Below are 45,023 nucleotides of genomic sequence, written 5' to 3'. Positions count from 1 at the left end.
TCAAGGTTATAAATATTTGATTACCAGTATAATATACGAAAAAGACATCACAAATACAAATGTAAAATACTGAATATCAAACAAATAGAAGCTTAACTTAATGACATTGAACGAGCACTAGCGCTGACTCTTGTGTGGCATACGAGGACCAGCTAGGGGACTAGCAAAAAAGTGGCGCATACTAAGGAACGGCAGGGCGGATTATCCCATTTCATCTAAAATATAATAAAATTCTTCTCTAGTAATATTTCTAAGCCACCAGTCCTCATTTGGATAATTACTTAAATTATTTTTAAAATAATTAATATCAAGCATATTTTCTAACAATGGTAAAAGCCCCTCTTTTATTTTATCCGTTGTTTGTTTAAGCTCATCACTTAATTCTTTGGGATTTTTAAAAATATCGTCCTTTATATTGTCTGCTGAGAAATCTTCAAAAATTCGACTATATCTTGATGTCAGATGACATTCCTCTGCTAGCACACTCTTTTTTCGAGAATTATTACCATACTTAAAATAAATTCCTAGATTAATAAAAAAATTATTAGAAAATTTCGATTTTTGGTATTGGCACACGACTATTATATCATCATTTTGTTTAATCCATGTTTTTTTTGTTTTAACAAACTTATAGCCTGATTCAATAAATAAAGGATTTAATATTTGTATTGTACTATTCATTTTTTTAAGATTTTATCATGTTACCATTTTTATAATCTTCTTTTCTTTTTTCTTTTTCTTTTGTTTCATTTTCCCATTTGTCTAATTCTTTTAAATAAGAACTTAACTTTTCTGCCTCCCATTCCGCTCTAGTAGTCTCTCCAGTTCTTATAAGAATTTCGGTTCCTGTCTTAATTTGATTTTTAACGTGAATTTTATCTAAATTATTATTCATTAAATCATCAATGGTAACGCCAAAAGTTTCTGAAATACTCTCCAAAGTATCACCCAGTTCGATAGTATAAAATACACCTATACCGATATTGGTATTTTCATATAGATGTAACTCTGGATTCCATTCTTTTACATCTGGATGAGCTCGTTTAGCTGCTTCAACATAACGCCCTAACTGCCTAGCGCCATTAGCTCTACCTGAAGCTGTATTGGGTTTTAGCTCTCTTATCCATCCAACTTTACCATCTTTGGATATTCGTAAACCATCTGCTCTATTCCCTTTACCATTGACTCTACCTAACCAATATTCTATTTCGAATCCTTCAGCACTCTGCCATTTTGCTTGTGATTCTCTATGTGCCGCACTACCCCTAATTATTCTAGCTAGCCACATTGGTTTACCATTCGGCAATTTGGCAGCAACTTCAACAACACTTTCAACCGTTGTACTTACAGTTCCTTTCCATTCAAAATTAGTTCTAACATTTCTCCCTGAAGACACATTACTTCTTGGTACTTGAAGAGCTGGTCTTACACTATTATTACTCAATGCAACTCTTACCATAGGCCCAAATTCTAAGCCTTCTAACTCAACGCCATCAATAACCCTGTTTTCGCTAAATGCATAAGGAGAATTATACTCGTATTGTTTAAATAAAGGGTCAACAGCAAAAAATCTCCCCACCCTAGGGTCATGCATCCTATACTTATAATTAAGCGAATTCCCTTCCCCCTTAACCTCATCATCCTTCTCCTGCCCTTGGAAACCATAGCGATAACCGCTAGCCTCTTCTGCATCATGCCTATTAGGCAGGGTCATACCGAAGGAAGCCTAATCAAAACACCCGCAAAGGCTTTATGTATAAGAACGTTCGTGTTTTTAAATACCTTAAAAACTTACCTTTTTTTGCTTTTTTGGCACGTTTTGCATGCACTAAAACGGTAAAATATAGAGTAAAAATAGGGCTTTATTTTGATTTTGGAAAGTGTGTCTTGAAACGAAGAAACGTCCCGTTAGGAGACACTTAAAACATATTTGGTACGCTTACTCGGACGGCACTCGTCAAAGACGGAGCGCTAGCCGATACGAGGACTGGCTGGGAATTACACGTCAAAATTTATTAATTTCCAACATACATTCACAATTTTTCGACTCTTCTAATTGCTCGTTCTAATGGTTTGTAATCATTATCCGCAAGTTTTATAAATTCAGATTTTATTTGTACATCCTTTAACTCCAACATTAAATCTAAAAACTTTAAAGAATCAACTTTTTTAACTTTAGAAAGCATTATATTTTTTAACTTGTTGGCATGTGAAAGAGCAGCATTAATTTCATATAGTTTAGGGGCGCTATAGACTCCAAAGGATGTCAATTTATCACAATCTTTACTGATGCCTTTGAGCGATTGTAAATTTTTATTATAAAATAATTGAATTTTAACTATTCTATTTAGACCACCTAATCCCTCAAGTGTAACTATTTTACTTTCAATTAATTCTAAATGATTCAAAACCTTACAGTTGCTAAAAAGAAGTAAGTCTTTATGAGGATATTTAGTTATTACAAATCTTTCTAGATTAACTAACTTGTCAATATTTATAAAATTTTTTGACCAAACAAAACTTATTGCTTTGAGTGTGGTTAGCTTATTAAAATCTATTTTTAAACCACTTCCTATATCATTAATTGATAATCTTTCTAATTTTTTTAATGAATAAAGCCCTTCAACATTTGTTATGTATTTAGAAGTTACATGTATACTATTGATTTCGCAAAAAAAAGGGTCTTTTAAAAAGTCAATATCGGAAATTTTATTAGGGTTGTAGTTAATGCTTATCGAATTAATTTTTTTATCCTTTATTATTTTTTTACACAATTCAATCTTGGAGAGATCAAGTCTAATTGTAATTACCCCTTTTACTTCATCCAAAATTATTCCCTTGTAATTATATATTTTCATATTTTAGTTTTATTCTCCACTATAATCGCTCCAATTATCCGTTTGTTTCTTATTTAAGATTTCAATATCCGCATTATTTCTGAAATTATACATATCGTTCAATATATCTCCCTCCATATGGTCTAAATTCTCATACAAATTACCATCAAATTCATAGAACTCAGAATGGCTATATTCCTTACCAAATGTTTTAGCTTCTTTTTTCCCCAAACCTAACAACTCATTCAAAGATTGTCTAGCTCTAGAGCCTAAATTATTGGCTTTACCAACGTACAAACTACCATCTTTCATAATATGAACATAAACCCCTGATTTACCATTGAATAAAGATGCTGCTCCTCTTTCTAGAATATCACCGATATTTGTTGGAGCATCTAAATTAATCCATTTACCTCTCCCTATTTTAGTACTGAATTTAGGTATATTTATCTTAATGTCTGGAACAATTTTAGCGATTTTACCTATTGGAAAAAATGCTAGAACCCCTTCTCCTCCATGTTTTTCAAAGTCTTGAATTGTCCAATTCTTTGGATTTAAATTTCTCTTTAGTAATATCTCAGCTTGGGCTGACCTTGAAGCATCGGGGTCATTTGAATAATATTCATCCATTTCCTTGAAAATGGTTTTTATCGCATGTGCATCAGTTCTTAATTTGTCTTTAGCAAATTGCATATCCCACACATCATTTGGATTTGTCAAATCCCCAGCGTAATTCCATAAACCAATAATAGCATTGTAGGCATTGGCACTAAAATTATAGGCTACCTTTCCTGCATATTCAGCCTTATTATCATCTGGCTTATGTATCAATTCAGTAGCTTCAGGCGCATAAACCTCTAGCCCCTCTAACTCAACACCATCTATTACTCTATTTTCACTAAATGCGTAGGGACTATTCCATGAATATAGACCACTAAGAGGGTCTTTTGCAAAAAACCTCCCAACCCTAGGGTCATGCATTCTATACTTGTAATTAAGCGAGTTGCCTTCCCCCTTAACTTCATAATCCTTCTCCTGTCCCTGGAAGCCGTAGCGGTAGTTGGGGTCGCCACCGTTGCGGTTGGTCAGGGTCATTCCGAAGGTAGCCTAATCAAAACACCCGCAAAGGCTTTATGTATAAGAACGTTTGTGTTTTTAAATATATTAAAAACTTACCATTTTTTGCTTTTTCGGTACGTTTTATAAGAATCAAAATGGCAAAAATATAGCATAAAAATAGGGCTTTATTTTGATTGTAAAAAGTACGGGACTAAACTAAAAAAGTCCTTTTTTCTCCCACTACTTAATCAACAAAAAAAACGAGCATAAAAGTTATACCCGTTTTGTATCATTAATGTTATTATTTATTTGCTTACTCATTACTGCCTCTAGTAAATACTAGCGGGAGCGGGGCTCTATTTTTAATTTCAATTCCTTAAACCAAGATTCAGCAACTTCATCTGGTGTTCCATCACTTTTATTAGAATAATGTATATCGTAATCTAAAAAACAATCAAACTTTCCTGTTTTTGGATAATATTCCATTTTTATTTGTGTCGGAATATCTTTCTTATATTTTTTAAATAACTCAATTAAACCTTTTAAATCCTGATTTGCATACTTAATAAACTTTAACTGCATTTGGTCAGAAATATCAAAATTTAACCCTGTATCGTTAATTCTATGTCTTTCCAATAAAACGTGGTTTATATTAAAAAAGCAATCATAATAAACAAAACCTTCTTCATTTGATCCATAAATATAGATTGCATCAATATTTTCTTTGTCATTATTGACATATTCAAAAGCTAAAGAAACCATTGAGCTAGTTTTATCTTCATACTTTCTTTTAAATGATTTATCTTTAGAAATCCCAAACATCTTTTTTCAATTTATTATCCCTTTGGAGGGTTTGTATTTTCAATAACTTGATTATACACTTTTCCATCAATTTTATAAGTCACATCAAAGTTATCAGGTCTTACAGATTCCCCCTTATAGTTTACTTTTATATCTACTTCCACTTTTTTACCAGCCGCTACAGCATTCTTCCAAATATTTTCAATTGTTTTAAATGCACTCAAATTTACATTACTTGCTTGAGAAACCAAATTTTTAAGTGAAGGATCTCCTCCAAACAAGTCAGCTAACAAATGTCCAGCATGATCTCCAGGCATTTTTCCAGGAGTATTGGGGTCATGAGTAAGTCTGCCTTCATGAGTTTTCAATTGCAGATTATCAGTTTGAGCTCTTAATATTCTGCCTGAGTCATCTGCATGATATAAATATTTGTGTTCCCCAGCGATATATTGAATTATTTTACCTCCCGGGATTTTTGCCAAAATTGATACCCTACCGAGTTTTACAATTTTACTAAGACCTTTATCGCCCGCAATACCAGTAAAAACACCTGATATAATTCGTGATCTGTCCACAGCATCTCCATTAATTAACATATCTCCAGCCTTACTAATACTTTGGTCAAAAGCATCCATAGCCTGTTTTGACGAAGTGCCAAACATGGCATCAGCCCTTTCTGCAAAATGATTACTTTCAAGTTGCTCTTTAGAAGTAGCTGCATTAGTAGCTATTAAACCTACTAAAAAATTACCTACTCCTTTCGCTGCATCACTAGGGTTATTCCAAATAAACATAATGCCTTTGCAAGTATCGTCCACCATTAACATAGTTCCTACAGCTGTTTTTTGAAATAAAGTGCCATTTTCTCTAAGATCTCGTTCCATTGCAGCCATGGGATTAGATATTTCTAAACCTTCTAATTCAACGAATTGAATTACCATATTTTCAGAAAAAGCATAAGATGAATTCCAAGGGTAACTATGAGTCAAAGGATCCACAGCAAAGAACCTTCCCACTCTAGGGTCCTGCATCCTGTATTTATAATTCAAGCTATTACCCTCACCTTTAACCTCATCATCCATTTCCTGCCCTTGGAAACCATAACGGTAGTCAGGCGTGCCTTCATGTCTATTAGGTAAAAGCATTCCGAAGGTAGCCTAATCAAAACACCCGCAAAGGCTTTATGTATAAGAACGTTCGTGTTTTTTAATATATTAAAAACTTACCATTTTTTGCTTTTTCGGTACGTTTTATAAGAACCAAAATGGCAAAAACATAGAGTAAAAATAGGGCTTTATTTTGATTTTGAAAAGTGTGTCTTGAAACGAAGAAAAGTCCCGCTTGGAGACGCTCTACATATATTTGGCACTTGCTTACTCTGTACGGCACTCGTCAAAGACGAAGCGCTAGCCGATACGAGGACTAGCTGGGGATAAACTTCTAAATAATTTTTTCATTTTTTAACAATCTAATTCTTTTTCAGTGTAAATAACTGTTCCTCCTACATTTGATGTGTAAAATATAATATTATCAGAAAAGTCTTTCCATTTTAAATAGAAACTATTTGATGAAAACATTAGTTTAATAGAAAATTTAAAATATCTTTTAATTATATCTTTTAAATGAAAACTATTTTTCAATTTAAGTATAGATATGTCATTCTTATTTTCTAGTAATATATCTATAGTTTTAAAAAACTCTTCATCTATACTTGATACAAATACTAGAAAATTCTTTTTTCTTTCATATTCTATTATATGATTATAAAGGTTTTTATCAGATAAGTTGCCTCCAGAAACTAATACATGTAATTTATCGTATTCTTTAAAAACAAGTTTTATTGCTTCTTCTATATTTTTCAATCCATTATCATTATCAAAATCATCTTCAATGAGATAAGAATTTATTTTATTTTCTAACTTTTCTAGCTTTATTACATCCATTAACTACTGTTGTTCTAAAAATTTCTTAGCTGATTTATGAGAGTTTTTTTGCATTGATTTAAAGACTGGACTTCTCGTAAAATTAGCTTCTGGAAAGCCATTCTTCATAAGTTTAAATACATTTTTCCATCCTACTTCATTAGCAACTTTTATCCAATTAAGATGTCTAGCTTTACTAAATATTGGTTGACTATTTAAAAAGCTATCCTGAAAATAATGACCATGAAATACAGGTCTTTTATTTACTCCATTGAATCTATGAAAATCAAAACCAATCTCTCTACCTGCTCTCCCAATTCTTAGACTTATGCCTCTATGCAATCTACTATAACCTAGGGATACTTGCCCTATCTTAATTCCTTGAAAACCATAAGCCCTCCATGTTGACAACCTAGCTAAACCTGAAATCCTACTAAATAAAGATACTTCTCCAGAAGGTGTTAAAAAGCCTGCCGCAAGATTGGTCGCTTGTCCTGTTCCATAAGCAACTCTATATATATTATTAGATGTCACGCTTTCATACCAACTATCCATTGATAAACTCAAACCATTTTTTAATTCGGTAGCTACATTCAATGTAACATCTAACCCAACTTCTCCAGTAACAGTATCGAAACCTGAAAAACGAGATAGTGTATTAATTTCAGAGCCTTTACCTAAGTTCTCTTCCATAAGTTGTTCTCTCCCTTGAAACATACTTAAGGTGGTTCCTTGTTCCCAAAGACTAGTAACTCCATTCCAAAAAGATTGAGCTGCTCCCTTGGGGTCATTCATTAATTGCTGAAATAGTGACGGAGGTTGCTTAGCCCCAGAGTCTCTATTGGTCCTTGTAGAATTCGAGCGAGAAGGTGTTTCTTCTAATCCTTCTAGTTCCATAAATGCAATTACCTTATTACCACTAAATTGATATGGTGTATACCAAGGATATTTTTTTTCCAATGGGTCAGTTGCAAAAAACCTCCCTACCCTTGGGTCATGCATTCTGTACTTAAAGTTGGTTGAATTCCCTTCTCCTTTAATCGCATCATCCTTCTCCTGTCCTTGGAAGCTATATCTATATGTGTCAGGGTCACCGCCACGCCTGTTTGGCAAGGTCATTCCGAAGGTAGCCTAATCAAAACACCCGCAAAGGCTTTATGTATAAGAACGTTCGTGTTTTTAAATACCTTAAAAACTTACCTTTTTTTGCTTTTTTGGCACGTTTTGCATGCACTAAAACGGTAAAATATAGAGTAAAAATAGGGCTTTATTTTGATTTTGAAAAGTGTGATTTGAAATTAAAAAAACGCCCCACTTGGAAACGATTTCCCTGTATTTTAGAGGGCTTACTCGGTACGGCACTCGTCAAAGACGAAGCGCTAGCCGATACGAGGACTAGCTGGGGGAATAGACCATTTTTCTAAAAACGTATTTAGAATATCCTCATCCTCATAAAGTGGAATTTCATAATTTTGCATGTTCTAAAAATTACTTGATTACAACTATTTAATAAAAAGATTAACCAAAATCTACCATACTATCATACATCTCTCCAATACGCTTTTGTAATTCTTGGTTTTTATAGTATTCAAAACTTTGATTAGGATACACCAAAACATATTCATTATCTGCACCAAAAATTAACTCACAGAAAATTCTAAACTCATTATTTGCCATAGCACCATGACCATCCATCTCCATAGTTTTATATATATCCATAACAATATAAAATGGCGACTTTTCTTTTAGAATAACTAATCTATGGTCTAAATCAATATGCACATTTTCTAGTATATGCGGATATAACTTTGGTAAAAGGTTTTGCAAGTAATCATCTGCCTCAGAACTTGCTTCATATTGTATAGCTTTTTCAATGAGTTCTTGAATGTCTTTTGGGGTGAAAATTTTTAACATTAGTTGTAGGTTTAATATTTATTACTAAATTAAGATTATTTGTAAAATAACAACTACAAAATCTAATAAATAAAAAGCCTATTATCCTTAGACCAATTGGTTAAACCTTAAATTACCGCATAAAAAAACGAGCATAAAAGATATACCCGTTTTGTATCATTAATGTTATTATTTTACTTTACTTACTCATTATCGCCACTAGTTTTGGAAACTAGCGGTAGCGCATACTAGGACCATCAGGGTTTTACCGCCACTAGTAAATACTAGCGGTAGCTAGGTCTCTAACATTTTCTGTTCGATAAATTCACATCCAGAAACTTTATTTTCTTCAAGTATATTTTTTACTTTTTCCGATACATAATAGTTCAAATCAAAATGTCCAATTCTAAAAATATCATAATTACTTAATTGAAAATCGTCATTGAAATTATACCCATTGCTTGGAAAAATTCTTTTTTCAATATCTCTACTTACTACATCAATATCAAGTTTAATTATCGATTTTCTATCTTGAGGCACTTTAAAATCCACCTCTTCAAATTCCATTTCTATAATATCTAATTCATAAAGTTTGAAATTTGAAGATTTATAATCTATTTTAGAAGTTAAGTCTCCATTAAAAAACATGAACATGTAATCATTTAGTCCATTATTCTGAATATCTACAAATTGAATATCATGTAAATTAAAATCTTTTAATAGATTGTGACATTTAGAACTAATTATTAATCCTTTTAAACTAAGGTCTCCACTTTCGAGGAAATCTGTTTTTATTGCATGTTTATCTAAGACTAAATCTTTAATTATATTATCATCAAATTTTTCGTATATTTTTTTTCCATCAAGAGTATCTCCTTTAATACCGTCATGTAAAACTTGTACACCATGCTTTTCATTAGTTGTTATTGAATAATATTTCATATTATTTATCTTTTATTTTACACCAAGTTTAGAATTAAGTTCTTTGAACTGGTCATTCATATTCTTTCCTGTTTTTTTATAAGCTTCGTACATTTTATCTAACATTTTATCCGCTTTTGGTATTAATTCTTTCTCTATAAATTTCTCAAGACCTTCACCTCCATTTTTTTCAATAAAGTTATTTATTTGATTCTGTAAGTATTTATCATATGCTGGTGCATTACCATGAAACCCTTTTCTCCAAATAGATTCAGGAGCACTTGACAACCATTTTCCATTAATCTTTTTATTAATATCCCATCCATTCTCTACTAAATCACCAATATATTTATTATTTTTTATAAAATTTAAAGAAATAATATGATGAGCTTGGTCACCAGCTCTTTTAAGAACCCCAGCTCCTTCTAAGGCTAGTCCAAGGGCTTTACTCGCTGTAGGTCTGAGTTTTTCATATAAAGCTGTTCTTTCAGCTAAATTTAAAGTTACCTTTGCAGCTTTTGCAGCCTTATTAACATAATTCCCTGCTTTTATTGACGTTGCTCCATACCCTATAAGAGGTATAGCCGAAGCAAAACTAAGACCTGCTTCCCACTTTCTTCCTTCAAAAGAATAAATAACACCATTTACAACATCAGCTGGCTCACCAAATACAGGAACCAACCCAATACCATCTAAAGCATAATGCATTGTCTCAACTGATACAGCAGATGCTGTTGCTTGATAAGCTTTCGGACTTACAGTAGCATATATATGTGACATTCCAATTTCTAAACCTTCTAACTCCACAAATTGAATGACCTTATTTTCACTAAAAGCATAAGGAGAATTATGTGGGTATTCAGCAGCAAGGGGGTCAACAGCAAAAAACCTTCCAACTCTAGGGTCATGCATCCTAAATTTAAAGTTCAAGCTATTCCCTTCCCCCTTAACCTCGTCATCCTTCTCCTGCCCTTGGAAGCCATAGCGGTAAAGACTAGGCTCTATTGCACCATTCCTGTTAGGCAGGGTCATACCAAAGGGATAGTAGTCATTAAATGTAAGAACGTCTGGTGTAAAGATACCATTTTTTACTAATTTTCTATCGCTTATAACACTTAAAACATTTCCCAAATGATTGCTCAACTCATAATGCTTATCTCCTACAATATTGGCAAATTCATTTTCTAATAAAGTCGCTTCATCGGTGTATTTTTGTATTCCCAGTCGAGAGCTTCCGTATATGTGGTGTTCTGATAGTTTTAAGCCTACTACCACCTCATTTGGTGGGGCCGATAAATTGGGGTCAATATATATATGTTTTAATTCCCCTGACTTTAGGTGCGTATCGGGTTTTAAAACTACTGAATTCTTTGCTATAACAACTACATTGGCTTGGTTTTCGAAAACAACACCTGTTATGTCTATATTGAGGCCCTCTATGGTTTGCGCAGTTGAATATATTGTACCAGGGGGGACAATTACATCTGAAATTTGGTTGTCAACTTCTATAAGCCCACTATTATAAATTGATAGAACGTTGCCTTGGGCATCCCTGATATAATAGGTGTTCGTGACATCGTCTTCTGGATTACCATTAGTGTCCGGTCTCATAATTTTTTTAGCAATGCGGTTTCCCAGTCCGTCATACTCAAAACTAATGGTAGTAGTGCCATCATCACCTAATTTTTCAATACTTTCTACTTTACCATCTACACGCCAATTGATGTTTGAAATACCTTCTTGTAAATCTTTTGTTAATTGACCTATGGCATCATATTGGTAATTGGAATTTTCAAATTCCCCTATATTACTATTAAATGTGCCTAAACTTTGACCACTATCAATATCGGTTGTTACAATATTATCACGACTAGGGTCATCACTAACAGCATATAACCTATTGTTTCTTAATTCAGGACTGGCTGAGGTATTATATGTATAAGTTAAAAGGTCTATTGGACTTGCTCCTTCTATATAGCGAGAAAGGCTTGTTATATTACCATTACGATCATATTCATAATAAGATAAGTATTCTGGTATTGAACCTACTGGCTTAGCAATATCAAAACTAGTCATTGATTTTATTCGGTTTAACTGATCGTAGGTATAGTTGTTTTGTAATACGCTTAATGGATTTTCGTTTAAATCTATTAAACTGGTAACCATGGTTTTTATATTGCCATTGTATAGATTGTTTGGATTATATACTGCATTATTATTATTATCTATTTCTGCTACTGTAAATGGATTTGCAGTACCTACTGACATATAGTCTCCAGCAAAATAATTCAGGGAATACCCAAAGGCATCTTTTGCGGTACTTGTTCCGTTATCGCCACCCATATCATTAACACCAGCCTGCTCGCTGTTAACGCCTTTTAACCAGCCTTGTATGGTATAGGCATAGTCTAAACCTTGTACTTGCTGCTCGCCCAAAACGGTTCTTGCTAGCGGGCCATGTGCATAATAGTTGTAGGACGCATCTGTTTCCCAAAGCATACCGTCTCGGGATGTTTTTACTGCCGTAATTCTATTATCGGCGTCATATGTATAACGATGTATAAACTGGTCGTTTTTACCTTTTTGATAGGTTACCTGATTAACGTTACCGCTTATTAAATCGTAGTCGTATTCGGTTATTTTTAATGTCTTTTCAGCATTGTCTCCTAAATAGATATAATAGGCCATTTTCTTTACATTACCATGTATATCATAGTCGTAGAAAATAGCATTGTCACATTCAATTCCAGAATTTGAATCGTTTATATAAATTACTGAGGTTACTCTATTTCGGGTATTGTTCTGTGAGAAGTCATTCTCATTAATTCCTGATGGCAATGCCGTATCGGTGTACATTGTTTTGGTTACTTGCTCTGTTTTTGAAAATAGAGGTGCAAGGTCTTTTGCGGCATCATTTATTTCATTCCCTCCTGTGGCCAAGTCTAATTTTCCAGTATCTGTGATGATATAATTAGTGTTTATATGTCCTTGACCTGCTTCTTCAATTCTCCCAAGTTGGTCATAGAGGGTGTAACTAATAATTGTATTCGTTGGTGTGCTTTCATTATCTTGATTCGCATTTTGAGAAGCTATAATACGTCCTAACTTGTCATACGCAAAACGGGTCTCGCCTCCATCTGGTGTTTTTTGCCATACCAACTGGTTTAGGGAGTTATAACGGTATTGGGTTTTAAACGAGTGTGTTGGTAAAAGAGTTGTATTAGTTATTTGTTCGTTATTTTTCCTATAAGTGTCAATATCACTCATCAGTTGTTCGTTATTAGCGTCTAATCTGTCTACGCCTTCTGGTGCTACTGTTTGTACCAAGTTGCCAGCTTGATCATAATAGTACAAGGTGTATTGGTATTCTTTATCAGAATAGGTTACATCAAAAGTTTCAACAACATTCTCTATGCCTTCTTTGATATACTCTCTGATAAACCTATTTTTTAACTCGTTTAAATAGTTAGCATAAGAATCTGCCTCGTAAGTTTTAGAAACATTGATTGTTATTTGCTCGCAAGTTGATTTAGGCGGATTACCTATTGATAAAGTTATGTTTGGTTGCATTTCTGCAGGAGGACAAATATTGGAGCTATTAATTAAATACTGGTTTGCAAAATCATTCCAAAATATATCATCTTGTGAACCACCATCAACACTATTATTTGATGAATTATGTATTACGTAAGCATCAATTATTGCATTAATACCATTATAACCATAGTTTAAACTTGTATTACCAAACTCAGATAAAGTTAAATAATTTATATCTTGGGTTGAGTTTATATTTAAATCAGTTATATATTTTTTATAGGATTCTACCAAATATGCATAGTTAAAGGCTCTAAAGTATTCTAAAACAGGGTCTTTATCCTGTGGTAGATTAGGTAATGCCGGTAAGCTAGATTGATAGAGATTGGCAATTATTGTTGATTCTGGATCGGTATCATTATTAAATGCTAAAAAGGTAATAAAATCTGCATATTTTTTATCTGTACTTAGAGGTGCTACTGTTTGTGGGATACAATTATCACAATAACCGTTATTTGAAGAGGAATCTAAATTATTTGAATCTGTTTTAGTTATTTTTATACCGTCTATACCTATATAAGATTTAGGTGCCCCACTAAGTTGTTTTACACCAACAAAACGTATGTTTTGTATTGAATCTGTAGGTGTAAATGTATACTCTACACATTCCCAAACTTTTTGTCCAGTTGTAAAAGGCATATATTCACTAGCGGTTTTGGTCTGAGCCCCAGAACCATCTGTATTTGATATTATTAAATTCCATTTAGCTGGAGATATGTTTAAATTTGGATTATTGCTTATAGTAAAGTCTGAAAATCCTAAATTAATTTGATAGAATGAAACAGTATGCATTTTACCTATTTCTAAATCTCTTAATGTAATTCTTAAGGCATCACTACCTGCATCACTCCATTGAAATGCACCCATAAAAGCTCCACCATCTGGAGATGCAGGAATATTATCAGGAAAAAACCCCTTATTAGGAATATTATCGATACCTGACACAGTAAATGTAGAACTGTTATAGCAATATCCACTATTTATAGTACTATTAATATAATCGCTAGAGGGTAAACGAACCTCAAATGACCATCCTGAGCTGCCTCCTGACCAGTCAACTGGTAAAACCAACCCTGTATTAGGAATATCATAATTACAATAATTTAAAATTTCAGATTTAGGTGCCCACTCAAAAGATCCATCCCGGTTTAATAAATCTACTTCTTCAATACTTCTTCTTGATGTAACAAAAAGTTGATACAGATTACCAGTAGTATCATATATATCATCTATTTGGGCTATATGTCCAAAATCTGGAAAATCTGGAAAATCTGGATCTGGGATGATATTACCCCTAAACCTAATTTTAGACTTAAAATTAATTGATTCTCCATTTTCAAAGTATATATCGTTGCCTGTAGTTATCCAATTTGCCTGATGAGACGAATCCAAACGAATACCTGTACCATGAATTGGATCTGTAATCCAACTATTTTCATCAATATTCATTTCTAATAATCCAGAAAATGCATTACCAGTACCTTCATTGAAGTCAAAACTTTGTAAACTTCCAGCGTTATATTCCAAATAGAATATATCCATTTCCATTGGATTCCATAAATTCCATGACAATCTATTTACTGGAGGCCAATGATGAGTGACAAATGGATTTATTCCTTCAACAAAACTAACATTCAATTTTCCATTAGCAACACTAAATAACTCGCCGTTAATTAATAGTGTATTATTATAATCTGATTCATTTAGGCTATAATTAGTAAAAGAGGTTGTAAAATCCATGTCAATGATTTCATCAAAATCAAAGAGAACATCTTTCGGAGTGAAAACAACATCTTTGTAATACAACCTATTTCCTACGGTTCCATCCCCTGTCACACCTCCATTAGTAATCTGCTTTCTTAGAGTAAACTCAGGAATCAAATTTAAATCATCGCTGCTATTATTGCCACAACAAGAGTAATCTAAACCCGGGGAAATACGGCCTCCCAGAGTAGAGGAATTGAAATCAGTATATAAGTTTCCTGAAGCATCTGATGCATATATGGATACAAAATCTAATGAATGACCTTCTATTATAGTAATACTTTCAAATTTATTATCATTTGGAATATCTATTGAGCTTGATGAAAAATGAAATTTTTCATCACCTAATATATCTATTGAGTAAAAAGAAATAGAAGAGTTATAACTCCACATAGCTACTGGGTTTTCAATATCATCACCCAAAAACTCAGGTAAAAAACTATTTATATAAACAGGATATTGATTTAAGTTTATATCAACCCCATCAATTGTATTATCTTGGTTCAACACATTTAAAAGCTTAATAAAATCCCTCTTAAATTTAGCTTGTTTTGTACACCCAAAAGGACTGTTAACATTCGTTGCGTTAGGACTTATGGTTTCGCCAATATCATCTCCATCATCTATAGTACTACACTTTCCTATTGCTACACACGTAGTTCCAGTAAGTACAATTTCTTTTAATTCTGTACCATCAATTATTTTGGCTAGTATTTGATATCCATATATTTGATTCCCATTTGTAAAATCTGAGAGCGCTTGGTCAAAGTATAAATTAGAAAATTCAATAATATGCCACCCAACTCCAACAGTAGAGTTATAAGATGTCCAATTAAGATTTGAGGACGCTGGAAGTGTAATGGTAAGTGGGTTAGCACATTGTATTGCTATTTCTGGGATATCAAGGCTTATAGATGCAGTTGTGGTACCTGGTACAAGATTTATATTTAGAGACGAAGCTTCATTTACTACACCGCCAAAAGCTTCGTATAAATCTGCTGACAAGTATTGTTGAGAACTATAAGGTATACTTAAACCTACAGTATTGATATCTCCTAAAAGGCCCCCAAAAAAGATTTCTAAATCTTGTAGTAAAGGACATTCTCCTGTTTCTAAATAGACTGCTAAATCTGCATCTTGTTCTAATTCTGCAATAGCATTATCTAAATCTGAACTAGAATTATAGCCAATATCATTAGGAACGAAGCGCTTTGCTTTTTCTTTGTATTTAATAGCCTGAGCAACATCACAAAATTGTTTAACAGAAAGACCGTTTATATAATTTTGAATATTATTCGCTTGAGGATAACTACGAATAACATTTGTTAAAGTTGACGCTCCTTCTGCTCCAATACAACCATTATAACAGCCTTGTTGTTTTGCATACACATTTAAAAACACATATTGTATTTTCTGTTTTAAAGCTAAATAATAGGTCTTATAAGTATTCCAAACTCTATCTCTAAGGTTTGCCTCTACATCAGAAAAAGCATTAATATTAGGGCAATCATTGGTTATACCATTACATTTTACTGTTTTATAAGCTACTTGTAGCATTGTAAGACCTGCGTTATCTTCATATTGTTGATTTATAGCTTGTTCCATTATGGATGTTCTCCAAGCAAACAATGAAGTCCCAAATTCACTTATGGACAAAGTATTATCAAAATAGGGGTCTAGAGTGTAAATATTGAGTTGATTTGATATGAAAGTTGCTGTTTCAGCTTCTGTGTAAGTATCTACAGAGTTCAAATACGCATCATATGCATCTGTATCCAATGATAGTGAATTAACAGGTAAATTACATACTTCTTTAGTATATTCTAAATAGCAATTCTCTGGGTGATACTGCAAAAGTGACTCTGCCCAAGAATTTTCCCAATATGTTAAAAAACCCTCTACTTGAGCTAAATCTTGTGGTTTAATCCAACGGTAATCTACAGTAATACCGTCATCAGTAAGCACTGTAGTAACTAAGCTTGTATCATTATCATTTCTTACTTCGGGTGTATATGTACCATCGTTATTAAGTACTACTTTTACTATTGACTCTATCCCATTACCATCGTAATATGTTCCTGCACTTCTCCAACTTATATTTCCTGATGCACCTTGATATATCAAAACATTATTTTCATTAAAAATACTCAAAGGATCATCAATCACTAAAATATCATCTCCTTCTGTTGCATCGATAATGCTGCCATATTGTCCTAAAGGGCTCATATCTTGTAAGAGTAAAGAGTTATTAATTGAACAAGAAGATAGCTCTGGGGCTACATCACACCCTCCTAAAGTTTTGCATTCCTGAGACAGTAATTCCCACTCTCTTGAATATGTTTTGATTAATGCTTCTACCTCTAGGGGGTCTATATTATTAGTCCCATTATTATCAATATCTATATTTGTAATGCTAACAGTAAAAAACCCATCACTTGTTAATCCTGTTATACTAAAAATATCTGAATTTGTAGGGCTTCCATAATTAATTTCTAATTCTTCTAAAACATAGTATTCTTTAGTACCTAAATCGTTTTCACATTCTTGACAAGTTTTGTAACAGCCTTCAAGAATTGCATTTGGGGCAAAATCATTTGGATTTATATAACAGCCTAAATTTGTAGAGTCTTGTAGTTTTTGTAAATAGTGGTTAGCATAATTGTTTAATACATCTTTATTTATTTTTAAATCTTTATATAGTGTATATGTACCAGTATTTAATATTAGAGGAGGTAAATTTTGTAAATCAGTTGGTGTTGTAACGGGTATATTGTTTCCTCCTAAACTTTCAGTTCCTGCTTGTATATTATTAACTTCATCCGGCATTAATTCTGTGGCGCAATCATCTTTTAAACTAACTGATATGTCGTAAACAAATGGGTATACCTCGTCTGAACAATATTCAGGAATAAATGAATTAGGTTTTGATATAGAATAATTAAAACTATACTCTGAAGCGTCTGAAACTACCCCCAACTGTTCAGGTACTTTTAACCCATCAATTAAATTACCAAATCTTGATGTAGTATATTTAAAATTATTGTCAATGTTAGTATCAATATCTAATGGATTAATTTTATTTAAAATATCTGTAGTAAGTGTAATATCTGGATCGTTGTTTAATGCTTCTAAACTACTGGGACTACCACCCGTTAAAGCTGTGGCAATTGTACGACCTTGGGGATCTATATAACTAACACTTACTTGTCCATTAGGATCAACTACAATATTCTTTTTATAATGTAAAGCATTACCAACATTGTAACCAAATAGTCTATTCAATTCTTTTTGAGAAGGTGTTTCATAATAGTATTTCATTTCATGATTTGTTCCCAATTGGTGATTTGCGCCAACTCCACCTTTTCGTCTAATACGACCAGTATTATCAGGAGTATACTCAATTTGTGAAAACGGAAAATTTTGAGCATTTGGCACATAATCTTGATATGTATTCGTGAAATTATTTAGATTTCCGTAGTATTTACTAGCTCCAATAAGTGTAGACATTCCGTTTATGTCTATTTCACAAGCTTCAGCATCAGTTTTATCCCAATCAAAATCTTGATGAGTATATAATTCATTACCTAAATTCAAGTTAAAATCAGTATAAAACTCTAATTTACTATCTCCAGTTGGCACAGGTAACACTTCAATTGCTGGACGTCCTTGATTGTCATAAATAACTTCACCAACAATAGCATTATTATCACTATTAATTTTGGTTACTGTCTGTCTATTACGCAAAGTTCCATCAAAGTAACTTACCACTTCTTTTTTCTTGCCTTCTTCAGCATAACTTGCTTGAAATTGCCAGTTTTTATTATTTTCATGACCAGAAATAGCTATGTGATGATTCGTCCAATCGCTAATATTTGTTTTTTGAGAATTTCCTGAACTCCAATTACCAAAATACTCATTGGTTGGATTGTTCAAAAACCTACCAACAGCTCTAATTCTATAAACTATATATCCCTGACTATATATTAATGGTATATTATAATTGATATCTCTAGTAGAAATTCTTGTACTATTCAATTCAAAATCCTCCTCTTCCAAAGTGATTACATCAGCGCCTAGTGGAGTAGTATTAGAAATATCATCGTTGTAGCTATCAATCCAAGTCCATTCTAAATCATAAGAAACAGCACCCTCTATTGGGGTCCAACTTAAGCCTATGCAATTACAATTTTGTGTTAAATTATTTTCATCAATATAAGTGCCTGATGTACTTGAAATATTAGTAAGTTGGTTTGATAATGAATAGTAACGTTCTGATTGAAATCCAGTTTCAAGATATATATTTGGTGGTGAGCTACTAGTATTTAATGGCTGAGAGGTATCATCTAAATTTTCCGTTTCAATATTTATTACTTTTATTTTAATACCATAGCCTTCTGGTATAATATGTTGAGCAATATTAACATGATTACTACTGGTACTTAATGGATTATACTCTACTGTTAATGCATCTTCACCATCAAGTAAATATACTGTACCTTCTGTACCGTCAGATAAAACTGGAGTAATTTCTAGTGCTATACTATATTTATACCAATATGTAAATGGTGCATCATGATTTATACCTATTTTTACATAAGAGTTATTGGTAATCGATTTCATATCCTGAAGCCCAATTTCTCCATCTACTTTACTTGATAAGAAAATACTTGAACCTGAATTTGCATCAATATCTCCTGAATTGTAAGTATCCTTGATACTGTAATTGTAATCTTGAGCCTGTATTGTTATGCTTAATAACAGAGAAAATAAGAAAGATGTTATTTGCCATTTGAAGTATTTTGATATTGAAGCAGTTTCAAATTTTTTCATCTATTTGATTTTTTAATTTAACAAGTAAAGTTTACAGTGTTGTATTTATAATTTGATACCCTTTTAGATGCTTTGAAGGTTTAATATTACCATCAATTAAGGACACATATTTAGATAGCACGAATTTTTCGCCTGAAATTGGGTTATGATTAACAGGAGAAAATATAATTTCTAACCTTGGATTTGAGGCTATTATATTTCCTTTGTCATCTTCGAAATTTTGTTGATTTAAAAGAAATAACACTTGTTTATTAATACAATATGTTTTAGCATCAATGTACACTATTACCTTACTATATGGTAAAACAGTAATATTTTTAGAAACAAGCTCACATACATAAGTATCTTGCTTTAATTCAATATTTGTTTGCTCAAAAAACTTTAAAAATGATGCTAGTTCTATTAAACTATTATAACTACTTACAGGCTGTTTTAGATACAACATTGCCTTTTCGTCATGATTGATTTTTAGATGTATGTCTTCTATTTGAATAAACTCAGTATTATTTATTTTAGAATAATATTTCGCTTCATTTTTTATAATTTTACCAGTATAGAATTCTTCTACAACTGTAGCATTGGCACTTTTAAAAAGCTGATACTTTATATTAAAACTATAAAAATTTTTTGTTTCGTAGTTGTTTTTTACTTTTTCGAAAATTTCTTTTACATTCTCAGTATTGCTTTTTGATTGTGCGCTTATATTTGAAACTAGAAATAAAAGCATCAGAAATAATGGAAACTTAATGTTTGAAGCAAAAAAAAATTTATATTTTGTTTTTTTTACAATTGGTACCATTTGCCCTAGTATTATTTAATTGTTAGTGGTAGTTACATTGATTTTAGAATTCCCCGAACGTGTTTCTTGTATTGTATATATACCACGTTCTGTTTCTTTTTTAACACGAACCAAACCACCCTCATTATCATATTCATAGAGAGTTGCATAATTATTTTCATCTAATTCAGCCATGAGACGTTGCGTTGCTGGGTCGTACACAAAGCTTTTCATGTTGCCATCTGATCTGTGAATACGTATATCATCAAAGAAGGCATTGTATCCAAAACTTTGAATATCATTAGTTAAAACTATATTAATATCTGTGGCGTTAGTTGGAACGGTAAAACTTCCTTCTATTCTTTGCCATCCTTCAATAACTGATCCTGAAGGGTAAAAATAAAAGGGGGTAGATGTGTTTTCGGCTTCATTAAATGAAACACTAATATTACTTGAATATGATATTCTCTGCGGTAGGTAATCTTCTTTAACCCAACCGCTAATAACATAGGTTTGTTCTTTGTCTGGAATAAATGAACTATTGTTTTTTTCAGTTACACCTGGGGGTGCCGTACAATGCCCTTCTTGTATTAAAGAAATGTTATCTAGGAGCATGTAATTATATATGGATGCAAGACTATAATCTGTATTGAATCCTGTATTCGATATTGGCAATTTAAAATCATGTATATGATCCGCGCTTTGATGTAATTCTTCTACAATGAACTCTAGAATATAATCTTCAGTATCACCAGTTTCGAAAACTATTATCGATTGATGCCATGATAAATTTCCCTCACTATATTTTGCAGTTGGCATATAAATACTAGAACCAATTTCATTACCATCTAAAGTGACTATCCATTTAGCTGAACTTATAAATTGATCATATCTCTGACGTCTTGCATTTACTTGAGAAAAACGTAAATAATACTTTTGATTAGGCTCTAATCTTACTGAAAGTGATATACCCTCGGATTCAATTGCCCCTAAAACATTATTATTTCTTGCTTGTATAGTTTCATCATGATCTATATATCCTCTCGTTATAGCATAATTTTCACCTGAAATATCGGAAGATAAATCATGTCTTAAAATATCTATAGCATTAACCTCATTACAATGCAAACCATCTACATTTGTACAATTACCTTGCCAACCATTAACTCCTGGTGTGATCACATCTGGTGTTCCAACGGTTGTCCAGTTGGTATTTGTTATTGTACCAGAATAATTATTTAAGGAATTATTATTTGCTGGAACATTCACGAAAGTTGCGTCTTCATAAGAAATTACAGGAATACATTCCAGCTCTTGACATAAGCATATTTTAAGGCTAAATAAGATAATAAATATTATAAGTATTTTACTTTGAGTTTTCATTGTTAATTAAGATTTGAATATTCATTTATAAAACCATGTACACTATTTACATTTTTATCTCTACCTAAAGCATCAAAAAATCTAAGGGTAGACCTTGCAACTAATTCTGGGTTATTAGCACCACCACCATTGTATACTCTAGATTTTACTAAAAAACTAGCTTCTCCATTGGCATCCAACTTAACTTTTAAATAAGAGCTTCTTACCATATGTAAGCTTGTTGTACTTAGATTTGCGGTAGACAAAAGAGATCCCTCCATATTGTTATCATCTAATACTATTTCGGTATAAGATTCTGAAAAATTATCAGTAACACTATTTTCAAATTCACAATGTAAATAGACTATGTCATATGGTTTTCCTTCTATTAAAAAATTCCAAACCACAGGTGTAAATGAATGGCCCTTCAAAGTATAAATCCTTCCATCATCACCAGAATCATTTGGTGGCAACGAACTTGGTACTCGGGTTACCGTTATAGTATCAATTACTTCTTGATTATCAGATTCATAACATGGATAGTCTTGAATTACATAATTATAAGGGGTAAGCCCCTTAGTGACTCGCACTTGATCTCCAGAAAGTTTATAACTACTTCTTCCTGTATGAGATTCTGTTGTAATTACATTTCCATTGCCTTGAGTATCTCCGTTAAAAGTATTAATGCTAAAATGATCCCTGTTAAAATAAGTTACTTCTTCAGTATCGTAATTTATTTCGTCTATTACAGCAGAGGTTGCATTTAAAGGAGCACTATAAGCACCATCTTCAAAACTATCAAAGGCAATTTCATTGAATTTACTATTTGAAGCTACTGCGGTTGGAAGCGTATAACCATATCCGTATAGTGCGGAAGAATACCTTCCTAAAGCATCTTTGTTCTCTAATTCTGCTCCATAAGGGCTATATTGCGTAACTGTACTAGCAGACGTCCATTTATTAAGCGATTGTGGTACACCAGACACATTAATTATATCCCAAACACCACCTGAGTTCACATAAAATGGTATGAAATTTTCAAAATAGCCATTACTTTTTAAAACTGGATTTTCATTTGTTGGAATGTCTGATGTTCTTCCTGTTAAATATGCATAAGATTCTACAGCACGCCATTCTCCTAATACATTATATAAATATGGGTTAAATCCATAACTTATTGCTGGTATAGGATTTGTAAATGGTGTAGGGCTTAATTGAAGTGCTTCATCAAGTTTTGCTTCTACAGCGGGAGTTAATCTTGGTAAGCCCAATTGATCTTGAGGTTTCCATGTTTCATTGTACCTTACGGCACTTGAATTAATTACTTTTGGATTGTCAAGCCCAATTGATATATCAGAATTAAATGATATGTAATTAATATTGTTGTATAAATTATCGTTATTTAAGTCTATTGGATTTAACATACTAGTTACAGATGACATTGAAGCCATTTGCGTATTTTTATATCCTGAGCGGATGATCTTAAACTCTAGATTACCTTTAACATATGGGGTACATTCATGGTTTATAACATGACCTTCAGCATCCATAAGTTTCACCTTGCTATCCTCAATTTCTACCACCCAAAGCTTTTGACTGTCCATATTATTATTATTATTATTATTATTACGAGTTTCTAAAATATCTCCTGGATAAAAAGGAAGATTTCCTGAGAGATACGTATTAGTGTTTGATGCCTTTACATTAAACATTACCTCATTATCTGTTGTAGGCTCTAAAAATCCAGATAGACCTAAATTATTAGAAGCTCTGTCCATCCCTTTATAATACCAATATGCTGGATACATAAAATTGTAATATGCGTTATCATATTCGTTTACCGTTTTAGTTAACAACACTTGTCCTGTATTTGCATCCCAAGCTACATTTTCAGTAGATACTTGAGCACCTACATCATAAGCTACCTTTTCTTTTAGGATACCGGTTTTATGTATTACTTTAGTAGTAACAGCAGTTCTCAAAATATTTTCATGAAATGCATATTGAGGTACAGGAAGCACAACAATATTTGGAAAAATACCAATTAACATGGCCGTTACATTTGTATTTACCCCAAAAGTCTCAGATTTGCTATAACTTTCTCTGAAATCATTAACCACATCATAATGTATCCCCAATGTTTTATTATCTGATATTTCACCTTTCTCGTTAATTGTAGGTAAAATATTATTTAATGTGTCATCATCATTAGTGCTATAATTATAGTCTACTCCAGATATTGCCGTAGATTGACCGTCAGCATAAACGCGCTGACTTTTCATCTTTCCATTCATATCATTGGTTTCAACCACAAATCCTTGTGATAGCGTGATATGGTTTCTAACAGAAATATTTAATATGCTTGACAAACCGCTTGCATTATCTACATAGGTTGGCCCTATGTCGGTATAATTTGTTATTGTTGGAAAATTAAATGATGTATAAAATTCATTAACCACTTTCCCTGTCGCATGTTTTTTAAGAACTACTGTTGTCCCATTATCAGTTCTCTTTCTCTCTAAATTTTTGACTTCAACACGCGCATATGTGACTGTTGGAGATGGGTAGAAGGATTCTCCTAAAGGCTTTTCCGTATAGTTAGATTCTTTTGGAGCAGTTAATTTATCACGAGCAGTTTCCGATGTATCATAGATAGGTTCAATAAAAGGGTTTTCTTTACTTGATGCTGGTTCGTAAGTTGCTACTCCGCTAGTAGTTCCATCCTCATTATTATAATTATATTCTTGACCATAAAATTGTTTGTATAGAGGGTTACCTAAATTACTGGTCATCGCATCCCAATTATCATGCATTTCTATTTTAGATACTCTTAAACCTCCACCAAGTTTTCTTTTAGTTGGGTTTAACAAGCGCACCCATGATTTTTCTGGATTAAAAATACGAGCACATCCCTTGTCTTGTAGTTTTCCATTTGGTCCAGAAAATATTTCAAAAACGCTTCCTAAACTAGATACCAAATCTCCTACAATAGAGGCGAAATCAGTATTATTAGAATCACCTCCTAAACTATATGCCTCTCTATTTAAATAACTTCTCGCAAAATACCACCCTGACTTTGCTATTGGGTTTACCAATGCATCGCTATTAATAAAACCACCTTCTTTTTTTAATTCTTGTAGTGGTAGGGTAGCATAAGTGCCATTTTTAGTAGCGTCTGATGCATTAGTTATTTTTATAACATTGTAACCATTGTTTACAGTATTATCTAGCTTAAAATATCCCGTTACATAATCATATTGCCATGATTTTTTTGTCATGTTGAGTAACATTCTAAATTGAATGGCCTCTCCAATTTGATCTCCAATGTAATCATCAATTAGGTTTTGAGATGTTACGACAGTATTAGTATCATCACTTATTTTTATATACAAAAATTTAGCATGATTATTACCATTATAGAGTACTGCATTGTTTAAATCTGTTTCATTGGGTGCAACTGTATTTCCCGCACCACTAACATTAAACATCTGCATTACCTTACGATTTTGCACGTATTGATAATCATCTGCTTCTGTTTCAAAAGATAGTTTTCCTCCTGAAGGCAAATCTATTGAGGCTAAAGTCCAAGCTCTAGCATTTTTATCTGCTGTAGTCTTATCTTGATCTGTATATGGAAATTCTGCTGCTGTTATTGGGTCATTTGCATCACATCCAGATAGCACATCATTTACTTTATAATTCCCCCAAACATCATATCCTTTTAAATTGTACTCTGGATTACGATTCGGATTAAGATTGTCATAATTAAATGTGTAAGGCGTATAGCGCCCCATATTTGAACCTCTATAGGTAAAATAAACTCTTTCTAAGGTTAGTTTACCGCCTCCTTCAAGATTGTTGGGTACTCCTGGACAAAGACTGTAGTTATAGTCAAAATGAGCTACTTTAATAGCTTCTTTTTCTAAAAGTGCAAAAACAGGGTCATTATCGTCAATATTACCGTTAAACAGCTCTCTAAATGGTTCAAATTCTGGTCTTGAAAACAAATAAATTTTATCAATTGCTTTTTGAAAACCTGGGCTAGTTACTTCATTACTAGTTTCTCCTCTAGCTCCACGCCCATCTTCTCTATTAATAAGCTTAAAAACTGCAACATGTGTTTTAGTTTCAATTTTATCAATGTAAACTAACTCCTTTTCACCATAAATATAGTTTCCTTTCTGATCATGATACTTAGACTTTAACCCTTCATTGTACGATGCTTCATCTGTATTATAGGGTACCCTCCACTTAAAATCTTCTTCATGTTGTTTGTATGAAAATAAAGTATATGCTCCTAAATCATTTAGAGAAGGTCCATTATTATCAACATCTTCATAATCACTAGAAAGTACAGAGCTTATAAGATATGTATGTGCATAAGCAGGGGTTGTTATTCTGTTTAAAAAATGGTCACTATGCTTTAATGTGTTTCCATTAGAACCTATATCTCCAACAATACCTGTAGCACAGTTAACATCATTACTACCAGATACATCAAAAGTGGCTTCTACTTTTTTGGTATTATAGGCAGTTGCCCCATATACGTATGTACTGCCATCTGGTTTTAATACTTTTATTCCAGCCGTATGGTGGTTTTGAGCAAAATTATCAGTCTCCCTAAAATCAATAAACTCATCGAACTCTGCCTCTTCTTTTATTATTTTTTGAATAGATTGATTACGGTTTCTACGTTCTGTTCTTTTTATTTTGGAAGAGATATTAGAAGACAAATAAGTTGCTGTTCCATTAACGGAGCCATTTGTACCGTCATTTATAGATTTTACACTAAATTCTGGCAATGCTTTTCTATTATACCTTCCTCCGCCTAGACCAATTTTAATTGCTCGATTTGAATGTAACTGAGTATTATATAGTTCTGGTTGAGGATCTAAACCTAATTCTCCTATGGTTTGAAAATATACAGGCTCATATGTAATTGGGTTTTGATCTCCTTCTGTTTCTATAAATTTAGGCAATGCATAATTTTTATTCTTCCATTTACCTGTGTAACTTGTAGATGGATTTACTTTAATATCAAAACCAATATGAACCAAATTACCAACATCGCCTTCTAGACCAAAACTACCACCATTCCCATAATCGTTTATAGTTTGGTCGTACACATAACTTGTTTGGCTCCTAAATGGTCTAAATTGACCTCCAGCACCTTGCCCATATATGGCATAAATATCATATGTGTAATTTGTTATAGGTAATACTGTGGTGTTTTTAGAATAAGATTTATCTTTCTCTCGATTAAAATCTAAAATACCATTTAGCCCCTCATTAGCCTCTGTATGTTCATAGCCAAAAGCCTGAACATTCTTATCTTTTTCTGATGCTCTTAAACCTTGATATGAGCCATACCCTGATACTCTAGGCTGAAAATCTGTTCCAAAGACAGTAATTCCTAAACCTGCGCTAAACGAAAAATTACTATTCTCCATGCCAGCACGCTTTGTTGGAGTATAGCTTTGGTCGTTAAATGAAATACCTCCTCCAATACCTCCGCCTCCTTTATAGCCTCCTTCATTATATTCTTCTGTTCCATTAGTATTTGATTTCCAATTATTTGCTTCATTTTTCCTGCCAGAAAGAGATAGACTCATGTTTTCTAGACCTTTTCTAGAATTGAAACCAACACCTATATTTCCAGTAGCGGTATGAACCATAATATCTTCAGTAACATCACTTTTCTTCGATAGTGAAATATTAGGAGTTACTGTAGCTCCCTCGGCTGTTGTTGAAGATACATTCATCCCTACGGTTACATTATCGCTGATATTATAGCTAATACCAAAAGACGGTTTGAATGAAATACCTTCGTAATTGTTATACTCTATTCCTAAGCCTAATCCAATATCTAAAGGAATATCTTCCCCAAAGAAACCAGGTTGAAGTCTGAGATTGGTACCAACTGTAACATTATCTCGCATATCATTTTCATAACGAATTTCATCCCCATTAAAATCATCAGGAATACCGCGTACGTTTCTAGCAATTTGCCCTACATTAAGATTCCAGCCTAATCCTACCCATGAGGCTTCTTGATCCATTGTAATGCCTGAATTGTAAGCAAGGTTTAAAGGGTAGCCACCAACATCCATTATTGGTATATTGTAATTAAAATCTCCAGTTGAGAGATTAACCATATCTGATGTCCCAATAGGTGTAAAGGAGTTAAATTCTGGTTGCGAAGGGCCTCCTGTGAGTGCAAATAAATTTGATGGATGTATGCTCGTTAATATCAATTGTATTGACAAGTAGCATGCTATTATTCGGGATATTTTACTGGTTCTAATATTTTTCATTTGCAGATAGTTTATTGCTTATCTTTTTGATTTAAAAATGGTATTTGCAGAATAAAATTAAATTACTTCCCAATTAAACTTTCAAGTTTAGCTAGACGCTCTTCAAGAGTTTTATTTTTGTACTCCTGATTCTCTAATTCTTTTTGTTGTTGAATAGTGTAGAGTGTTAATTCTTCAATTTTTTCAAGAAGTTTAGCGTTCATTTCACCCAGAGAAATACCGTTTTCTACAACTTCGGAAGCAGTAGGCAAATTTTGTAAATGCCCATTAATTTGAATATGGTTTTCTACTTCTTTAAGTGAAGGTAAATGGTAGTTTTCATTAAATACGTAGTCCGGCCAATTTTCAACTAATGATACTTTTATTTCTTCTACAATTGCATCTCCACCAACTGCCAATAGGTATCCAGCAGGGTTATCTGTGCCGACAGTAAGATAACTAGTAAAATGCCCGTTGCCTTTAACTTTGAAATTATAACTACCTGCATTTTCACCAAAAACTGAAGAATAAGAACCTATAGTAAAAACAGAACCAACAACTAAATCAGAATAATTTAAATTTGGCATAACATCTACGGTGCCATTTAAAAATAGTCTTTGAGTAAAAGCATATTCGTATTCGCCAATAGAATTGCCTGGGTTATCTATAGAGTGATTATAAACACCTATTTCAAAACCTGAATCTTTAGATCTAGTATAAAATTTGTCTTGTGAGCTATTTTCACCCAAAATACTTGATACTGTATTGTCTTGATTTTTAATATGAAGTTTTGCTTGTGGCGAGTCAGTGCCTATTCCAACTTTACCATCATTATAATAAACATCTTGATTGTTTAAACTCCAATATCCTGAACCGCCACCACCAGAAGATGAATTTGTAGTAACGTTCACTATATTGCTCAAAGCACTCTCATTACCTGCCGCATCTAAAGCCGTAACAGTAAAATTATATGTTGTTGCAGCCACAAGTCCAGTAACTTGATAAGTTAAAACATTACCCAAAGTAGTTTTTAAAGCACCATCTTTATAGATTTTATAACCTGTGACCGCTGTATCATCAGTAGCAGCTGTCCAATTTAAATCTACTGTGACATCAGTTTGAGCAACATTAGATAATGTTGGAGTCGTTGGAAGTTGAGAGTCTTGTAAACCATAAACTTCTACTTCTGCAAGGGAAAGAACCTTACTAGCACCCTCTAAATAAACCAAAATATATCTGGCCGTTAAATTTAGATTATTTATTTGCTGAATTATATCGTTATTAATAAGGGTTGCAACCAAGGTATAATCACTGGGGTTTGAAGAATTAATATTACCAGCATATATTTTTGATCCTATTATTCTATCACTAGCCAGAATTCCATTACCTAAAATATCACTTCTATTATAGATATCAATTTGGCTTATATTATATATCTCTCCTAAATCTACTTTCCACCAAGGATTAGCCTCAAAAAGAGTATGGGTTATACTGCCTGAACTCCATTCAGATGAAGTATTGCCATCTACAGCTCTAGAAGAAATACCAGAGTGATCTAAACTTGATTGTTCTGTAGTTTTCCCAAGAGCTAAGTTAGTTTGGCTAAATGAAAAATTAACTATTAAAAATAATAGTATTGATATAATTGATTTTATAGTTTTCATAATTTCAATGGTATTTCGTTAAAATTGAATTTTACAATACCATTCCCAAATAACTGGTCTTGGTATATAAGTTTTATGTTATCTTTAGTATTAATATTATTGAAATATAGAAGTACACGCTTAAAGGGGGCTACCTTAAAATTTCTTTCAAAGTTTACTCCTGAGCATGAAATGGTGTCGTTTGAAGAGGTAACAACCGTGAAATCTTTTTCTATTGTAAATGCCATATATTTTACGGCATCTTCATAGGTTTTGCTGGTGTAGTCTTTTAGCAATAAATCTGTTTGATTGGCATGCTGAAACTCTATTTCTATAACACGTTCTTTAGCGTTTACTAAATAAAGAGAATCTACTTTTGTAAGATCTTCTTGGTTATTTTTTAATAGGTAATACTGAATAGGGACTTCGGTAGCTGTGTAATTGATATCACCAACAAATTGGGTGACACTTTTAGATTTCCAACCTTGTTGCTGGAGATTGAAAAATTTGTACTCCTGTATCTCAGTAGATTTTGAAAATTTATCACATGATAGGGACAGACCAAATACCAGTAATACTATAAAATAAAGTGAGGGAAAATACCTTTTATAAGGCTGCATAAAACACTTGTTAAATTTTTCTTAAAATTACAGAAAACTTAGAAAGTGCTGTTAAGGTTTTCCCTTTGAATATTAAAGGTCAGCCTTAATGTTGCCCTTCGTATTTTTGATTTGAGAATTCTAAAACCTCGTTAGTAAAATCTATAGATTTTTCACCATACATAAGATTGCCATTGCCACTAGTGCCTAATACGACTTTTAGGCTATATGTTTGTGCGTATTCTTTAATATAGCCGTTAAGTCTATTCCAAATAGTATTGCTCAAATTATGTGAATAATTATCCTGTAATTCCTGAAAGGCTTTACTTTTATAAGCTATTTGCTGTTGCAGACTTTTAGAAGACACATCCTCCTTATCTTTTATGGACTGAAATTTGGTATATAAGCTATCTAATTCTTTGCCTTGCTTTTTGATTTTTGCTTCCTCGATTGTTTTAATGTCTTTGGTCATGTTGAAACCGTTGAAGAGTTTTATGTTATCAACATAAACAAGCTCTTGTTTCCTTTCGTTTGTGCAATAATAAAGACCAAATACTATAAGGGCTAAAAGTAAAATTGAATTGGTAATTGCATGGATATTATTTTTGTTTATCATTATCTTTTTATGGTTTTAATATTATTATTCAAGGATATTATTACAGAATCGTTATGTACTTTTACCAGAGTAATATCACGTACTACTTCGCCTTCACGCTTTCTGTAAACTTTGTTGTCTATTTTTAATAGAATTAATGGAGTTTCATTGTTTTCTGATTTGACAAATCCATGATAACTGATTTTAGGCCAAACAATCTTTTTGTCTAAAAATGGTTTATTCTTTTTTGTTGATTTTTTTATTGAAGGTTTAGAAAGATGAACTTTCTTTATTGTGCTCACTCCAAATGGATCTTTAGTAATTAATTTGAGTTGAAAGGTATCTTTAGTTATATTATATTTCTTAGTGTTATTTGATACTAAATTATTTAAATACAGATTTTCTTCTAAAGATTTTTTGCCTCCAAAATATTTATAAAATACAGAACCCCAGATTATGACTAGAAGGATTATTAGCGTGGTATTTAAATACTTTCTATTCATTATTCTGCTACTAGAGATCTAACAATGCTATAATCACTTTCATTAGTCGCGACATCAATGGCTTTAATTCTCCAATAATAAGTTCCCGTTGAGGCGAAATCATGTTGGGCAGAATTGTTAGGCGTGCTAGCAGAATGAATTATAGAGTTAAAATTAGAATCAGATGCTATTTCTATAGTATTGGTAATTCCAGATTTTACATTTCCAGAATCTGTTCCATTTGTCCAATTAAATGTTACTGTGGTGGTTGTGGTTTCTTGGTCTGCGGGAGAGGTCAACGAAGGTTGGTTTGGTGCTACTCTATCTAGAAATATTGTCCTTTGAGAATATTGTGTTTCAGATGTTTCATTTAAACCCTTGACCTTCCATATATACTCCGCATCTTCATCAAATAAAGTATCATTTATTGTTAAACTGTTGGAAGTGATTTCAGCTTCCTGAAATACGGTTTGTTCTCCACTTAATTTTTTAATGAGTTCAAAATTGTAAGACGTCACGCTGGTAAGTTTATTCCATGTGAAAATAGTATTAATGTTTTTTGTATAAAGATTATCTGAAGGTGATACCAGTATAACATCCTGATCTGTTAAATTTGTTGAAGCTTGCGTAGAAAAATTTATGGGAAAACTATAAGCTGTTTCATAAGCAAAATTTTCACCTCTAACCCGCCATTGGTAAGTTCCTGAATCGAGTGTAACTGTTAAGCTATTTGTTGATACTAAAGAATCCATTTCAAATACTTGATGGCTTTTAATAATTTGTATTCTATAATCGTCTGCACCATCAAGATTTTGCCATGAAAATTGCACCGTATTTCCATCAACAACTGTTCCTTCTATTGGATATTTAGTTTGTAAATTATCATTAGTTATATCTTCTTCTAATATATCATCACAAGAAAATGACAAAAAAAGAAGCATTATTAAAAGGGTACTATTTAGCGTTTTCATAATTCTGTAAAATTATTTTTAAATAAAGTGTTTTGGTTTTAGTTCTGTAATTCTTCTTAGAGTACATCTGTGTGTTTACTACTCTTGAATTCTTGAATTTTTTTTCTATTTCGTAAAGCGTTTCTATTAAATCCTTATAGTTTCCTTCAAGTTCTATTTGGTTAGAATAAATTAAAAAATCATTATCAGAAAATAAATGAACATCTGCTATAGAAACTATGTTCACATTAAATTCGTTTATAGAAATGAAATCAAGTAATTCCTGTTGAACACGTTCTGGATTTTTAGTTTGCCCTCCAATTGTTTTTTCTAGATTCCCTATGTCATTTTTCAAATAATAAAGTTCATTTTGCGAACTTTCATTATTTGCTAATTTTTCTTTAACAAGTCTTAACTCTTTTTTTGCGGTTAATGTATGTTTATAGGTTTTCTTGTATGACGCCATAAACAGTAATATGAAACCACCTATTACTGCAAAAAACTTTTGTTTATATGTTAGATTTTTAAACACCTATATCTTAATCTTTATTTTGAATGTGTTTTCCGTATTTGTTTCTTCAGAATAGTCTTCAATGTCCATTTTCTTTATCCATGCTAAATTCCCCAATACCTTTAGCCAATTATTAAAAGAGGTATCGTTTTCAGATTCCCCTAGTATGGTTATAATGCTCATTTCAAAATCTATCTTTTCTGCAGGTTTTATTTTTTTAAATAGCGGTACAATATGTATTGTGTTAAGAATAATATCTGATGGTACTGAATTACCAATATCCATAACATATTGAGTTAAAAAACTACTGTTGCCAATACCACTAGACTGCAATATTTTTTCTTTCAGAATCTTTTCCTCTTTTAAAGCGAGAACTTTAGCGGTAGTTTGCTGAGACATTGCATACATGGACTGTTTTTCGGCTAAAGCATTCGCATAATAATCCATAAAGAAATGACTAACTGTAAGTGAGACTAAAAAAAACACGAGCATAAAAATACCTGCTATTTTAAACCATTTTTTATATTTAAATTCATCGCTATTTTTCACTAAAAAATCAGCATCAAAATCGATTTTTGGATTTGGATATTTGTATTCCAGAAAAGTTGCTAAAAGCGGGAGTTCTCTTTGGTTGAATTTATCATCGTTTATAACATATTCTGTATTGGTTGTTTCTGTATTCTGAAATGATACTACTTCATTATTACTTATATCAAGTGTGTAGTTGGATGAAGAAAGAGCAGAATAATCTTTGGCAATAGGAAGTAAATTTGCCATTACAAAAGGCCCAAAGGAAATATGGATAACAAATAGACCTAGATTGCTTATTTGTTCTAGGCAAGCATCAATATGCTCTTTTCTTGATACAGAAATAAAAATGGTTTCATTTTGATGGTATTCATAAAAATAGAACTCATTTAAATCCGCTTTAAAAATTAAATCATTTCTATAACCTGTTTTATTTTCAACAGCTTTGTTTATAATAGCATTCCCTTCTATATGCAAAAGTACGGGGTAGTCTTTCTTAAGTTTCTCTTTGAATGCTTCATCGAGCTTATTGGCAAAAAAGCGATTTTTGATTAGTAATTCATCATTTTTATAAAGGAATTCGATAAGTTGATATCCAAATACACCATCTGTTTTAAAGATATTAATGGCATAATATCCACTAGATAAAATTAATATTTTTTTTAATTGGTCTAACATCTAATAGGTGACTGTTGGTTTTATAAAAATATGAAGCTTCGATTTTTCCTTTCTCTTTTTTCTACCGCTAAACAACCATTTGATTACTGGTATTCTTGAAAGCAAAGGGGTTCCTGTGCCTGAATTTTCGTTTTCCAGTTCATCCAAACCTCCCAAAAGCACCATTTCGTTATTTTTTACGCGAACCAAAGATTCAAACTTTTGCGTAGATTTTCCTGGTGGTGCATCTTCTCCAGCTCTGCCAAGAAATGAGCTTTTTTCAACAGAAATGGTAAGTGTTACATTCTCATCTTTTGATACAAAAGGCTTTATATTTATACTCAAATTTGCCTCAGTAGATTTCCATGTTCCAGATTGCAAAATGTTATTATTTACACCTGAATTAATTAACCTGTTATTCTGCTCGAAATAATAACTCGTTTCCCCAATTGAAGACGTAGCATCATGCCCATTTAAAGTAACAAGCTTTGGTGTAGATGAGAGTTTTATTAATGAATTGTTTTCTAAAGCTTTTAAGTTCAAATAAAAATTTTCTGTAACCTTTCCAAGATTTATAATACCCAATCCATTGAAAGCATCAATCAAACCATTAACCGATGTGGCGTTTAGATTAACATCACTAGTTGGGAAAAGTACTCCTGAAGTGGTTTTTGGTGTGTTGTCCAATCCAGCTTGAATACCTGTCTGTATCTCGTAGGCCTTTTGATACTGAACGATAAGAACTTCTATTTGTATAACAGGAACAACTAAATCTATTTCATAAATATAATCTTTGAATTCCTGAATATGGATTTTAGAACCCGATACCACAAAACCATTTAATTCCACAAATTCCTTCACTTCCAAGCCTTGGATAATTGCAGCAGGTAAACTTGTTAAAACAGTTTCTATAGTTCTGTTTTCTAATTGAACCAGTTCGACCATTCGTAAACCTTCGGTAGCATGCTCACCAATTAAATATAAATCATCAACTGTTTTGTAGGTATATTTTTCTCCCTTAAAAAGATGGTCTAGAAAATTATCAAAGGTAATGCCATTGGCCATCAGAGTGGTATTCACATCTGTTGGTGTGTTATACATAAAGTAATTAACATTCAATTTTTTTGCAGCTTCTATAATCATTTCAGATGCATCGGCTTCGGAAGCTTTAATGTCTAAAAAACCTTGTGGATTAACCTTAATTTCAAAACCTCCATCTTCTCCTTGGTCAACCTTGCTGTTTTTAGAAGTTGATCGCCTGCTTCTACTGGTTTGTGTAGTTGGTTTAGCTTGTGGTTGTGGAGCAATATCTTTTTCCAGATAATAATTATTATTCTCATCAATGGTTAACACCAAACTATTGGACTTTGCCACCATTTCCAAAACTTGGTCAAAAGGCCTGTTTAATATGTATGCTGATACTTTTTCATTTTTCACATCGGGTGCTAAAACAACATTTCGTTCAGAAACATCTGTAATGGCTTGAGCAACTCTAGGAAGTGAATCATTTTTTAATTTGACAGATAAAAACTTATTTTGTTCATTATATGTGACGTCTATATTCTTTAAAGGTTTTGGTTTTTCAATAACAACTTCATCTGGTTTTTTATTAAACACCAAAATATTGTTCATGACATCGACTTCCAATTTATGTTTTTGAATCAAAAATAAAAACACATCTTTTATGTTAACATCATAAAAATTGCTGGTTACCAACTGGTTTAAATTAGCATCCACACTAACATTCAACTCATGTTCTTCGGCAAGTGCATTAATAAAATCATATAGGGTTAAACCCGATAAATCAATTCTAACATTATCATTTAAACCTTCTTTTGATTTTGCAAGTTCATCCAACTTTTTAGTAAAGGTTTCAATATGTGTTTGCGAAAACCCCAAATTAAAAAGGAAACAAAAAAAGAATATATTTAAAATCCTGTTCGGCATATATTAAGAATTAATAAGTATTGGGTAAATTTCTTCTATTGATGTTAGTCCTCTTGATAATAAATCAAACGCTTTGTCTGAGAGTCTTTTGTTTTTTATAAAATCAGATTGCTCTAAGGTGTTTTTTTTAATACTTTCTGCCACATTAAAATTAATAGGAAGTATTTCGTAAATAGCCCGTCTTCCTTTATATCCTGTATGGTAGCATTCGTCGCATCCTACAGCAATAAAATGTGTTTTTAGAGTTTTTTCTGATTTAAAAGAACGAGGTAAATCGTCTGGATTGAAATGTTGTTCACTTTTACAAGCAGCGCATAATGTTCGCACTAATCTTTGTGCGACTGATATATTCATTGTTTCTGCAATCAAAAATGATGGAACGCCCATATCTATTAGCCTAGAAATTGTTCCAATAGCTGAATTTGTATGAATTGTAGATAACACTAAATGCCCTGTTAAAGATGCTCTAATAGCCATTTGTGCTGTTTGGGCATCCCTGATTTCTCCAAGCATGATAATATCTGGATCTTGTCTCAAAAAAGAACGTAATGCAGATGTGAATGTTAGCCCAATATTTTCTTTTAACTGAACTTGGTTGATGCCTTTAAGGGTGTATTCTATAGGGTCTTCAACTGTTACTATATTTCTTTTTATATCATTAAGGTGTTTTAGCGTAGCATATAATGTGGTTGTTTTTCCAGATCCTGTAGGTCCACTAATGAGAACAATGCCATTTGTTTTCTTTACAGCTTCTAGATACAATGTAACGTCTTCATTTTCTATACCTAGTTTGTTGATATTTAAATGTGAAGCATCTCTACCCAATATTCGCATTACCACTTTTTCGCCATGATGTGTTGGCAAAATGGAAACTCTAATATCGAAATCGTCATATTCTATTCTACCATCTTGAGGAAGTCGTTTTTCGGTAATATCTAGGTTTGATTTAATCTTAATTTGATTTATCAACTCTAAATAATTATCCTTTTTAATATGGTTTTTCTCAATTAATTGGCCATCAATACGTAAACGTACTCTAACATCTTCTTCATAAATTTCAATATGAATATCACTAGCATTAATGTTTTTAGCTTCAAAAATTAAATCTTCTAAAAAATCATTCCCATAAGATACCAACTTTGGTTTGTCATCATGTTTTCGGTAGTAAATAGAGAGTGTCTTTTTTATGATGGATGAGTCAATTAATTCGAGAGCTATATTTTTATTGAAGATTAATTTTAATTCTTCTTTAATAGCAATTTGATCAGAAACTTTTGATCTGTCAATATAGTAAGTGTTTTCAGTATTGTCAACAGTTTTAGGGACAATTGAAAAGTGGTTCGCAATATCCGAACTAATGGATTGTTGTAAATCGACACTTAAATCAATATGTTTGAGATTAGTGACATTCATTTAAAAAAGAAGATTGACATTAAATAAATATTTTGCCACTATATTTATAGTTAGAAATAATGATAGATATCCTGCGAGGGGAATTGTTTTTACCTGTTTGAATAGGACAAAACCAAGATGAAGCAATAGAGAAAATAACAGACCCAAAATAAAAAACAGGATAAAAGGTTTAAAATTAAATAGGGGCGTAATTGCGAGAAAAAAGACAATATCGCCTAACCCAATATAAGTGTCTATTGGATTTATAAACTTTCTATTTTTCAAGGAAAAGTATAACACCAGCCCAATTATATTCATTAATACAAAAGCCATGTTGTAGGCAACACAATTTAACCTTAAATCGGTTGACTTATAATTGATAACCAATGCCAAAAGAAACAGAATAATAGGTAATGCCACATGAATTGTTCTTTTTCTAAAATCTTGAAAAAAAACAAACCCCAGAATTACAATTAAAAACATAGTTGTAAAAAGCAGTATCATTAATCTTTTATGGTTTCTTTTAATAATCGGTCTTGATTTATTTCCCAAGTGTTGTAAATACCATCTCCGTCAAAATCCTGTAACGAAGTGGCCGTAGCTTTAAATGTATTTAAAGTAGCTTCTATAACTTCTATTTTATATACCGCTTGCCCACCTTGGTCTATTGTCAAAGCCTCTTCAAACCCTAGTTCATTAAAATCTGCTGTGTATTTAGAATGACGGTAAAAATGGCTCTTCTCCAATCCATGAATCATGCTCAACATATTCTGCGCTTCAATAGATTTAGCACTAGTAACAACCGAAGTTTGATTGGGTACAACGAGGTAAATTAAAATACCGATAATGCACAACACAACTAATATTTCGGACATGGAATATGCTTTTAAATGCCCTTTCTTTTTATTTAATTCTAATATTTTTTTATTCATGTTTATAAATTTTAATTTTCAATAATCTTACTTAAATTAAACATTGGCGAATACATGGCTATCATGATAAACCCGACAATACCTCCTATTAAAACAATCATTAAAGGTTCCAAAATGGTGCCTATCATTTTTGTTGAATGATCTACTTCATCATTGTATTGATTCGCTAAACCGTCAAACATGGTGTCAAGCTCATTAATTTGTTCTCCAATGGCGGTTAATGAAATAATTTTAGGGGTAAAAAAAGTATGTTTTTTTAGGCTATCAGCTAATGTTTCTCCTTTTAATATGTCTTTTTTAGCTTGTGAAAGCGCCGACTTTAACGGATAAAATGAAATCATTTTTTCTGTTAATTCTAAAGCTGTAATAAGTGGTGTTTTTGCGGATAACAAAAGACTGAATGATTGACAAAACCTTGCTAAATAAATTTTCTTGATAAGGCTACCAAAATAGGGGATTTTTAAAATTATTTTGGATGTTATACTTTTATAAGCATTATTTTCTTTTAATAATTTATGTCCAATTATTGCGGAAATAACAACACCTAAAACGCTAAATACAATAAGGTTGAAATTATCAGATACTCTAACAACAAACTGAGTGATTTCTGGAAGTTCTTTTCCAAATTGTTGAAATACAGAAGCAAACATTGGGACAACAAAATTTAGCATAAAATATAACACGGCAAACGTAATTACCAACACAAAAACAGGATATGCCAACACCGATACCACTTGCCGTTTCATTTTGATTTTTCTTGAGTAAAACTTTTGCAACTGATCAAATATCTGTGGTAAACGCCTCGTGTCTTCGCCTATTTTTATACTGTAATATTCGTAAGGCGAAAAGAACTTATGATTTTTTATGGCTTCATGCAAAGACTTACCTTTAACAACATCCTCATTAATAGTTTGATAAATAGATTTTATGAATTTAGATTTTTGCTGATTTGTTAAAATCACTAAAGCCTGATTAAAATCTACTCCAGCTTTTATTAGCGTAGAAAATTCTCTGTAGAAATCCTCCTTTTGTTTATCTGAAAATTTCTTGAAATTAGGCATAGTAAGGTTGAAATCTGTTTTTAACACATCTTTCTTCTTTTGCCTGTTATATGTTACTGCATCAATCTTCATAAGCGTATTTTGCATTTATAACTTCAGAGTTGCCTTTATTTAAAAAGTAGTGCGTATTTATGGTATCGTTTAATACACTCAATTTTAGATTCAGTACCTTATTTAAACTTTTATCGCTATCATTATTGAGAAACGCATAACCAATTACTTGCACCATAAAAGTGTCTATTTTAATGGCATTGTGTCTTAGTATATAATCCTCTTTAAAAACATATTTTATTTCGGTTTCATCATATTTTTTTAAAATGAGTTCGTTATTCATAATATCAAAATCATTGGACTTTTCAATATCACTTATCATAGTTGAGTTAAATAAATTGTACTCCAATACCTGAGTATGCTCTTCATTAATAAGTGATAATTGCTTCCCGATTAAATTAAAAATCGAATAGGTAATCACTATAATAATGCTCATCAGCATTAAGCTGATTAAAGCCTCTAGTATGGTGAAACTTTTAAGCAATTTAATTGTCATAATAAGTGATTAATTTGTTGATCACATCTATACTATTACCCGATTTTATCGTAAACTTTAAAAGCGCAGTCTGTTCTGCTTTATTTATAGTGACTTCTTTACTAATTGTATAGCTATTAAAAGTATATGTGTCATTTTCATAATTGTTTTCTAAAACACTCTGCTCGGTTAAAAGGTTTATACTATGTTTTGCATTGAAATAATGAATTGATTTATTTTGTTTAATTACATTCAAATAAATTAGAAAAGCCACTAGAGAACATACTGAAATAACTGAAATAGCAATTACAGATTCCATTACAGATGATGCTTTAAGCGTTTTAAAATTCTTTAACAATGGCATATTTCTTATTATCAATATCATTTTTAAATAAAGGCAATTCAATAAAATTTTTGGGTAAACTATCTCTATTAATAGAAGCATTTAAAATCACGTTTTCATAATTTGAAGATTTAGTTTTAAGATTGAACCTATCGGTAAAAACACTTCCAATAAGACGACCTTCAAATTGAGTTTTACCATAACAATAGATGCTTCCTACTACTATAGCTGTTTCTTTAATCTCAAGAATACGTTTTAATGCGCCACTATGCGTATCGCCATCTATAACAATACCACCTAATATTTTAGAGTCTTTATTTATAACAACAGATACAGAATCGTTATCATTTTTCACATAAATACTGGAAGGGTATTTTAGTAAAACGTCTTCATCAACTTCAACGGTTTTTTTAGCTATAACCTGTATATTACCCTTAAATCCAGATAGAATTTTTACTTTAGGTGCAATCACTAAAACATCATTCAGTTTAGCGGTTTTTTCTATTTGTAATTCATTATTGGAAGTCAAAACAATATTGCCTTTTAGTACAATATTACTTAGAGTATTAATTTCATTTAAATCTATAAGTTTAGTAGTTTTATCAAAACCGTTTATAACAATTGTTTCTTTATCAAGAGAATTGAAAGGTATGGGTTCATAGTCTGAAAAATCAATCCTTATATCTTTATTTATTTTGGGTAGTCTGTCGTTAGATTTTGATGCTTTACCCCTAAGTTTAATCTTGTTTCCTTTGTTACCGTTAATATAGGCTTGTTCGGTACGTCCGTTTGGAACTTTTATATCACCTAAAATTTTTGTGCTCCCAGATAATTTTAAAGGTTTATCATAATCGGTAACATAGAGTGCCAAATTATCTGCCTTAACATTCACTTTACCAACCATTGCGGTTTTGGAAATAGTATCATTCTTAAAGATTGTTTTACTTACGATGATATCATAAAATCCCCAATTCTTTTTTTCTAAGTAAGAGAATAAATTATCATCAAATACATCAATTTTTTCAACTTTATTGTAATCTATACTTTCCAGGTTATTAATAAGGTAGTTGAATGATGCTATGTTTCTATTTATCAAATTTTCCTGCATATATAGTTGATTGTTCAACATGTTTTGATAATGCGATAACAAAACCAAACACCCACTAAAAACAGAAATAATCACGCAAATAAAAACAGCATTGATTAAGGAAGATGCCTTTAGTCCATGTGATTTGTTTTTTATAAATGTGATTAGTTGTTTCAACCTATTAGACTGATAAAGTTAGCGTTACATTAGTTTGCTTCATTAAAAGAAGTATCACTAAACGTACAAATGATTTTAAGAGAGCAATAAAGGTTAAAGCTTAATTAAATAAAGGAGATGCCTTAGCTCTAAGTTTATTGTAGTTCACTAAATAAACCCTTTTTCACGTGCTATTCTCAACAAGTCTCTATCGCCTTTCCCAGTAACATCAAAAAGATCTTTTAAAATCCGTTTTCTCCGTTCCAAAGACGCCATTGAAAGCGGTAAAATTTTTGGCAACTCATTCATTTTAGTGCCATTAGACAGTTCGTGAAGAAGATCTCTGTCAATATGATCAATAACACGATCGTTAGCAGACTGTTTTCTCAATATTTTAGTAATGGTTTTACTATAAAAAGGAGGATCTAAAATTACTGTGTTTATGGCTTCAACCAATATTGGATGTGTTAAGTCATTTTTCACTAAAAACCCATCAGGATTAACACTTTTAAAAATACTAGAAACCTTATAGGCATCATTATAGAAAGTAGAAACAATAATTTTTGATTTATAGTCACTTCTTATTTTTGCGCCTAAATCCTCACCACATTTTATGGTACTAGTGTTGGGCTCTGACAACCTGATATCTAAAAATATTAAATCGAAGCCCTTAGTCTGTGTTGCGTTCTTAATTTTTAACATTGCGGCATCGCAACTGTTTGTAGAATGTATTTCAAATGTATAAGCTTTATTATCTTTGCCTATTTGCTGTAATGCTCTTTTGTAAACATCTATAATAATAGGATGGTCTTCTACTATTAAAACTTTGATTGTTTGTTCCATATAAAAAATTAGTTAGAATTCTTGCCACCATCTACATGTTATAATTACTTAGTGAGAGAAGTCTAAATAAAATTTTATCTAAAAATAAGGTTAGTTGTTTTAGCTTGGGGCAGTAGTATAAATATGCTAAAAACGCATAATATTACCTGAGTACTAAGCTAAAAATCATACTTATATAAACGTAATTTCACATGCTTTCTTTAGTGAAAGCATTGTTTCTAAGAGTGAAAGGGTGTTATTTGAAAGAGAAATTCAATTTAGAAGAATTTTAGAAATAGGATTTAACGAATTAACCATTAAATCAACATTTTCTATGTAAGTTTTGGTAAAAGGCACATGTTTTTGCTTCTTCAAAGTAAATTTAGATTTACCATAATTAATCCTAGAAATATAAGCGGAGTTAATAATGTAGCTTTTATGAACCCGCAAGAAGGTTTCCGGTAGTATAGATTCGTATGTTTTTAAAGTTTTATATGAATTTATAACACTACCATCGCTCATATGAAAATCAGTAGTATTGTTATCCGCCTTTAAAAATAAAATTTCTTCAACATCTAGATATCGGAAATCTTTATAAGATTTTAAGCAAATAGTTTTACTTGCCTTACTCGGATGTTTTTTTTTAAATCTCAATGCTGTTTTCCTTATTTCTAAATCTGTAACAGGATTTAATAAATAGTCAAAAAAGCCCGTTTTAATAGCTTGGTACGTTTTTGTTTTTGATGAAGAAATTGCTATAAACTCTGTGTCACTTTTCAAGTATTGATTCAATTCATTTACCAAATTAAAGGGGTTATTGCTTTGGCAATCTATATTGATAAAAATCAACATAGGCATTTCTTTAAGTATCGTGTTCATAGACATATCATAATCACTAGAACTTCCGATACAATTAAATTCTGGCAACTCTTCCAAAACTTTTTTTATTGTATCGATGACGTATGTATCAGTTTCTATTATAAAATAATTATTCAAGCTAATATAAATTTTAGAACCCTAAAAGTATCTATAAATTAACACAACTAATCAAGGTTTATCCTTAGTTTAAGTAAGGTTTTTTTTAAGGGTTAGCGAATGTAGGATTAATTTAATATTCATTATATTTATATCGTTATTATGCTTTTTTTTAAGATAAAAATGATACAAAATTGCATAATTAGGTAATTTTTGAGGTTTTTGATAAACCGCTACGTTCTTATAAATACTAGCTTTACAGAGGATTTGATTACTATCCCTTTGGTATGACCCTGCCTAACAGGAATGGTGCAATAGAGCCTAGTCTTTACCGCTATGGCTTCCAAGGACAGGAGAAGGATGACGAGGTTAAAGGCGAAGGGAATTCTTTGAATTATAAGTATAGAATGCATGACCCACGTGTGGGTAGGTTTTTTGCTGTTGACCCGCTTGTAAAAGAATATCCTTGGTATTCACCTTACCAATTTAGTGGAAATACACCAATTATGTCAACAGAATTAGAAGGGTTGGAACCAATAGTGAAAAATGGTATTTTAGTTGGTTATACAGTAATGGCAGGTCAAGGACCATCTCAGGTATCCGAAGATATTAATAATATAGCTACTCAAAAAGAATATGGGTATGCACTTCAGAAACCAGTCACATGGGATAAAGTTGTTATGGATAATGCAGTATACTATGCAAAGGCTGGTGGTATAGATGATTGGAATGGCACAAATATCTTAAGCATTGATAATCCTATTTATAAAAATTTAAATTCTAATGTAGGGGATGAATTAAATATATATTTAACCACAAAACCAATTTCAGAAGATGTTGTTATTCCAAAAGGAACTGGTTTATTAGTTAATTCAAGAGTTTTATTAAGTGGAGTGGGTATGGAATTATCAAAACTATCTATTGAATCTCCTAACAATGCTCAATTAGGTTATTGGAATAGAAAAGCAAGTTCGGAGTATGCCACTTCATTAAATGTTGGTGCTGGTGGTAAGGCAGCAATTTTTACAAAAATAAAATATAATACAGATATTCTTCAAGAAATGCAAGGAGCAAATTTCCCTGATGCATTAGGACCATTAACGACGGCAGAAACAACAGGTGGTTCGCTGATATTTGGAGGAAATATAAAAGCAGTTGATGAGTTTAATAATTTAATTATCGATGCAAATGGTAGAGGAACAGGTATAGGCTATGGTGTTGGCGTAAGTTATGGAACAGCAACTTTTGGAACAGAACCTTTAACTCGCAATGATTCGATTGAAATTGCTAGAGAAGATAAAAAGATTGATTTGAATCAAAGAAATTCAGTATTACAAGGGTATAATCTTGACCCAGTAAAAGAATAATTATGAGAGTACTATTGCTTATATTCCTATTTATAGGTTGTCAGTCAGAAAATAAAACAGAGATAACTACTTTGAAATTTAATATTTCTGAAACATTGAAAACATGGCATTTAAAGGCAGATGTTAGTGTAGAAATTAAAGAAAAGGATACTTTAAGAGTTCATGTTTATTATAAAAAAAAACCTGAAAGTAATGCAGACAAAGCACCTTATTATTATGATGTTTATAGTAATGAACTTATTGTAAAAACATTAGTTTATAAATATAGAAAAGAGTTAGATAAATACCAACAAGTGAATATTCATTTAGAATTTGAAGGTGCACCAGATATAGCTGATTTTTATTTAAATAAAACCAAAATTAAACAAATTCATCAGTTCTTTAAAAATTCTTTAT

Annotated in this window: 33 protein-coding genes and 1 pseudogene (1 of these 34 cut by a window edge); 3 read left to right on the top strand and 31 right to left on the bottom strand. The window is 31.8% G+C overall.

Features of this window, described 5'->3' with window-relative positions; all coding sequences use genetic code 11:
- Positions 1-201: 201 nt before the first annotated feature.
- The 8 genes from ABXQ82_RS05180 to ABXQ82_RS05145 form a co-directional block, all read right to left on the bottom strand.
- Entirely contained in the window at positions 202-681 is a 480-nt protein-coding gene (locus ABXQ82_RS05180; protein ID WP_367055870.1) for a DUF4304 domain-containing protein, read from the bottom strand.
- Positions 682-685: 4 nt separating this feature from the next.
- On the bottom strand, positions 686-1,714 hold the full coding sequence (locus ABXQ82_RS05175; RefSeq protein WP_367055867.1) for a LysM peptidoglycan-binding domain-containing protein: 1,029 nt from the start codon (positions 1,712-1,714) through the stop codon (positions 686-688).
- A 319-nt stretch (positions 1,715-2,033) separates the two neighbouring features.
- Positions 2,034-2,858 carry a hypothetical protein gene (locus tag ABXQ82_RS05170; protein WP_367055865.1) on the bottom strand — a complete coding sequence of 275 codons (825 nt, stop codon included), beginning with the start codon at positions 2,856-2,858 and terminating at the stop codon, positions 2,034-2,036.
- Between the two features lie 9 nt (positions 2,859-2,867).
- Positions 2,868-3,932 (bottom strand): hypothetical protein, encoded by a 1,065-nt coding sequence (locus tag ABXQ82_RS05165; protein WP_367055862.1) that lies wholly within the window; start codon positions 3,930-3,932, stop codon positions 2,868-2,870.
- A gap of 303 nt (positions 3,933-4,235) precedes the next feature.
- A complete protein-coding gene (locus ABXQ82_RS05160) occupies positions 4,236-4,718 on the bottom strand; it encodes a hypothetical protein (RefSeq protein WP_367055859.1) in 483 nt (160 codons plus the stop codon).
- 14 nt (positions 4,719-4,732) lie between these two features.
- Entirely contained in the window at positions 4,733-5,842 is a 1,110-nt protein-coding gene (locus tag ABXQ82_RS05155; RefSeq protein ID WP_367055857.1) for a DNA/RNA non-specific endonuclease, read from the bottom strand.
- 315 nt (positions 5,843-6,157) lie between these two features.
- Positions 6,158-6,640, bottom strand: coding sequence for a hypothetical protein (locus ABXQ82_RS05150; protein ID WP_367055854.1), 483 nt, complete (start codon positions 6,638-6,640; stop codon positions 6,158-6,160).
- A gap of 3 nt (positions 6,641-6,643) precedes the next feature.
- A complete protein-coding gene (locus tag ABXQ82_RS05145) occupies positions 6,644-7,738 on the bottom strand; it encodes a hypothetical protein (RefSeq protein ID WP_367055852.1) in 1,095 nt (364 codons plus the stop codon).
- A 38-nt stretch (positions 7,739-7,776) separates the two neighbouring features.
- Between ABXQ82_RS05145 and ABXQ82_RS05140 the strand changes: the two genes are divergently transcribed.
- Entirely contained in the window at positions 7,777-8,043 is a 267-nt protein-coding gene (locus tag ABXQ82_RS05140) for a hypothetical protein (RefSeq protein WP_367055850.1), read from the top strand.
- 94 nt (positions 8,044-8,137) lie between these two features.
- On the opposite strand, the gene ABXQ82_RS05135 is transcribed toward ABXQ82_RS05140, so the two are convergent.
- The 23 genes from ABXQ82_RS05135 to ABXQ82_RS05025 form a co-directional block, all read right to left on the bottom strand.
- Positions 8,138-8,533, bottom strand: coding sequence for a hypothetical protein (locus tag ABXQ82_RS05135; protein ID WP_367055847.1), 396 nt, complete (start codon positions 8,531-8,533; stop codon positions 8,138-8,140).
- Between the two features lie 273 nt (positions 8,534-8,806).
- Complete coding sequence (locus ABXQ82_RS05130; RefSeq protein WP_367055845.1) at positions 8,807-9,454, bottom strand: hypothetical protein; 648 nt, start codon at positions 9,452-9,454, stop codon at positions 8,807-8,809.
- Positions 9,455-9,466: 12 nt separating this feature from the next.
- Entirely contained in the window at positions 9,467-19,621 is a 10,155-nt protein-coding gene (locus ABXQ82_RS05125; protein ID WP_367055842.1) for an RHS repeat-associated core domain-containing protein, read from the bottom strand.
- Between the two features lie 31 nt (positions 19,622-19,652).
- Positions 19,653-20,348, bottom strand: coding sequence for a hypothetical protein (locus ABXQ82_RS05120; RefSeq protein WP_367055839.1), 696 nt, complete (start codon positions 20,346-20,348; stop codon positions 19,653-19,655).
- An 87-nt stretch (positions 20,349-20,435) separates the two neighbouring features.
- Positions 20,436-21,668 carry a hypothetical protein gene (locus ABXQ82_RS05115; protein WP_367055836.1) on the bottom strand — a complete coding sequence of 411 codons (1,233 nt, stop codon included), beginning with the start codon at positions 21,666-21,668 and terminating at the stop codon, positions 20,436-20,438.
- 116 nt (positions 21,669-21,784) lie between these two features.
- Positions 21,785-28,075, bottom strand: a complete 6,291-nt coding sequence (locus ABXQ82_RS05110) for a hypothetical protein (protein ID WP_367055834.1) — start codon at positions 28,073-28,075, stop codon at positions 21,785-21,787.
- A gap of 62 nt (positions 28,076-28,137) precedes the next feature.
- The gene (locus tag ABXQ82_RS05105) at positions 28,138-29,718 is read right to left on the bottom strand and encodes a discoidin domain-containing protein (RefSeq protein WP_367055831.1); all 1,581 of its coding nucleotides are present in this window, start codon (positions 29,716-29,718) and stop codon (positions 28,138-28,140) included.
- Positions 29,715-30,317 carry a hypothetical protein gene (locus tag ABXQ82_RS05100; protein WP_367055829.1) on the bottom strand — a complete coding sequence of 201 codons (603 nt, stop codon included), beginning with the start codon at positions 30,315-30,317 and terminating at the stop codon, positions 29,715-29,717. Before ABXQ82_RS05100 ends, ABXQ82_RS05105 begins: the two co-directional genes overlap by 4 nt.
- A gap of 85 nt (positions 30,318-30,402) precedes the next feature.
- On the bottom strand, positions 30,403-30,912 hold the full coding sequence (locus ABXQ82_RS05095; protein ID WP_367055826.1) for an OmpH family outer membrane protein: 510 nt from the start codon (positions 30,910-30,912) through the stop codon (positions 30,403-30,405).
- The gene (locus tag ABXQ82_RS05090; protein WP_367055823.1) at positions 30,912-31,394 is read right to left on the bottom strand and encodes a hypothetical protein; all 483 of its coding nucleotides are present in this window, start codon (positions 31,392-31,394) and stop codon (positions 30,912-30,914) included. Before ABXQ82_RS05090 ends, ABXQ82_RS05095 begins: the two co-directional genes overlap by 1 nt.
- Positions 31,394-32,344, bottom strand: coding sequence for a hypothetical protein (locus tag ABXQ82_RS05085; protein ID WP_367055821.1), 951 nt, complete (start codon positions 32,342-32,344; stop codon positions 31,394-31,396). The genes ABXQ82_RS05090 and ABXQ82_RS05085 overlap by 1 nt, the downstream gene beginning before the upstream one ends.
- A complete protein-coding gene (locus ABXQ82_RS05080) occupies positions 32,328-32,789 on the bottom strand; it encodes a hypothetical protein (RefSeq protein WP_367055818.1) in 462 nt (153 codons plus the stop codon). The genes ABXQ82_RS05085 and ABXQ82_RS05080 overlap by 17 nt, the downstream gene beginning before the upstream one ends.
- A 66-nt stretch (positions 32,790-32,855) precedes the next feature.
- Complete coding sequence (locus ABXQ82_RS05075; protein ID WP_367055816.1) at positions 32,856-34,040, bottom strand: hypothetical protein; 1,185 nt, start codon at positions 34,038-34,040, stop codon at positions 32,856-32,858.
- Positions 34,041-35,966, bottom strand: a complete 1,926-nt coding sequence (locus ABXQ82_RS05070; RefSeq protein WP_367055813.1) for a type II and III secretion system protein — start codon at positions 35,964-35,966, stop codon at positions 34,041-34,043.
- A gap of 3 nt (positions 35,967-35,969) precedes the next feature.
- A complete protein-coding gene (locus ABXQ82_RS05065; protein WP_367055811.1) occupies positions 35,970-37,379 on the bottom strand; it encodes a GspE/PulE family protein in 1,410 nt (469 codons plus the stop codon).
- Positions 37,380-37,841, bottom strand: coding sequence for a prepilin peptidase (locus ABXQ82_RS05060; RefSeq protein WP_367055890.1), 462 nt, complete (start codon positions 37,839-37,841; stop codon positions 37,380-37,382).
- A 20-nt stretch (positions 37,842-37,861) separates the two neighbouring features.
- A complete protein-coding gene (locus ABXQ82_RS05055) occupies positions 37,862-38,290 on the bottom strand; it encodes a type II secretion system protein (RefSeq protein WP_367055808.1) in 429 nt (142 codons plus the stop codon).
- Positions 38,291-38,301: 11 nt separating this feature from the next.
- Entirely contained in the window at positions 38,302-39,423 is a 1,122-nt protein-coding gene (locus ABXQ82_RS05050) for a type II secretion system F family protein (protein ID WP_367055805.1), read from the bottom strand.
- Complete coding sequence (locus tag ABXQ82_RS05045; protein ID WP_367055802.1) at positions 39,413-39,898, bottom strand: hypothetical protein; 486 nt, start codon at positions 39,896-39,898, stop codon at positions 39,413-39,415. Before ABXQ82_RS05045 ends, ABXQ82_RS05050 begins: the two co-directional genes overlap by 11 nt.
- Positions 39,888-40,262: a hypothetical protein gene (locus ABXQ82_RS05040; protein WP_367055799.1), complete on the bottom strand. Its 375-nt coding sequence runs from the start codon at positions 40,260-40,262 to the stop codon at positions 39,888-39,890. The genes ABXQ82_RS05045 and ABXQ82_RS05040 overlap by 11 nt, the downstream gene beginning before the upstream one ends.
- Positions 40,219-41,484, bottom strand: a complete 1,266-nt coding sequence (locus tag ABXQ82_RS05035) for a hypothetical protein (protein WP_367055797.1) — start codon at positions 41,482-41,484, stop codon at positions 40,219-40,221. The genes ABXQ82_RS05040 and ABXQ82_RS05035 overlap by 44 nt, the downstream gene beginning before the upstream one ends.
- A 147-nt stretch (positions 41,485-41,631) precedes the next feature.
- Entirely contained in the window at positions 41,632-42,306 is a 675-nt protein-coding gene (locus tag ABXQ82_RS05030) for a response regulator (RefSeq protein ID WP_367055794.1), read from the bottom strand.
- A gap of 252 nt (positions 42,307-42,558) precedes the next feature.
- Entirely contained in the window at positions 42,559-43,281 is a 723-nt protein-coding gene (locus ABXQ82_RS05025) for a LytTR family DNA-binding domain-containing protein (protein WP_367055791.1), read from the bottom strand.
- Positions 43,282-43,544: 263 nt separating this feature from the next.
- Between ABXQ82_RS05025 and ABXQ82_RS05020 the strand changes: the two are divergent.
- Together ABXQ82_RS05020 and ABXQ82_RS05015 are read left to right on the top strand one after the other, a co-directional pair.
- A pseudogene (locus tag ABXQ82_RS05020) lies at positions 43,545-44,627 on the top strand (RHS repeat-associated core domain-containing protein); the annotation flags it as partial.
- 2 nt (positions 44,628-44,629) lie between these two features.
- A protein-coding gene (locus tag ABXQ82_RS05015) for a hypothetical protein (RefSeq protein ID WP_367055789.1) crosses the window boundary here: on the top strand, positions 44,630-45,023 show its start. 404 nt of this gene lie beyond the right edge of the window; 394 of the gene's 798 nt are visible here — the first part of the coding sequence; the start codon lies at positions 44,630-44,632; the stop codon falls past the right edge of the window.

The organism is Algibacter sp. 2305UL17-15 (genome assembly GCF_040720935.1).
GTDB lineage: Bacteria > Bacteroidota > Bacteroidia > Flavobacteriales > Flavobacteriaceae > Jejuia.
This window is presented reverse-complemented; position numbering and strand designations above follow the sequence as displayed.

Excerpts from the sequence above, each read along its gene's own strand:
- ABXQ82_RS05180 (WP_367055870.1), bottom strand. The coding sequence starts at position 681 with ATGAATAGTACAATACAAATATTAAATCCTTTATTTATTGAATCAGGC.
- ABXQ82_RS05175 (WP_367055867.1), bottom strand. The coding sequence starts at position 1,714 with ATGACCCTGCCTAATAGGCATGATGCAGAAGAGGCTAGCGGTTATCGC.
- ABXQ82_RS05170 (WP_367055865.1), bottom strand. The coding sequence starts at position 2,858 with ATGAAAATATATAATTACAAGGGAATAATTTTGGATGAAGTAAAAGGG.
- ABXQ82_RS05165 (WP_367055862.1), bottom strand. The coding sequence starts at position 3,932 with ATGACCCTGACCAACCGCAACGGTGGCGACCCCAACTACCGCTACGGC.
- ABXQ82_RS05160 (WP_367055859.1), bottom strand. The coding sequence starts at position 4,718 with ATGTTTGGGATTTCTAAAGATAAATCATTTAAAAGAAAGTATGAAGAT.
- ABXQ82_RS05155 (WP_367055857.1), bottom strand. The coding sequence starts at position 5,842 with ATGCTTTTACCTAATAGACATGAAGGCACGCCTGACTACCGTTATGGT.
- ABXQ82_RS05150 (WP_367055854.1), bottom strand. The coding sequence starts at position 6,640 with ATGGATGTAATAAAGCTAGAAAAGTTAGAAAATAAAATAAATTCTTAT.
- ABXQ82_RS05145 (WP_367055852.1), bottom strand. The coding sequence starts at position 7,738 with ATGACCTTGCCAAACAGGCGTGGCGGTGACCCTGACACATATAGATAT.
- ABXQ82_RS05140 (WP_367055850.1), top strand. The coding sequence starts at position 7,777 with ATGTATAAGAACGTTCGTGTTTTTAAATACCTTAAAAACTTACCTTTT.
- ABXQ82_RS05135 (WP_367055847.1), bottom strand. The coding sequence starts at position 8,533 with ATGTTAAAAATTTTCACCCCAAAAGACATTCAAGAACTCATTGAAAAA.
- ABXQ82_RS05130 (WP_367055845.1), bottom strand. The coding sequence starts at position 9,454 with ATGAAATATTATTCAATAACAACTAATGAAAAGCATGGTGTACAAGTT.
- ABXQ82_RS05125 (WP_367055842.1), bottom strand. The coding sequence starts at position 19,621 with ATGAAAAAATTTGAAACTGCTTCAATATCAAAATACTTCAAATGGCAA.
- ABXQ82_RS05120 (WP_367055839.1), bottom strand. The coding sequence starts at position 20,348 with ATGCTTTTATTTCTAGTTTCAAATATAAGCGCACAATCAAAAAGCAAT.
- ABXQ82_RS05110 (WP_367055834.1), bottom strand. The coding sequence starts at position 28,075 with ATGAAAAATATTAGAACCAGTAAAATATCCCGAATAATAGCATGCTAC.
- ABXQ82_RS05105 (WP_367055831.1), bottom strand. The coding sequence starts at position 29,718 with ATGAAAACTATAAAATCAATTATATCAATACTATTATTTTTAATAGTT.
- ABXQ82_RS05100 (WP_367055829.1), bottom strand. The coding sequence starts at position 30,317 with ATGCAGCCTTATAAAAGGTATTTTCCCTCACTTTATTTTATAGTATTA.
- ABXQ82_RS05095 (WP_367055826.1), bottom strand. The coding sequence starts at position 30,912 with ATGATAAACAAAAATAATATCCATGCAATTACCAATTCAATTTTACTT.
- ABXQ82_RS05090 (WP_367055823.1), bottom strand. The coding sequence starts at position 31,394 with ATGAATAGAAAGTATTTAAATACCACGCTAATAATCCTTCTAGTCATA.
- ABXQ82_RS05085 (WP_367055821.1), bottom strand. The coding sequence starts at position 32,344 with ATGAAAACGCTAAATAGTACCCTTTTAATAATGCTTCTTTTTTTGTCA.
- ABXQ82_RS05080 (WP_367055818.1), bottom strand. The coding sequence starts at position 32,789 with ATGGCGTCATACAAGAAAACCTATAAACATACATTAACCGCAAAAAAA.
- ABXQ82_RS05075 (WP_367055816.1), bottom strand. The coding sequence starts at position 34,040 with ATGTTAGACCAATTAAAAAAAATATTAATTTTATCTAGTGGATATTAT.
- ABXQ82_RS05070 (WP_367055813.1), bottom strand. The coding sequence starts at position 35,966 with ATGCCGAACAGGATTTTAAATATATTCTTTTTTTGTTTCCTTTTTAAT.
- ABXQ82_RS05065 (WP_367055811.1), bottom strand. The coding sequence starts at position 37,379 with ATGAATGTCACTAATCTCAAACATATTGATTTAAGTGTCGATTTACAA.
- ABXQ82_RS05060 (WP_367055890.1), bottom strand. The coding sequence starts at position 37,841 with ATGTTTTTAATTGTAATTCTGGGGTTTGTTTTTTTTCAAGATTTTAGA.
- ABXQ82_RS05055 (WP_367055808.1), bottom strand. The coding sequence starts at position 38,290 with ATGAATAAAAAAATATTAGAATTAAATAAAAAGAAAGGGCATTTAAAA.
- ABXQ82_RS05050 (WP_367055805.1), bottom strand. The coding sequence starts at position 39,423 with ATGAAGATTGATGCAGTAACATATAACAGGCAAAAGAAGAAAGATGTG.
- ABXQ82_RS05045 (WP_367055802.1), bottom strand. The coding sequence starts at position 39,898 with ATGACAATTAAATTGCTTAAAAGTTTCACCATACTAGAGGCTTTAATC.
- ABXQ82_RS05040 (WP_367055799.1), bottom strand. The coding sequence starts at position 40,262 with ATGATATTGATAATAAGAAATATGCCATTGTTAAAGAATTTTAAAACG.
- ABXQ82_RS05030 (WP_367055794.1), bottom strand. The coding sequence starts at position 42,306 with ATGGAACAAACAATCAAAGTTTTAATAGTAGAAGACCATCCTATTATT.